Below are 57671 nucleotides of genomic sequence, written 5' to 3'. Positions count from 1 at the left end.
ACACGTCAGGGCGGGGCGCGATCCGATCTGCCGAACGAGTCACGGTGGGGTCGGAGAAAGCGGCTCAGACGTTCTGGGCGGTTCTGCCACCCCGGTTGAGCACGCCGGATCGCAGGAGCAGCAGGTAGATCTGGCAGCCGAGGCAATAATCGAAGACCGCGTTCAAAAAGGCAGCGACAAACGCAGCGGCCGCAGTGATTCCGACAGCGCCCGGTACACCGGCCACGCCCAGAACGAGTCCGACCACGGTCACCGCCAGGCCCACACCCTGCGCGAAGGTGGGCGGGGCCGCGTCTTCGAGTTCTGTCGGAGGGGCAAGGCGCGGCCGCACGAATTTCTTGAACAGGGCGCCGTACGGATGCCGGCCGGCGCCAGCCAATGCACCCCACGCGAATAATGCGGCGATCGCTGCCAGCAGGGCCAGCGCCGCAGTGGACGCTCCGGTGAGTGACATAAACACGACCACAAGCAACAGCACGGCCGTCAGACCTGCGCCGAATCGGGGTCCGCGCGGATCGAGCCGGGCGCGAGGTGTCTTAGACATGAGAGCTCCCGAGTGTGCTGCTGGTTGTGGTGTTCCGCGTGAGGGAATCAAGGGTTGTACCGACGTCGGTCCGAGTGGGAGCGCCCCCCACTCGGGCCTGCACCCGACCGGCCCCGTCCAGAATCAGGGTCGTTGGGGTTTGCAGAACGGCGTACCGTTTGGCCAGATCGGGGCGGTGGGTGAGATCCACGTCCACGTGTACCACCCCAGGGCGTTGCTCAGCCACAGCGCGCAGCAGGCGGCGGGTGCCCGGGCAGCGAGCGCACAACTCGGTTGAAAACTGCAGCAGGGTGGCAGCGGGGCCGAAGGCGACCGTGGCGGCAACATCCGCTGGAGTGATGACGTCGCCAGAAACACGGGCCACTCGTCCCTGACGGGCTCGTAAAACGAGGCCGAGACCGGTCGTAGCAGCCAACAGGGCGAACAGGAGTCCGGTCGCTTCGAGTGAGTTCATGCTATCGACGTTACGTGCGTGCAGCCCCGTTCGGGGGACTGTGACGACACATTACGTCTCTGCGCGGGCGCGCCGTCCGACAGACCGGCTAGCCTGAGGCGGTGTCTGAAATAGAGTTTCGATCTGAAATGACCGTGGAGTTGGTGCGTGCACACGCTCACGATTCCGACGTGCTGTTTGCCGCGCGGGTGTCGACTCTGGGGGAGCAGACCCTCGAGCACAGCCAGCTCGACGGTTCAGAGAGCGAGGCCGACGAGAAGCGTGACCGCGGGCTGATCAACTACCTCATGCGCGACCGGCACGGTTCGCCGTTCGAACACAACTCCATGACGTTCTATGTGCGCGCCCCCATTTTCGTCTTCCGCGAATTCATGCGGCACCGCATCGCCAGTTACAACGAAGAGTCCGGCCGCTACCGGGAGCTGGGCCCGGTGTTCTACGTGCCCTCTGCCGAACGTAACCTCGTGCAAGTGGGCAAGCCGGGTGCCTACGACTTTCTGCCCGGCACCGCCGAACAGATCGCGCTTGTGCAGCAGCAGATCCGCGCCGCTGCGATCCATGCCTACGAGGCCTACCAGCGGATGCTCGAAGCCGGCGTCGCGCGCGAAGTCGCCCGCATCGTGCTGCCGGTGAACATCTACTCCTCGATGTATGTCACGCTCAACGCGCGTTCACTGATGAACTTCCTCAGCCTGCGCACCAAACGGGAGGGCTCGTCATTTCCGTCGTTCCCCCAGCGCGAGATCGAAATGTGCGCCGAGCAGATGGAAACCCATTTCGAACAGCTCATGCCGCTTACCTCCGCCGCCTTCAATGTGAACGGCCGCGTGGCCCCGTAGTGAGCAGTGCGGAGGGAGACGATAGCCTGTAGACCGTGTCTACCTCTACGAATCCCTTTGGCCAGGTGCTGGTCGCCCTGGTCACCCCGTTTACCTTTGATGGCGAAGTAGACTGGGCGGGGGTGGAGAAGCACATCGACGACGTCATCAACGCCGGCGCCGACGGCATCGTCGTCACTGGCACGACCGGTGAAACGAGCACCCTGACCGACCCGGAGAAGATCCGTCTGGTCGAGGTGGGCAAGTCGGTCGCCAACGGCCGCGCCAAGATCATCACCGGCGGTGGCTCCAATGAGACCGCGCACGCCATGCAGCTGGCCCGCCAGAGCGAGAAGGTCGGCGCCGACGGCAACATGATCGTCACGCCCTACTACAACAAGCCCACCCAGGCGGGCATCCTGACCCATTTCCGCATGATCGCCGATGCCACTGACCTTCCCGTCATCCTCTACGACATCCCCGGGCGCACGGGAGTCGCGATCGCTTACGAGACCATCCTGCGTGCGGCCAAGCACCCCAACATTCTCGCCATGAAGGACGCCAAAGGCGACTTCGCCCAGGTCAGCCGGGTGCTCAACCAGACCGACCTCCTGTACTTCTCCGGAGATGACCCGAACGTGCTCGCGCACCTGTCGATCGGCGCCACCGGCCTCATCGGCGTCACCGGAAACATCACGGCCACCCCCTACCGGCACATGGTCGACGCTGTCAACCGGGGCGACTTGAAGGTGGCCACAGCGGCGCACCAGCAGCTGGAACCGCTCGTGCGGGCCGTCATGACGCACGTTCCCGGAACCGTCGCGGTGAAGTACATCCTGCACGGCCTCGGCCGCATCGGTAGCCCGCGGGTGCGACTGCCGCTGGTTGGCCCCGAAGACTCCGAAGCCGCCCAGATCGAGGACGAGCTGTCGCTGGTCCGGGACATTCCTGGCGTCGACTTTTCCAACTTCCGCCCCGACCGCAACGCGGCCGCCGGCGGATCGTTGCCCAAGGTCGCTGGTACCACCCGCTGAGCCGCTCCTCGCGTGCTCGCGGCACTCGTTGGCGTTCGGGGCATCCGTTTGTAAGGGGGCCACGAACCACAACAGGTGCGCGACTAGCTCTGCGGGACGTTCCCCTCCGCTGACCGAGCCTGTCAGGCCAGCCTGTCGCAGTCGGCCGGCACGCATCCGCTCGCGAAACGCTAGGCTCAGCCCATCGAGCCTGACCGCCTCCGGTCGGCCGTGTGGGGAGTGTTGTGAACATTGCACGCAAATGGATCTTTCCAATACTTCGGTTGATTGTGATCGCGGCCATCGCGGTGGCCCTGGTGAAGCTCGCGTTCTACCCCGACACTCAGGTCGAGCGCAACCCCGCCGAACCGACCGGGGTCATCGTCGAACCTCAGGTTCCGGTGGGACTGGGCACCATCAGCAACGACGTGACCCTCCCCGGCACGATCAGCGCCGATCCGGCAGTCGCCGTCAAAGCCACCGCCATCGGCACGGTCGATGAGATCTTCATAGCGGCCGGCCAAGCCGTGAACAAAGACGACAAGATCTACGACATTCGAGTTGAGACGATCAAAGACCCGGTCGAAGCAACGGATGCCGACGGCAACGTCATCATGACCCAGCCGAAACCGGTGGTCACCTTCACCAAGGTGCTCGCCCCGATTACGGGAGTCCTCAGTTCGCTCACCGTGATCCACGGCCAGAGCGTGGCCGTGGGGGATGCCACCGGGCAGGTCGCACCGCCGAGCTTCTCGGTGAGCGGAGCGCTCAGCCCCGAGCAGCAGTATCGCCTGCTGACCAAGCCGACCGAGGCATCCGTTGCGATCACGAATGGGCCGGCGCCGTTCACCTGCACCGGCTTGACCATCACGACCCCGCTGGCCGGCGAAGCGACCGGCGGCGACGGTGCATCCGGCGGCCAGCCGACCACGAGTGGCACCACCGTCACCTGCGCGATTCCGGCCGAGGTGACCGTCTTCTCCGGTCTGGCCGCCCAGATCACGATCGCTGCCGGCCTCGCCGAAAACGTTCTCGTCGTTCCGACCACCGCCGTGACGGGCTCCGCCCAGACCGGCGTCGTCTGGTTTGTGATGCCAGACGGTGGCACCCAAGAGCGGCCGGTCACGCTCGGCATGACCGACGGCACCAACGTGCAGATCATCGACGGACTCGCCGAGGGCGACCTGATCAACCAGTTCGTTCCGGGTGCCACGGCGGTCAGCCCCGACGGCGAAGGCTGCAATCTGCAGCCCGACGGGAGCACAGCCTGCTTCGGTCCGAGCCTCTCCAGCAGCGGGATCTCCAAATGACCCTGCTGCACCTTGAGGGTGTCACCCGCACCGTGCAGCTCATCGATGCGCCGCCGCTGACCATCCTCTCCGGTGTCGACCTCGACGTTGACGTCGGCGACCGGGTGTCGATCGTCGGACGATCCGGCTCAGGCAAAACAACCCTGCTGAACCTGCTCGGACTGCTCGACAACCCCACGAGCGGCACCATGCTGTTCGAAGACCGCCCGGTGCAGTCGCTGTCCTCCGGCGCTCGAGATCGGCTGCGGGGCCGCGAAATTGGCTTTATTTTTCAGCAGTTCAACCTGCTCCAGGGTCGAACCGCCCTCGAAAACGTGATGACTCCGCTGCTCTACGCGGATGGTCGTCAGTTCTGGCAGCGCGCTCGAATCGCCACCGAGATGCTCGAACGGGTCGGCCTCAGCGACCGGCTCGGTGCGCTACCCGACCGACTGAGCGGTGGTGAGCAGCAGCGCGTGGCGATCGCCCGCGCGCTGGTGCGCGGTCCCCGGCTGATTCTCGCCGACGAACCCACTGGCGCCCTCGACCTCGAAACCGGTGAAACCGTGATGGACCTGATCGACCAGGTCGCTACCGAATCCGGTGCCGCCCTGGTGACGATCACGCACGATCCGGCAATCGCCGCCCGTGCCACCAGGCACTTCCGACTTGATCACGGTGTGCTGCAGGTTCGCGGAACGGTGCCAGCATGAAGCGCGTCGCGAGCAACCTGGTCGGCGCTGTGATCGAGGCCTGGCAGGAAGTGCGCATCCACAAAACCCGCGTCATGCTGTCGCTGATCGGCGTGGCCGTCGCCGTCTGCGCCATCACGACCGTGGTCGGTCTCGGCGCGGTCGCCCAGCAGGCGACCGTCGAAGCGAGCGAACGATCCGGTGGGCGCGCTGCCAGCCTCTCCCTGTTCGTGTCGATGAGCGATGGTTCCACCCCGACTGAAATGCCCGAGATCTGGCGTACGGCGCTCGAACGCTACCAGATTGGTTACGCCAGCCGGGTGGTCAACAACAGCCAGACGGTGCAGTTCATCGACGGAGCAGTGCCGGTGCAGACCATCGGGGTCGACCCTCCCTACGGCACCATGCATCGCATCGCCCTCGAGAAGGGCGTCTGGTTTACCGACGCGGATCAGGCCCGGCTCGCGCCAGCCGTGCTGGTCAACTCCCTCTTCTGGGACCGCCTCAGCCGACCCGACCTGCGCACCCACCCGACCGTGACCCTGGTGGGCGAACGCACGACGACGGCCGTTGTAACCGGTGTCTACCCCGCCCTGTCGTGGGAGACCGAACCGGCCATGTACATGTTGGCCGATGCGCTGACCGCCATCACGCCGGTTGTCACCGACCCGAACCTGCAATTCGGACCGCCGTCCTACGAGCTGTGGGTGCCGGTCGACGTGTCCGAACAGTTGGTCACGGCGCTGCAGCGTGACGTGCAGGGTGCGCTGGGGAGTGAGGCATCCGTTCAGGTGAGCCGGCAGGACTACGCAGCGTATATGGAGGGCGACCCGTATCTTTCGCTCAAGCTCACCGTCGGCGCTATCGCCGGATTGGTGTTGTTGCTCGGAGTGCTCGGCCTGGTCAATATCGCCCTGGTTACCCTCAAGCAGCGCATTCGCGAGATCGGCATTCGGCGCAGTTTCGGGGCGACCGCCGGTCGGGTTTTCTTTGCCGTCATGATGGAGAGCGTCGTCGCGACCGTCGTCGCCGGAATTGTCGGGGTGATCGTCGCCGTGCTCATCGTCACGAGCCCGCTCGTCGAGGACTTCATCAGCCAGGGCCAGGTCACCGATTTTCCACCGTTCCCGGTCGAAGCAGCCATCCTCGGACTGGTGTGCGCGACGGTAGTCGGCGCCCTGGCGGGGCTGATCCCCGCGTTGGTGGCGGTACGGGTCAAGGTGATCGACGCCATTCGCTATTAACAGTGAACGGATGCCGCCGCGGGGCTTTCGCCAACCGGTCACGCAGACCGTGGGCGTGGGGTCGGCCGAATGTCGGCGGTGCTTGGTAGCGTCATTTCATGGCTACGAGCACTAAGTCGACCGGGCGTGCCCGCAACCCGGCAGCGAAGGGCGCTCCGGCGCGCAAACCGGCACCCCGCGGAGCCGGCGGTACCGCCGCTCAGAAAACCGTCAAGTTCACCGCCACCGACGTGAAACCGAGCGTGGGTGCACGCGCCTGGATAGGCCTGGCTCATCTCACGGGTGGAGCCGCCCGCGCCCTCGGCCCTGAAAAGCTTTCGAAAGACGAGCGCCGCGATGGATTGCCGTTCTTTCTCGTTCTGCTCGCCATCTGCGGCGCCATCGTCGAATGGTTCCTCATCAATGACGTCGTCGCCCAGCAGCTCGACGCGTATACCTTCGGTGGCCTCTTCGGCCGGGTAGCCTTCGCCTTGCCGGTCATTCTGCTGCTGTTATCGGTCTGGCTCTTTCGCAAACCCAGTTCCGTGCACGATAACGGCCGCATCGGCATCGGGCTGAGTCTGCTGCTCGTGACTATTTCCGGGCTGTGTCACATTTTCGGCGTGCAACCACAGCCACAAGACGGTATGCCCGCTCTCGCACTGGCCGGCGGTGTGATCGGATGGATGATCGCCGCCCCGCTGATCATGCTGACCACATCGATCGGTGCCACGATCGTCGTTATTCTGTTGTTGTTGCTGAGCTTGTTCATCATCACCAAAACCCCGCCGAACCGGGTCGGTCAGCGCACCCGCGAGCTGTACGACTGGCTGTTCGGTGCTGAGCTTACCGACGACGAAGATCGCGCGGCCGGGAAGACGGCCAAGGGGGGCAAGCCGGGCAAGACCGCGCAGGTTGAGCTCGACGGCGTCGACGACGACGAGTCCGAGGGCGCCCTGCCGTGGTGGCGCCGCAACAATAGCAAACGCGAGGAAGACCCCGACTTCGGCAGCGCATTATCGACCGAAGTCAAACCTAACCCGGTTGAGGTCGACCCGCTCAGCGTGCTGCTCGGCGGCAACCAGGCGCGCGGTGGTTTTGACAGCGCCATCGAACCCGAAGTCATCGACCACACCGCGCCGCCCGAACGCGACCATTACGGCACGGAGGTGCTCGAAGACCTGCGCAAGGCCGAGCTCGCCGTCAAGCGGTTCACCGGCGAGGTCGACCTGGGCACCGGGCCGCCCACCGGCCTGCGCTCCGACGATCCCGCCGGGCACACTGAGGTTCTTCCCGGCTTCGACGACGTCTTCCCGGAATTGAGCCAGGCAGTGGATGCCGAGGGCGCTGCCCTCCCGCCGCTCGCTTCCGTCGACCCCCACCCGGCCATTCCCTATCTCGTACCCGCGGCATCCACTCTCACCGCCGGCCCGCCGGCCAAAGCACGCTCGGCCGCCAACGATGACGTCGTCAAGTCGATCACCGAGGTGCTGCGCCAGTTCTCGGTCGATGCCAAGGTCACTGGATTCTCCCGTGGTCCGACGGTCACCCAGTACGAGATCGAACTCGGCCCCGGCGTCAAGGTCGAGCGTGTCACCGCGCTGAGCAAGAACCTCTCTTACGCGGTCGCCTCGAACGAGGTGCGCATTCTCTCGCCCATCCCCGGCAAGAGCGCCATCGGTATCGAGATTCCCAACACCGACCGCGAAATCGTCACCCTTGGTGACGTGCTGCGATCGAGCACCGCCACCAACGCCACCCACCCGATGACCATCGGCGTCGGCAAAGACGTCGGCGGCGGTTTCGTCATTGCCAACCTCGCGAAAATGCCCCACCTGCTCGTGGCCGGTTCGACGGGCTCCGGCAAGTCGAGTTTCGTCAACTCCATGATCACGAGCCTGCTCATGCGCGCTAAGCCAAGCGATGTGCGCATGGTGCTCATCGACCCGAAACGGGTCGAGCTCGCCGCCTATGCCGGCGTGCCGCACCTCATCACGCCCATCATCACCAACCCGAAGAAGGCGGCGGAAGCGCTGCAGTGGGTCGTGAAAGAGATGGACATGCGTTACGACGATCTTGCGAGCTTCGGCTTTCGCCACATCGACGACTTCAACAAGGCCGTCGTCAACGGCGAGCTCGTGCTGCCGGTTGGCAGTGAGCGAAAGCTCAAGCCGTACCCCTATCTGCTGGTCGTCGTCGATGAGTTGGCGGACCTCATGATGGTCGCCCCGCGCGACGTTGAAGACTCCATCGTGCGCATCACCCAGCTCGCCCGCGCGTCCGGCATCCACCTCGTGCTGGCCACTCAGCGGCCCAGCGTCGATGTTGTCACCGGGCTGATCAAGGCCAACGTGCCGTCACGGCTGGCCTTCGCTGTCACGAGCGTCACCGACTCCCGGGTCATTCTCGACCAGCCCGGCGCCGACAAACTCATCGGTCAGGGTGACGCGTTGTTCCTGCCGATGGGCGCCTCCAAAGCCGTGCGTGTGCAGGGCGCCTGGGTCACCGAAGACGAGATCGAGAAGGTTGTCAGGCATGTCACCATGCAGGCTCGGCCGGACTACCGGCCCGACGTCTCCATGGTTGCCCCGCGCAAGGAGATCGACTCTGATATCGGTGACGATCTTGAGGTGCTCCTCGCTGCGGCTGAACTCGTCGTGTCGACCCAGTTCGGGTCGACCTCGATGCTGCAGCGTAAGCTGCGGGTCGGTTTCGCCAAGGCCGGCCGACTGATGGACCTGCTCGAATCCCGCGAAATCGTCGGCCCATCCGAAGGCTCCAAGGCGCGTGACGTGCTGGTGAATGCCGAACAGCTGCCGAGCGTTCTGGCCCGTCTGCGCGGCTCCGATGACGAGCAGCATGCTCTGAAGGCACAGTCCGGACAATCCGGTGCCGACGCAGCGCCTGACCCCCGCTATGCCGACGACCCGGTAGAGAAAATGTCACAGGGGTATCCTGAAGTAGATGGCGCCGAAGACGACGAGGATGCCTGGAAACTAACCGGCAGGGACTGAACCATGGCATTACCGCACGAATCCGTCTCCCGCCCCAGCAACTGGAACGTGCCCAACCTGATCACGGTCGTGCGCATCCTGCTCGCTCCGCTCTTCATCTGGATGCTGCTGGCCGACAACGGTGCCCATGACGCCCTGCGCTGGGCCGCCGCCGTGCTGTTCATCATCGCGATCGCCACCGACGGCATCGACGGCATGATCGCCCGGCGACACAATCTGGTCACTGACCTCGGTAAGATCCTGGACCCGATCGCCGACAAGATCCTCACCGGTGGTGCGTTGGTCTGTCTGTCCATCCTCAGTGAATTGCCCTGGTGGGTGACCATCGTCATCCTTCTGCGCGAAATCGGCATCACGGTGTTTCGGTTCGTTATGCTGCGCAACCGGGTCATTCCGGCCAGCCGCGGTGGCAAGCTCAAAACCATTGCCCAGTCCGTGGCTATCTCGCTCGCTCTGCTGCCGTTCTGGCTGGTCTTGGGCGAATGGGTGCACTGGATCAACACGGCCACCATGACCATCGCTCTGGTACTCACCGTGGTCTCCGGCCTTGACTACCTGGTCTCCGCCTGGCGCCTGCGAAAGCATAACGTTGCCTGACGCGGTGCACACGACGGCAGCGGATGCGACGGCCGAGCTGATCGCGGAACTCACCGCTCGTCATTTCACGATCGCCGTCGCCGAATCACTCACCGGAGGGTTGCTCGTGGCCGAACTCGTTCGTATCCCCGGCGCATCCCAAGTGGTCCGTGGGGGAGTGGTCGCTTACGACAGCGCCGTGAAGCGCGACCTGCTCCAAGTCGATAGCAGTGTGCTCAACGTGCACGGCCCGGTGCACGCCGACGTTGCCAAGCAGATGGCGAGTGGCGTGCGTACCCTGCTCGCGGTGAACGATGTGCGCGCCGATATCGGCGTGTCGACGACGGGTGTCGCCGGCCCGGGTTCCGACGGTGGTCACCCAGCCGGAACGGTGTTCATCGGCCTGTCAAAAGGCACCGGTTCCTGGGCTGTGCCGCTGCATCTGGACGGTGATCGGGCCGAGATTCGCGGCGAAACCGTACGTCAGGCGATTGATGCTGTGCGTGCGCTGATAGCGGAGGGTGACCCGGAATAGTTACTGTTACGTGCTGGTTACATCGAAGACATTCACAAGCAAAGCCCAGTGATTCTCGGTAGTGTCACAATGTCGGATCGATACAGTATTCTAAACATCCAGCACCGCAATCCGATGGTTATAGGCCTTAAATGATTAGGCATAAGAAGGAGGTTCCGATGATTCTTGTTCGTCAGGAAATCGGCGATGTGCTCAGGGACTTCCGCCTGCAAAAGGGGCGTACCCTGCGTCAGGTCGCAAGCAAAGCCAGCGTCGCGCTCGGCTATCTCAGTGAGGTAGAACGCGGACAGAAAGAGGCCTCTTCGGAGATTCTCGCTTCTGTCGCAGATGCACTGGAAACCCCGATTTCGGTCATCATGCGTGAAGTTGGTGACCGTCTCGCCGTGATCGAAGGCATCGACCAGTTCCCCGATACGGTACCGGACGAGTTCGTCAAAACGTTCGATTCCGATTTCATGGTGCGGTAATCTCTCCCGGCACCGCCTCAGAATTCATAACAAAAAATCACCACCACCACCGCCGACGTTGTTCGTCGGCGGTGGTTTTCATTTCGGGAGCGACTGCCAGGCAGTGGCAGACTAGAGGAGTGTCGTGCGACTGAGCGAATTTCGCACCGCGATGAAAGAAGAGTTCGGCGACGCCTATGGGCGTGTCCTGACCCGCGACCTCGTGCTCAACCCACTCGGTGGTCGAACCGCTGATCAAGCCCTCACGGCCGGTGTTCCCGCCCGCGATGTGTGGCTGGCCCTGTGCGCCGAAGTCGACGTGCCCCGCAGTCGCTGGTACGGCGCCGGGGTCCCAGCTCCCCGCCCGTAGCGCGGCCGAGCCTTTCTCCGGTTAGGGCGACACTTCGACACGCCGCAAATAATCCGCGGAAATTCTCGAATATCTGTTCGGTATTGATAGACTCCTCCACAGCAGACGCCTTGACAAATTGTGCACCGTTCGATCGTGTCCCCGGCCAGTGTCGGAGGTGCGGCGTACAGTCGAATTTGTCAGAGAACGTCAGCAATTGCCTTGTCGAAACACACATCGGAGCTCTCGCGGTGGGTGCGCCGACAGCCTATAGGCGCCACTATGCACACCCGCAGCGCCGTTCACATCCGGCGTCAGTGCAGACCCCAAGGAGATAACGACCATGGCATCACAAGCTAACCGCGAGAAAGCTCTCGAAACCGCACTCGCGCAAATCGATCGTCAGTTCGGCAAGGGCTCGGTCATGCGTCTCGGCAGCGACGATCGCGCCCCCGTTGAGACCATTTCCACTGGGTCGATCGCCCTGGACGTCGCACTCGGCGTTGGGGGACTGCCGCGCGGACGCATCGTAGAAATCTACGGCCCGGAATCTTCGGGCAAGACCACCCTCACACTGCACGCCATCGCGAACGCGCAGAAGAACGGTGGCATCGCCGCCTTTATCGACGCCGAACACGCCCTCGACCCGGAATATGCCAAGAAGCTCGGCGTCGACATCGACGCCCTCCTCGTGTCCCAGCCCGACACCGGTGAGCAGGCCCTGGAAATTGCCGACATGCTCGTGCGAAGCGGTTCGATCGACCTGATCGTCGTCGACTCCGTTGCTGCCCTCGTGCCGCGCGCCGAGATTGAGGGCGAGATGGGTGACTCCCACGTGGGCCTGCAGGCCCGTCTTATGTCGCAGGCTCTCCGCAAGCTCACCGGTGGCCTCAGCCAGACCAACACGACCATGATCTTCATCAACCAGTTGCGCGAGAAGATCGGTGTGTTCTTCGGCAGTCCCGAGACTACCTCGGGCGGTAAGGCACTCAAGTTCTATGCCTCGGTGCGCCTCGACATTCGGCGCATTGAAACCCTGAAAGACGGCACCGACGCCGTCGGTAACCGCACCAGGGTGAAGGTCGTCAAAAACAAGATGGCACCGCCCTTCAAACAGGCCGAATTCGACATCATCTACGGCATCGGTATTTCCCGCGAGGGCAGTCTGATCGACTTTGGTGTTGACCAGGGCATCGTCAAAAAGTCTGGCGCCTGGTACACCTACGACGGCGACCAACTCGGCCAGGGCAAAGAGAACTCGCGCAACTTTCTCCTTAAGAACCCTGATACGGCCAACGAGATCGAGCGCAAGATTCTGATCAAGCTCGGAATCGGCCCCGAAGGCATCGCAGCCAAGGCCGCCGAAAAAGCCGCTGCCGCGATCGCGCTGGAGGCCGAAACCAAAGCCAAAGCTGAAGCGGATGCTGCGGCTCTACTCGCCGGTGGCCCGATCGTTACCAAGGCCCCGCCTGCTCGCAAGACCGCGTAACCCGGCAACGCAGCACGAGCAAGGCACCGCATTAAACGAACACCGAAAGGTAGGTCACGGGAATGGTTCGCTTCGAACCCCAAGATGACGCAGGAGAACGTACAGACGCCGGATTGGCTCCCGTGACCTACCTGCACGGTGCGGCCCCGGGAATGAAACGTCGCTCACCCCTCGAGGTCGATTCGGCCGAGGTCGATTCGGTTGAGGGCGATTCGGCCGAGGTTGACAGGTTTACAGCGGCAGCGGCAGTGGCCAGCAAGGCTGAGGCTGACACCGCAGCTGGCGCTGTCCCGGCCGATATGGCGCACGGCGCCGACGATGACGACTCTTTCTCCCAGGCTGATGCACTCGACCAGCGTGAACGTGCCGAAAAAGTGCTGTTGCACCGACTGCGAGGCCGCTCGCTCTCGACGGTCGAAGCACTGCTGGTGCTCAATGCCACCGGTGTCGACTCGGGCGAAGCGAGTGAGATCATCGCGAAGTTCATCGAGTTGGGTTACCTCGACGAGACCAAACTCGCCGATCAGATCATCCACAGCCATAACGTGCGCAAGGGTCTAGGGCGTACCGGCGTCGAAGCTGAAATGCGTCGGCGCAAGCTTGACCCGAGCGTCATGATGGACAAGCTCGAAGAACTCCCCAACGATGAAGCAGAGCGGGCCATCGAGCTCGCCACCAAGCGCATCGGTCAGATGGAACGCTTCGACGACCAGACTATCGATCGCAGACTCACCGGCTTTCTCATGCGTAAGGGCTACAGATCGTCAGCGGTACGTCTCGCGGTCAAGGCCGCCATGGACAGCCGCGGCGGCGGTGCCGCTTCCGGCGTACGGTTCCGTTGACACCGTCACAAATGCAGAACTCCATCCGGCACACGGTTCACACACCGAGTTGCTCGCGTAAACTACTCTCATTATGAGTATTGTCGCCCCCGAACTAGCCCGCCGCACCGTGATCGCCCCCTCGGCAGCCGCGATCGACGATTCAGGGCAGGCCCGCACCTACGAAGTGCGCACCTTCGGATGCCAGATGAACGTGCACGACTCCGAGCGGCTCAGCGGCTCGCTCGAGGCGGCCGGCTACGTCTCCGCCAACGGTGGCGAAGCTGACATCGTCGTGATCAATACGTGTGCGGTACGTGAGAACGCCGACAACAAGCTCTACGGCAATCTGGGCTACCTCGCCTCGGTCAAGCGCAAGCACGCTGGCATGCAGATCGCCGTTGGCGGATGCCTTGCCCAAAAAGACAAGACCACGATCCTTGAGAAGGCACCGTGGGTCGATGTTGTCTTTGGTACTCACAACATGGGTTCCCTTCCCAGCCTGCTCGAACGAGCGCGCCACAACGGCGAGGCCCAGCTCGAAATTCTGGAGTCCCTCGAGACCTTCCCCTCGACCCTGCCCACAAAACGCGACTCCAGCTACAGCGGTTGGGTGTCCATTTCGGTCGGCTGCAACAACACCTGCACGTTCTGCATCGTTCCGGCCCTGCGTGGCAAGGAGAAAGACCGTCGTCCGGGCGAGATTCTTGCCGAAATTCAGTCGCTCGTCGACGACGGCGCTATCGAGGTCACCCTTCTGGGGCAGAACGTCAACTCCTACGGGGTTGAGTTCGGTGACCGTCTTGCTTTTGGCAAGCTACTGCGCGCGGCCGGTAAAATCGAGGGGCTGGAGCGCATCCGCTTTACCAGCCCGCACCCCGCCGCATTCACGGACGACGTCATCGACGCCATGGCTGAAACGCCCGCCGTCATGCCGCAGCTGCATATGCCGCTGCAGTCGGGATCTGATCGCATCCTCAAATCGATGCGGCGCTCCTACCGCGGGGCAAAATTCCTCGGGATCCTCGATCGGGTGCGCGCCCAAATGCCGAATGCCGCCATCAGCACCGACATCATCGTCGGCTTCCCCGGCGAAACCGAAGAAGACTTTCAGGAAACCCTGCGGGTCGTCGAGCTGGCTCGGTTCGCTACTGCGTTCACTTTTCAATACTCGATTCGTCCGGGTACCCCGGCAGCGACCATGGCCGACCAGGTTCCCAAAGCCGTCGTTCAGGACCGCTACGAGCGGCTCGCGGCCCTGCAGGAACGCATCTCCCTCGAAGAGAACCAAACGTTGATCGGACGCGAGGTGGAACTGCTCGTCGCTAACGGCGGACGAAAGGACAGCGATACCCATCGTCTGAGCGGGCGCGCCCCCGATAGCCGCCTGGTGCACTTTGATGTACCAGCAGGTTCGGCCCGCCCTCGTCCCGGCGACATGGTCACCGTGACCGTGACTCAGGCAGCGCCATTCCACCTCATCGCCGACTCGACCGACGGTGCGCCGCTGCGCATCCGCTCTACCCGGGCTGGCGATGCCTGGGACCGCCTAGAAGCGCAGTCCTGCGGATTGCCCAGCCATGGTGGTGGCACCGGCGGGGCCGGCCCGGTGTCTCTGGGCCTGCCGACTATCGGACTGCGGCTCGCGAGCGGCTCCACCACGATTCCCATCTACAACGTGAACGACGACGAGCGATAGACGTTTGTCGCCTGCACCAGCGGTGACAGCTCAACCAGCGGAACTGGTCGCAATCATCGGGTCGACCGGTACCGGCAAGTCTGAGTTGTCCCTCGACCTCGCTGAACGGTTGATTGAACGCGGTCAGCTGGCCGAAATCGTCAACGCCGATGCCATGCAGCTGTACCGCGGCATGGACATCGGCACCGCCAAATTGTCGCGGTCGAAGCGTCGCGGCATTCCGCACCACCTGCTCGACGTGCTCGACGTGTCGGATGAGGCCACCGTCAGCAACTACCAAACGGATGCCCGCACGGCCATCAACGAGATCATCGCGCGCGGGGCAGTACCGATCCTGGTCGGCGGCTCCGGCCTCTACGTTTCCGCGGTCGTCTTTGACTTTCAGTTTCCCGGCACCGATCCGGTGTTGCGGGCCCGGCTCGAAGCTGAGCTAGTGGCGAGCGGACCGGGTCTGATGTATTCCCGCCTGCAGGCCGTCGACTCGGAGGCCGCTGCGCGGATCGGCCCGAGCAATGGTCGGCGTCTAGTGCGCGCTTTGGAGGTCGTCGAACTGACCGGCGCACCGCACGTGGCCGCCCTACCCGCGGAACCGGTGTACTGGCGGCCCAGCGTGTTGCTCGGACTGCGCACCCCGCGTGAGCAGCTCACTCCTCGGCTCGATTCCCGGGTACAGGAAATGTGGAGAAGCGGCATCGTCGATGAAGCTCGCGGCTTGCTCTCGGTCGGCATCGAAGGGGGCGTCACGGCGAGCCGTGCCATTGGCTATGCCCAGGCCCTCGGCCAGGTACACGGCACGCTCAGTCAAGACGACGCGATCGAAGCCACCCAACAGTTGACCCGGCGTTACGCTCGCCGGCAGGTGAGCTGGTTCAAACGCTATGCGCACACCCACTGGTTGGAGTCTGATTCGGCTGATCGGGTGGACGACGCGCTCGCGCACGTCGATCGGGGCAGTGCACCCAGCTCGTTCTGACCAGGGACAGCGTGCGCCGCTTCGGGAGTGCACCCAGCGGCCGCCCCGTAAACTAGCAGCATGGGCATGACTTTGAACTTCACCAAAGGCCAGGGCACGGGCAACGACTTTGTGCTGTTCGCTGATCCCGACGGCACGTCGGAGCTCACCCCGGCGCAGATTCGCGCCGTGTGCGACCGCAAGTTCGGCGTTGGCGCTGACGGCGTCATCCGCGCGGTGCGCAGCAAGAATCTACCTGACGGCGCGGCCGCCCTCGTCGAGGACGACGCTGCCGAATGGTTCATGGATTACTGGAACGCCGACGGGACCGTCTCGGAAATGTGCGGCAATGGCATCCGGGTCTATGCCAAATTCCTCATTGAGAACAACCTCGCCGAGCTGCACCCCGGCGACACCCTCACCATCGGCACCCGCGGCGGCGTGCGCGACGTGCAGCGCAACGCGTCCGGTTTCCAGGTCGACCTCGGACGGTGGAAGCTCGACGGGACCGAAGCGCTCGTGCGCACCAAAAACCTGCCGGTAGCGCGTCCGGGCCTGGGCATCAACGTCGGCAACCCCCACACGGTTGTCGCTCTCGCCGACGATGATGAACTCGATGCGGCCGATCTCACCTTTATTCCCCAGCTCGATCCCGAACCTGCTGGCGGGGTGAACATCGAATTCGTGGTGCCGAACGACCCGCTGGTCCTCAACGGCGTCGGCCGGTTTCGCATGCGGGTGCATGAACGTGGCAGCGGAGAGACGCTGTCCTGCGGCACCGGTGCAGTGGCGGCCGCCCTGGCCACCCGGCACTGGGCCGGTAAATCGGCGCCGCACCAGTGGCGGGTGGAGGTGCCCGGTGGGGTACTCGGGGTGCGGATGTTCCCGGCGGAAGACGGAGAGCACGTGTCGTTGTCCGGGCCAGCGGAGCTGGTCTTCGACGGGGTATTGAACCTGGGTTAGTCGCGGTGCACCTGGAGTACTCGAAAGCCCTTACTGATGGCCTCGCGGGTGGTGTCGAAGTGCGACGGTAGTTCTGCTGCGAGCCAACGCTGGAGAGAGTCCGAGCCGAGGTTGCGCTGGATGACGAGCCAGGCATCCGCTTTCGGTTCAAGACGAGGCAGCCAGGTCTGCATGAGCCGGTGCAGTTCGTCTTTACCGACGCGGATGGGCGGGTTCGACCAGATCGTGCGAAACGACACGTCTGGGGGTACGTCGGCGGCGAGCACGGCCTTGATGTTGGTCACGCCGAGGGCGGCCGCGTTGGTGCGCACGAGATCAAGGGCACGCTCGTTCACGTCGACGGCCCAGATGGTTGCGTTGGGGGAGGCAAGCGCAAGGTGCAGCGCGATGGGCCCCCAGCCGCAGCCAAGATCGAGAAAGTGGCCGGTCAGTGGTGGCTCGGGGGCGTACTTGAGTAAAACCTCGGTGCCGGTGTCGATATGAGCCGGGCTGAACACCGAGTTGGCCGTCGTCAGGAGCCGGTCCTGCCCCTGTAAGTGCACGGTGATCTGGCGAGTTTTCAATACGGTGCCAGGTGCCGGAGAAAAATAGTGGTCGGACGACATAAGGGAACCTTTCAACTTCGTTCAACTAAGGTTAAGGGGATGAATGATCCAACGGCGCCCTCGGGCAACGACACGGTAGACAACCCAGACGCAGAATCTCTCGACCCAGACGATGTTGTGGCACGAGTGTTGGCGAGCGCTGACAGCAAAGCTGCCGGTTACTCACTGTTCCGGAGTGGGTCAGCCCAGGCCCTCCAAGCGCAGTCCTTCGGCGAGTACGACAGCAGTGACCACGACGGTGACCAGTCCGAACGTGCCGACCGCAATGCCCTGCGCCGAGTCGGCGGACTCTCCACCGAGCTCGAAGACGTCACCGAGGTCGAATACCGCCAGCTCCGCCTGGAAAACGTTGTGCTGGTGGGCGTCTACACACACGGCACCGTCGACGACGCGGAAAACTCCATGCGCGAACTGGCCGCCCTCGCAGAAACCGCCGGGGCGACCGTGCTCGACGGCTTACTGCAGCGTCGCGCCACCCCCGATCCGAGCACCTATCTCGGTAAGGGCAAGGCCCAAGAAGTCGCCGACATCGTGAAAGCGCTCGGCGCCGATACGGTCATAGCCGACACCGAACTCGCGCCCAGCCAACGGCGTGCCCTCGAAGACGTCGTCAGGGTCAAGGTCATCGACCGTACAGCCGTGATCCTCGACATCTTCAGCCAGCATGCCAAGAGTCGCGAGGGTAAGGCGCAGGTGGAACTCGCCCAGATGGCCTACATGCTGCCCCGCCTGCGTGGTTGGGGTGACTCGATGTCCCGCCAGGCCGGCGGCCAGGTCGGAGGCGCCGGAGCCGGAATGGGGTCGCGTGGCCCCGGTGAGACCAAGATCGAACTCGACCGCCGCCGCATCCACACCCGTATGTCCAAACTGCGCAAGCAGATGGTCGAGATGAAGCCGGCCCGGGAGGCCAAACGCGCCAACCGCAAGCGCAACGCCGTTCCCTCCGTCGCCATCGTCGGCTACACCAACGCCGGCAAGTCCAGCCTGCTCAACCGGATCACCAAGGCCGGAGTGCTCGTTGAAAACTCCCTGTTCGCGACCCTCGACGCCACCGTGCGCAAGTCGACGACGCTTGACGGACGCCTGTATACCCTCACCGACACGGTCGGTTTCGTGCGCAACCTGCCGCACCAACTCGTCGAAGCATTTCGCTCGACCCTTGAAGAAGTCGCCGACGCCGACGTCATCGTGCACGTCGTTGACGGCTCGCACCCCGACCCGGTCGCCCAACTCGCCACCGTGCGCGACGTCATCTTCGAGGTCGGCGCCCGCGACATTCCCGAATTGGTCGTCTTCAACAAGAGTGACCTGATCAGCGACGATGACCGACTCGTTCTGCGCGGCCTGGAGCCGAAAGCAACGTTCGTGTCCGCGCGCACCGGTGAGGGCATCGAGACCGTCCTTGCCGCCGTGGCGCTCCTGCTGCCGACACCGCAGATTCAACTCGACCTGCTCATTCCCTACGACCGCGGCGACCTCATCGCAGTTTTGCACGATCTGGGTCGCATTGAGACCACCGAATATGTGGAGACCGGCACCCATGTCACGGCCTTCGTCACCGCGGAGATCGAAGCATCCTTCGCTCCGTATGTCATCATGCCCGGGCTTTCCGCCTAACGGTCGACAGACCGCCGCGAGCCGCGATGACACGAACTGTCATATTCGGGCGCGGCGGTGGTGGTGTTGTTAGTGTCTAATCAATCGTTGCCGACGGAATTCGTTCCTCGGCATGGAGCGACAGCCGAGCCCGGCATCCGCCCGCGAAGAACCGCCAGTCTTGGCGCGTCCGCGGCCGCCTGGCCACCACCGCTGTACCGCTTCTGCCGAATGAGGGACCATGACCGCGACAGGGATTTCCGCGTGTAACACCCGCCCGGCGTTCTCGTTCGAGGTGTACCCACCGAAATCGGTGGCCGCAGCATCCGCTCTCACCCGCACGATCGATCATCTCGCCGCCGCCGGTCCGGAGTTCATCTCGGTCACCTATGGTGCCAACGGTTCCTCCCGCAACTCCTCGCTCGACGTTTTGCGCTACATCAAGGACCACACGTCTGTGGACGCCATGGCCCACCTCACCTGCGTCGGCTCCTCGCACGCAGACGCCAGTCGGCTCATTCGGGAGTTCCTCGACGCTGGCATCGACAGCTTCCTCGCGATTCGCGGAGACGCACCGCAGGGCACGGTTGACGGCGACACTACATTTCTCGGCGACCTGCACAGCGCCGGGGAGTTGGTGCAGCTCATCCACCGCGTGCAGACCGAACGCGTGCCCTATACCGAGACGGTGATTCCCGGTCTTCCCGGTGCCCGTGGGGTGAAAACCGAACGCAACAAGGTGCGCATCGGCGTCGCGGCCTTCCCCAACGGCCACCCCAACTCGCGGTCGGTCACCCAGGATATCGACACACTGTTGGCCAAGCAGGCCGCCGGGGCCAACTTAGCGATCACCCAGCTGTTCTTTCACGCCGACGATTATCTGAGCTTCATCCAACGAGCTCGTTCTGCCGGAGTGTTCTTCCCCATTCTTCCCGGCATCATGCCGGTGACCAGCCCGAACCGGTTGCGTCGCATCCTGCAGCTCTCCGGTGAAAAATTGCCGGCCGAACTGTCCATCGAACTCGAGGTCGAACCGACCGAGGAAGGACAGCGGCAGATCGGCATCGACTACGCCGTACGACTCGGGCAGGACGTTCTCGCCGGCGGTGCCCCCGGCCTCCACCTCTATGCCTTTAACCAGCACGATACCGTGCTGTCGATACTCGAGGGGTGTGGGGCGCGTACCGTGCCCGCAGTCATGCCCTAGGCCTCGCGCCCGTTCCAGCGCGTAGGCCCACCGACCACGTTCGTTCTCTTCGACCATTCCAGCCACAATCGCTCAGTGAAGGAATCACCATGCCCAGCGCGCCCGTATCCAGCACCTTTCCCTCCGGCACCATCCTCGGTTACCCCCGCATCGGAAGGCGGCGGGAGCTGAAGAAAGCCGTCGAAGCATTCTGGTCCCAAGCGATCGATGCCGCCGCCCTCGAAGCTGTCGCCGCCGGGCTGCGGCAGCAGACTCGCGACAGGCTCGTCGATCTCGGTCTCGGCCGCACCGACTCCTCGATCCCCGAGTCGTTTTCCTACTATGACCAGGTACTTGACACCATCGTCGCCGTTGGCGCGATCCCCAGCCGGTTTGCCTCACTCGTCGCCGCAGACGGAACCCTCGACTTGGCTGGCTACTTCACCCTGGCGCGGGGCGAGGGTGAGAACCTGCCCCTCGAAATGACCAAGTGGTTCGACTCCAACTACCATTACCTCGTGCCCGAGATCGGCCCGGAGACGGTGTTCTCGCTCGCCGGTGACCGGATCGTGCGTGAATTCGTCGAAGCCAAAGCCGCCGGCTTCCTCACCCGTCCGGTGCTCGTCGGGCCGGTCACGTTCCTGTTGCTGAGCAAGGCCAGCGATGAAGCTCCGGCCGGATTCTCGCCACTGTCCCGGCTCGATGATCTCCTTCCTGTTTACGCGGCGCTTCTGGCGCGGCTAGCGGATGCCGGCGCCGACTGGGTGCAGCTCGACGAGCCGGGCCTGGTGAGTGAATCCATCGACGTGCCGCGCGCCGAGACGCTGGCGGCCGTCGCATCCGCTTACGGGGTGCTGGGTCGGTTGGCCGGCCGGCCGGCGCTGTTCGTTGCAGCGCCCTACGGCAGCCTCGATGATGCCCTCCCGGTTCTCGCCGCCACAGCCGTCGAAGCAATCGGCCTCGACCTGGTGCGGGGAAGTCTGCCGCAGGCGGTTCCGGGGCTGGCTGGTAAGACTCTCGTCGCCGGAGTGATTGACGGCCACAACATCTGGCGCGGCGACCTGACCGGGGCCATCGGAGTTGCTGAGGGTGTGCGGGCGCTGTCAGGCTCCGTTTCCGTCTCCACCTCGACCTCCCTGCTGCACGTGCCGCACGATGTGCTCGATGAAACGTCGCTGCCGGGCTCATTGGTGAGCTGGCTGGCCTTCGCCGACCAGAAGGTGGGGCAGGTCGCTACCCTCGCTCAGGGACTCGTCCATGGACGCACCGCGATCGCCGGGCCGTTGGCTGAAGCCGAAGCGGCGCTGGCTGCGCGGCACAGCGCCCCGGGCGTGCGCGACGGCGCCGTGCGCCGCCGTGCCGCGGCGCTCACCGACGCCGACTTCAGCCGGGGCGCTTACGCCGATCGACTGAGCGCGCAGGATGCCGCCTTGCAGCTGCCACCGTTGCCGACAACCACGATCGGATCGTTCCCGCAGACCGGTGACATACGCCGAACACGCGCCCAGTTTCTCAAGGGAACCCTGGCCGCCGACGAGTATCGGTCCCTGATGCGCGCCGAGATCGCCCGGGTGGTGGCCCTGCAGGAGGAGATCGGCCTTGACGTGCTCGTGCACGGAGAGCCCGAACGCAATGACATGGTGCAGTACTTTGCCGAAAACCTCGATGGGTTTGCGGTGACCGAGAACGGCTGGGTGCAGTCCTACGGCAGCCGCTGCACGCGGCCGTCCATTCTGTGGGGTGACGTATCGCGCCCGGCACCGATCACGGTGGACTGGTCGGTGTATGCGCAGAGCCTGACGGCGAAGCCGGTCAAGGGCATGCTGACCGGACCGGTCACGATTCTGGCGTGGTCCTTTGTGCGCGATGACCAGCCGCTCGGCGAGACCGCCCGCCAGGTAGCCCTGGCCCTGCGCGATGAAATCGGAGATTTGGAGGCTGCGGGCATCAAGATCGTCCAGGTCGACGAACCGGCCCTGCGCGAACTGTTACCGCTGAAAGAGAAGGACCACGCGGACTACCTGGATTGGTCGGTCGGCTCGTTCCGGCTCGCCACGGCCGGTGTAACGGATGCGACCCAGATTCACACCCACCTCTGCTATTCGGAGTTCGGCGTTGTCATCGAAGCCATCCGCAACCTTGACGCGGACGTCACGAGTATCGAAGCGGCCCGTTCCCGGATGGAGGTCGTGCGGGAGATCGAGGCTGGCGGGTTCGACCACGGCATCGGTGCCGGAATCTATGACATTCATTCACCCCGGGTGCCGAGCGTAGACGAATTGACGACCCTGCTCGATACCGCCCTGGAATCGATTCCCGAACGCCAGGTCTGGGTGAACCCGGACTGTGGCCTCAAGACGCGTGGCTACGACGAAACCGTGCGGTCGCTGCAGAACATGCTCGCCGCCACGCGGGTGGTGCGCGAACGCCTCAGCACGAACGTGATCGTCTGACGCGGTGACAAAAAGGGCCCGACCACCTGCTGGTGGTCGGGCCCTGTTGTGCGACACCAATCAGCGCGACGACTAGACCGAGCGCAGTACCGCGACGACTTTGCCGAGGATATCGGCAAAGTCACCGATAATTGGCTCGAAGTTACTGTTGCGTGGCAGTAGCCAGGTGTGACCATCGCGCTTCCGCAAGACCTTGACCGTGGCCTCATTGTCGAGCATGGCCGCGACGATCTCGCCGTTCTCTGCGGTCTTCTGCTGACGAACAACGACCCAGTCGCCGTCGCAGATGGCGGCGTCGATCATGGATTCACCCACAACCTTGAGCATGAACAACTCTCCCTGCCCCACGAGTTGGCGGGGAAGCGGAAAGATCTCGTCTATCTGCTGGTCGGCCGTGATCGGGATGCCCGCGGCGATGCGACCGACGAGGGGTACCATCGCAGCATCGCCGACCTGTACGCCCGGGTGAAAGCTGTCCTGGTCACCGGTGCTGACGTCTTCAGGGGCACGCTGAATCTCGATGAGGACTTCGAGGGCACGGGGGCGATTCGGGTCGCGGCGCAGGTAACCGCTGAGTTCGAGTTGATTGAGCTGGTGGGTCACGCTCGACAGGGAGGCGAGACCGACCGCATCGCCGATTTCACGCATGCTCGGCGGGTAACCGCGCGAGCTCACCGAGCGCTGGATCACGTCGAGAATAGCGAGCTGGCGTTGGCTCAAACTTTTGCGGCGCCGAGTGCCGCCTTTGTCGCGGGTGCCACTGGTGTCTTGTGTCACGATGTGCCCTCCTGGAGTAGGTCCCGCCTGGCCTGAAACCGTGTCATGCGGGAATGTCGGTGGTGTCTGGTTGAGTGTCAATGCAACAACTGTCCTATCGAAAGTTTATCCAGTTCCATACCTTGAAACAAACACTTATTCGAGTGTGTTGCGCTCAATTTCGGGCTACGACGAGAAAAAGCTTGCATGTTCGATTATTCGAAGTTATATTCGGAACATAGTTTCGTATCCGGACCTCCCGGCCGAGGTTCGGATACGAGACTCGCAAGCGCCTACCTTGGAGGTTTGACATGACCACAGCATGTGCATCAACAGTTCCCGTTTCGGCAGCCCCCACGCCGGTCCCGCGCCTTCGTCTCACCCGCCGCGGTCGCGTGGTTTTCACAACTCTCGCTGCCGTACCGCTGGTGATCGGCGCCGCGTCTTTCGCCATCAACGGGGGTGCGGCCGGGGCGGCGGACTCCGCCACGGGCATCGACCTCATGTCATACACGACCGACTCCGGAATCGTCACGACCCTCACGTACTCGCCAACCGACGTCGGTTCTGCTCGGTTCATCACGGTCGAACCCGGCCAGACCTTGTGGGACCTCGCCGAAGACATTTCGCCGTCGGCCGACCCGCGCGACGTAGTGGCCGACATTAAACGACTCAACGGCCTGGCTGTTGAAACGTTGCAGCCGGGCCAGCGCTTGGAAATCCCCTCCGACTCCTAAGAATGTATCGGCAGACGCACAGGGCCGTAGCATGGAGAGGGTGACCAGTCTCGAAGATCTCCCGCTCCGCACCAATCTGCAGGGCCTCACCCCGTACGGTGCTCCGCAATTGCACGTTCCGGTGGCCCTGAACGTCAACGAGAACACACACCCCATTCCTGATGCGGTAGCGCAAGACATCCTCGCTAGCCTGGCTGAAGCCATCCACTCGGTGAATCGGTATCCCGACCGTGAGTTCACGGCGCTGCGCGAGGCGCTGGCGCTGTACCTCGGTGCGGGGCTCACCGCCGACAATATCTGGGCGGCGAACGGGTCCAACGAAGTGCTCCAGCAGGTGCTTCAAGCGTTCGGCGGGCCGGGGCGCACCCTGCTTGGCTTTGCCCCGACGTACTCGATGTACTCGATTCTCGCCTCTGGTACCGACACCACCTGGATTCCGGGCGCGCGTGACGCCGACTTCGAGCTCTCTCCGGTTACCGCCGTGAGCGAGGTTACCCGAATCAACCCCAACATCGTTTTTCTCTGCTCCCCGAACAACCCCACCGGCACCCCGCTCTCGCTTGACACCATCGCCGCCGTTTACGACGCGACCGACGGCATCGTTGTCGTTGACGAGGCCTACGCCGAATTCGCGCCCGCTGGCACCCCGAGCGCGGTCACCCTGCTGCCCGGTCGGGAACGGCTTCTCGTCTCCCGAACCATGAGCAAAGCCTTCGCCTTTGCCGGTGCCCGGGTCGGCTACCTGGCTGCTGATCCGGCGGTGACGGATGCCCTTCGCCTGGTCCGTCTGCCGTACCACCTCTCGGCCCTGACTCAGGCCGCTGCGAACGCCGCCCTGGCGCACAGCGCCGAGATGCTCGCCATGGTCGACGATATTCGGGGGCAACGTGACCGGCTCGTGGTCGAGCTCGCCCGCCTGGGGTATTCCCCGCACCGAAGCTGGAGTAACTTCGTGCTCTTTGGAGGAGTGGCCGACCCGCGAGAAACCTTCGAGGCGTTGCTCGCTGAGGGAATCCTCATTCGCGACGTGGGTATTGCCGGCCACTTGCGGGTGACCGCCGGGTCCGAGAACGAGACGTCTCAGTTCCTCGAGGCACTGGGCCGCCTGGGGCGAGCAGGCACGTCCGGGCAAACCGATTCGGCCCGAGGCGAATAAGCTAACAGTATGAGTTCTCCTGTCGGCATTCTCGCGCCCCGCGTCGCCCACCTGCAACGGGAGACGAGTGAATCCAGTATCGACCTCTCGCTCAATCTCGACGGCACCGGCGTCAGCGATATCCGCACCTCGGTGCCGTTCTACGACCACCTCCTCACCGCGTTTGCGAAACACTCGCTGTGCGACCTCACTGTGCGTGCTTCCGGCGACATCGAAATTGACGTACACCACACGGTCGAAGACGTGGGAATCGTGCTCGGCCAGGCTATTCGCCAAGCGCTCGGCGACAAGTCGGGCATCTCGCGCTACGGTGACGCGCTGGTGCCGCTCGACGAGGCTCTCGCCCAAGCCGTCGTCGACATTTCGGGTCGCCCCTACCTGGTGCACACCGGCGAACCGGCCGGCTTCGAATTCCACCTGATCGGCGGACACTTCACCGGCTCCATGGTGCGTCACGTCTTTGAAGCCATCACCTTCCACGCCGGGTTGACCGTGCACGTCACCGTGCTGGGCGGTCGCGACCCCCACCACATCGCTGAAGCCGAGTTCAAGGCCTTCGCCCGCGCTTTTCGCCTCGCCAAGGCTCTCGACCCGCTGGTGCACGGCATCCCGTCGACCAAGGGTGCCCTGTGAGCCGGGTCGTTGTCTTCGACTACGGCACGGGCAATGTGCACTCCGCGGTCAAGGCGCTCGAACTGGCCGGCGCTGACGTCACCCTGACGAGCGATCGAACCGTCGCGCTCGAGGCCGACGGTCTCGTCGTACCCGGTGTCGGTGCATTCAGCGCTGTGATGGCCGCCCTCAAGGCGGTGCGCGGCGACGACATCGTCGATCGTCGCCTGGCTGGCGATCGTCCGGTGCTCGGCATCTGCGTCGGCATGCAGGTCATGTTTGAACACGGTGTCGAGCGTGGGATCGACACCGTGGGACTGGGTGAATGGCCCGGAACGGTCACCGAACTTTCCGCACCGATTCTGCCGCACATGGGCTGGGACACCGTCACGAGCGCCCCTGACTCCGTGCTCTTCCGAGGAATCGAAGAGGAACGGTTCTATTTCGTGCACTCGTACGCTGCCCAGTCCTGGACGCTCGAGGTTATGCCGCCGTTTCCCGAACCCCGGCTCACCTGGGCCGAACACGGGGCACCGTTTTTGGCTGCCATCGAGAACGGCCCGCTGAGCGCCACTCAGTTTCACCCCGAAAAATCCGGTGAGGCGGGCATCCGCCTGTTGAAAAACTGGATCGGCACTCTGCGCGACTAGCTCGGTGCACCTGGACTTCACAGTCCAAACTTTCCCGCCTACCCATCACCGGCACCTGTATGAACCTGGTCGCAACACGCGGCCGCACCAACCAAGGACACCAATGAGCGAGTTCAATAAGATACCGAGGCTCGTCCTCCTGCCCGCCGTCGATGTGGCCGCCGGTAAGGCAGTTCGTCTGACGCAGGGGGAAGCCGGTACGGAAACAAACTACGGTGACCCCGTCGATGCTGCGGCTGATTGGGCACGGCAGGGTGCAGAGTGGATTCACCTCGTCGACCTCGACGCAGCGTTTGGCCGGGGCAACAACACCGGCGTGATCAAAAAGGTCATCCGCCAGGTCAAGGGCGTCAATATCGAGCTCTCCGGCGGCATCCGCGATGATGAATCGCTGGAAGCGGCACTGACCACGGGCGTCAAGCGCATCAACCTCGGCACAGCGGCACTGGAAAATCCAGAGTGGGCGGCGAGCGTTATCGCGCAATACGGCGAGGCCGTTGCCGTTGGCCTCGACGTACGCGGTACGACCCTCGCCGCACGCGGCTGGACACAAGACGGTGGAGACCTCTGGCAGGTGCTCGAACGTCTCGAAGAAGCCGGCTGCGCCCGCTATGTTGTGACCGATGTCACCAAGGACGGCACCCTGCAGGGTCCGAACATCGATCTGCTTCGCCAGGTGCTCGACCGCACCCGCAAACCCGTGATCGCCTCCGGAGGCATCTCCAGCCTCGATGACATTGACGCCCTGCGCCGCCTGGTTCCGCTCGGGCTTGAAGGTGCCATCGTGGGCAAAGCACTGTACGCGGGGGCCTTCACCCTTGCTGAGGCACTGGACGTCGCGGGGGACTAATGGCGAAGGCGCGAAACCTCGGGTCCACCGGTGACTCTTCTGGACGTCCGGATGGTGCCGCGCCATCAGGTCAACCCGGCGATCACAACGAGTCAGCCAACATGGCCGACTCCGCCGGCCAGCCTTGGGTCGGTCGCGAATTCGAAGCGAATCTCGATGTCGGCGATGACGGATCCGCGCCAGCGCCTCTTGCCGAGGCGCTCGCCCGGTTCCAGGCGCGCGAGGCCGGGGAAGAGAGCGTCATCGACGCCATTCGCAGTTCTCGCCTGCTCATTCCTCTGGTGACCAAACTCGGCGATGCCGCCCTGAACGGGCGCGGCCAGACGATCGACAAAACCCAGGAGTTGTCGATCATCACCGTGGCCGGCCCGGACGGCCGCACCGTACTGCCTGCGTTCACGTCAACCGCCGCCATGACGACCTGGAATCCCCTCGCCCGGCCTGTTCCAGCGGATGCTGTGCGCGTCGCCTTGGCCGCCGCGCAGGAGAATACCGACCTCGTTGTGCTCGACCCGACGTCGCCCGGTGAATTCGTCATTCGCCGTCCGGCCCTATGGGCCATCGCCCAGTCCTTGCCGTGGACACCGAGTTACGCCAGTCACTGTGTCGCCGATGCTTTCACCGCATCGATCGCGACCGAACTTTCGGTACTGACCGTGCAGCTCTCTGCCGGTGACCCGTTTGGCCGGCTCACCGGCCCCGAGCTGGTGGTTCAACTGGAACTGGTCGACGGCCTCACCCAGACTGACCTCGATGCCATCCTCACTCGGCTCGGCACGCGCTGGTCGGAAAGCGAGACCATTACGACCAGCGTTGATTCGCTGAGCGTCAAGCTCGTCGCATCGGCCTGATACCCGATATTGGACCTGCTCAGTGCACTGTCGGTGGGGCAGGCGAGAATGACGGTATGACCGACATTCTCGATCAATTCTCCCCGGCGGCTCGGGCCTGGTTCACCGAGGCGTTTGCCGCGCCGACCGCGGCGCAGCTCGGTGCGTGGACTGCTATCGCGCAAGGGTCGCACGCCCTCGTCGTGGCTCCCACCGGATCGGGCAAGACCCTCGCCGCCTTCCTGTGGGCCATCGACCAGTTGGCGAACGAGTCAGCACCGGCATCAGCCGAGCCCGGTGCCCGGCACACGGGTACCCGTGTGCTCTATATTTCACCGCTCAAAGCCCTCGGCGTTGACGTCGAACGCAACCTCACCGCGCCGCTGGTGGGAATCACCCGTGCCGCGCAACGGCTTGGACTTCAGCCGCCACAGGTCACGGTCGGTGTGCGTTCGGGAGATACGTCGACCGCTGACCGCCGCAGATTGATCTCCTCGCCCCCCGACATCCTCATCACCACTCCGGAATCATTGTTTCTGATGCTGACGTCGGCAGCTCGGGAATCGCTGAGCGATGTGCAGACGGTCATCATCGACGAAATACATGCGGTCGCAGCCAGTAAGCGCGGCGCTCACCTCGCCGTATCGCTCGAACGCCTCGACGCGCTCCTCGACCACCCGGCCCAACGCATCGGGTTGTCGGCCACCGTGCGCCCGCAAAGCGAAGTGGCGCGCTTTCTCGGTGGCGCCGCGCCCGTTCACATCGTGGCGCCGCCCTCTCTGAAACGGTTCGACCTGCGCGTGGTCGTGCCGGTCGACGATATGAGCGACCTCGGGCCGGTGCCGCAACGCGAAGGGGTCACGTCGGCCGCTGCTGCGCAAACCGGGTCCATCTGGCCCCACGTTGAGGAGGCCATCGTTGACGAGGTACTGGCGCACTCCTCGAGCATCGTGTTCGCGAATTCCCGGAGACTGACTGAACGGCTGACAGCGCGCTTCAACGAAATCTACGCCGATCGCCTGGCCGGGGCGGAGGCATCCGCTCTGGTGCCGGTTTCGGTTGCCGAGGGCGAGCTGGCCGATCACGGTGTGCTGGCCGCGGTGCGCCCGCCGGCCGAGTTGATGGGGGCAAGCGGGCAGAGCATCGGCGCCGCGCCCTTGCTCGCGCGGGCGCATCACGGTTCCGTCAGCAAGGAACAACGCGCGTTCATTGAAGACGATCTGAAGTCGGGGCGGCTGCGCTGTGTCGTCGCGACCTCGAGCCTGGAACTCGGTATCGACATGGGCGCCGTCGATCTGGTCGTGCAGGTTGAATCGCCGCCATCGGTGTCGAGCGGGCTGCAGCGGCTCGGCCGGGCCGGGCACCAGGTGGGTGAGGTTTCGCGCGGGGTGATCTACCCCAAGCATCGCGCCGACCTCATCCACGCTGCGGTTGCCGCCGAGCGCATGGTGGCCGGGGCCATCGAAGCACTGCGGGTACCCACCAACCCGCTCGATATTCTGGCGCAGCAGACGGTCGCAGCCTGCGCGCTCGAGCCCATCGACGTGGAAACCTGGTTTGACACGGTGCGGCGCAGCGCGCCGTTTGCGACCTTGCCACGCTCGGCTTACGAGGCGACCCTTGACCTGCTCGCCGGCCGCTACCCGTCTGACCAGTTCGCCGAACTGCGCCCCCGCATTGTCTGGGATCGAGACAATGGCACACTGACCGGGCGGCCCGGGGCACAACGCTTGGCCGTGACGAGCGGCGGCACCATTCCCGACCGCGGCCTGTTTGGCGTCTTCATGGTCGGCGGCGAACAGATCACCGGCAAACGGGTCGGCGAACTCGACGAGGAGATGGTCTACGAGTCGCGGGTGAACGACGTCTTCGCGCTTGGCACCACGAGCTGGCGTATTCAGGAGATCACCCACGACCGGGTGCTCGTCGTGCCCGCTTTCGGGCAGCCAGGGCGGCTTCCGTTTTGGAAAGGTGATGGCCTCGGTCGCCCGGCCGAACTCGGCCGGGCCATCGGTGCGTTCGTGCGCGAGGTTGGGGCTCTGCCGCCCATCGAAGCCCAGGCTCGCTGCGCGGTGGGCGGCCTCGACCAGCGCGCAATCGACAACCTGCTGGCCTTCCTCGCCGAGCAACGCGCGGTCACCGGGCAGCTCTCGACCGACCGCACCCTCGTGGTCGAACGTTTTCGCGATGAACTGGGGGACTGGCGGGTTGTGCTGCACTCCCCGTTCGGTACCCCGGTGCACGCACCGTGGGCGCTCGCCGTGGGTGCTCGCGTGCGCGAACGCTACGGAATCGACGGCTCCTGCGTAGCCAGCGATGACGGTATCGTCGTGCGCATCCCCGACACCGAAACCGAACCGCCCGGCAGCGAACTCTTCGTTTTCGACCCCGATGAGCTCGAGCAGATCGTCATCGACGAGGTCGGTGGCTCCGCCCTGTTCGCTTCCCGGTTTCGGGAGTGCGCTGCCCGGGCACTGCTGCTGCCCAGGTACAAACCCGGTGCGCGCTCGCCGCTGTGGCAACAACGCCAGAAGGCCGCCCAGCTACTCGACGTGGCCCGTACCTTTCCCACCTTTCCGATCATTCTCGAGACCCTGCGTGAATGCCTTCAAGACGTGTACGACCTTCCGGCCCTCGGGGCGCTGGCCCGGCAGATCGGCTCCCGCGAATTGCGTCTGGTTGACACCGAGACCGAGACCGCCAGCCCGTTCGCGAGCACACTGCTGTTCGGTTACGTCGCCGCCTTCATGTACGAGGGAGACACCCCGCTCGCCGAGCGGCGCGCCACCGCCCTCGCCATCGATTCGAGCCTGCTGGCTGAACTGTTGGGGCGGGTTGAACTGCGTGAACTCCTCGACCCGAGCGTCATCGCTCAAACCGACCGAGAACTGCAACGGCTCGCGCCGGACTACCTGGCCAAGGGCGTGGAAGGTGTGGCCGATCTGTTGCGCACGCTGGGCCCGCTCAGCACCAGCGAGGTCGCCGAGCGGATGCTCATTCTCCCGCCGGAATCGCGGCCCGCGCAGGGCCTGCCGCTCGCGGAGAGCCCACCCGCCGTCCTTCCCGCCGAGCAGGCTCTGCTAGCTCTGGTCGACGTGCGCCGCGCCGTGCGCGTGAGCATCGGCGGTGAGGAACGCTGGGCAGCGGTCGAAGACGCCAGCCGATTGCGCGACGCTCTCGGCGTTCCCCTGCCGATCGGGGTGTCCGCTGCGTTTACGGAATCCGTGGCTGATCCGCTCGGCGATCTGGTGAGCCGCTACGCACGCTCGCACGGCCCCTTCACCACCGCCGCCGTCGCCGACCGATTCGGCCTCGGCACCGCCGTCGTGCAGATTGCCCTCAAACGCCTTGCCGACGCCCGGCGTGTCGTAGCCGGCGAATTCCGGCCGAACGGTTCCGGCCTGGAATGGTGCGACGCCGAGGTGCTGCGGCGCCTGCGTCGTCGTTCCCTCGCGGCGCTCAGGCACGAGGTGGAACCGGTGGACCAGCAGGCCATTGGACGGTTCCTGCCGGTCTGGCAGCAAGTGGGCGGCAAGCTGCGCGGAATCGATGGCGTCGCATCCGTTGTCGAACAGCTCGAAGGGGCGCGCATTCCGGCGTCCGCCTGGGAGACGCTCATTTTGCCGGCCCGGGTGAGCGACTACCAACCGGGGATGCTCGACGAACTCACCAACGCGGGGGAGGTGCTCTGGGCGGGCGCGGGAACCCTCGCCGGCAACGATGGTTGGGTCAGTCTGCACCTCGCCGAAACGGCCCAACTCACCCTGCCGCTTCCCATCGATGCGGAGACGACGCCGCTACAGCAGGAGATCCTGACGACCCTGGGCGGTGGCGGTGCATACTTCTTCCGACAGCTGTCTGACGCCGTCGGCAGCCAGGACGACGCCGCACTGGTGCAGGCGTTATGGGACCTGGTCTGGGCCGGTCTGATCAACAATGACACGTTCGCTCCGGTGCGGTCGCTGCTGGCTGGCGGGCACACGGCCCACCGGCAGAGCCGGGCCGCGCCGCGCGCCCGTCTGCATCGCGGGCGGTCGATGCCGCGGCCGAACCTGCCGAGTCGCAGTGGTCCGCCGACGGTCTCAGGCCGATGGTCGATCCTTCCAGTGGCCGACGAGTCCCCAACCCGCCGCGCCCACGCGCTGGGGGAGACGCTGCTCGAACGCTATGGCGTGGTGACCCGGGGGGCGGTAATGGCGGAAAGCGTGATTGGCGGTTTCTCACTCGTCTACCGCACCCTCACCGGGTTTGAAGAGATGGCCCGCTGCCGCCGCGGCTACTTCATCGAGGGGCTCGGCGCAGCCCAGTTCGCTACCGGCGGCACCATCGACCGGCTGCGCACGTTCGCTGTGGGCGTGTCCCAGACGTCCGTGGACGTGAGGAACACCGCCCCCCTGGACGCTGTTGCCCTGGCCGCGACCGACCCGGCGAACGCCTATGGCGCCGCGCTGCCGTGGCCGACCCTGCCTGGCGACACCACCCACCGCCCGGGTCGAAAGGCGGGCGCACTCGTCGTTCTTGTCGACGGTGCCCTCGTGCTGTATGTCGAGCGCGGCGGTAAAACCGTGGTTGCTTTTGAAACGGATGAGCAGGTGCTCACGGCGGCCACCGTGAGCCTGGCCGCCCTGGTCACCAACGGTCGCGTGCAGAGGATTGCGGTGGAAACGGTCAACGGCGTGTTCGTGATCGGCACCGCCGTGGGCGGGGCCTTGCGCGCCGCCGGGTTCACCGAGACCCCGAAAGGGCTGAGGCTGCGTGCCTGAGGGCGATACCGTCTACCGCACCGCCCGTTCCCTCGACCAGGCCCTGGGCGGCAGTATCCTGACCGGCTGCGACATTCGGGTACCCGCTTTCGCTACGGTCGATCTGACGGGACAGACCGTGCACGAGGTCGTCAGTCGCGGCAAACATCTGCTGCACCGGGTCGGTGAGACGAGCATCCACTCGCATTTGAAGATGGAGGGTGCCTGGCACCTGTATCGACCGGGCACGCGGTGGCAGCGGCCGGCGTTTCAGGCACGCATCGTGCTGCAGACGACCGAGTGGGTTGCCGTGGGGTTCGAACTCGGCGTGCTGGAGCTCGTGCCGACCCGGGCTGAAGCCGAGGTGGTCGGCTACCTTGGATCCGATCTGCTCGACGCCGAGTGGAGCAGAGCCAACGCTGCCGAGGCCACCAGGCGCCTTGCTGCCCACGGTGAGCAGCCGATCATCGTAGCCCTTGCTGACCAGCGCAATCTGGCCGGGCTGGGCAACGTCTATGTCAACGAGCTCTGTTTTCTACGCGGATTGCTGCCGAACCGGCCCGTGGCTGAGGTCACTGACCTCGCCGGACTCGTGATGCTCGCCCGGCGCCTGCTCGTGGCCAATAAAGACCGTGACGAGCGCACGACCACCGGCAACCTGCGCCGAGGATCCCAGCTCTGGGTCTACGGGCGGGCCGGGCAGCCCTGTCGGCGGTGTGGCAGCCGCATCCGGAAGGGACGGCTCGGCCGTACCGAACTCGAGTTGCGCGACACCTACTGGTGCCCGCGCTGCCAGACCTGAGACTGCCAGACCTGAGACTGCCAGACCTGAGACTGCCAGACCTGAGACTGCCAGGCACACGGTTAGGTGACTGGGCCGGTGTACTTCTCACCGGGGCCCTCGCCGATTGGATCTTGCACGAAGGACGCCTCGCGGAACGCCAGCTGTAGGGAACGCAGGCCGTCCCGCAGGCTGCGGGCGTGCATGTCGGCGATATCGGGGGCAGCCGCCGTGACCAGTCCGGCGAGGGCCGTGATGAGCTTGCGCGCCTCGTCGAGATCGATCTGGGCGTCGGGATCTTCGGCGAGGCCACACTTCACGGCGGCCGCGCTCATGAGGTGCACCGCGGCCGTGGTGATGATCTCCACAGCGGCCACATCGGCGATATCGCGTGTTGCCTGGGCAGCATCCCGCTCAAAATCAGTTTCCCGCTCAAAATCCGCATTCTGCTCAAAACCCGTATCGTGCTCAAAACTTTGGCTCACTGCATTCCTCTGCTAGGCTACTCTTTGGTTCCGGGACAATAGTCTCGGTACGAAAGTGGAGAATCTCCCACCCGCGCATACCGCTTCATCAAGGTTACCGGGTAGTTTGCACTCCGCCGTCGCGTTATCACCTCCTTCAAGAAGGTGACAAAGCGAGGGTAGACAGGGTGTCGTGTGAAACAGGTCAACGACAGAGTTGGCATGAAAAGCGCGTGATTTTCCTCCTTCGTCCCCAATCAGCATCCGCTGACTGGTTGTGATCACGAAGTTAACCAAGAGGAGAGACGCATCAGCGATCCCCGTACAAATGACCGTATACGCGTCCCCGAAGTTCGTCTCGTTGGTCCCAACGGCGAGCAGGTCGGGGTCGTGGCGATTGATGTTGCCCTGCGCCTGGCACAGGATGCCGACCTCGATCTCGTCGAAGTTGCACCTGAAGCCAAGCCGCCCGTGGCCAAGATCATGGACTACGGCAAGTTCAAGTACGAGGCTGCGCAGAAGGCCAAGGAGGCCAGGCGCAACCAGGCGAACACGATCCTCAAGGAGGTTCGTTTCCGTCTCAAGATCGATACGCACGACTATGAGACCAAGCGCAAACGCGCCGAAGGCTTCCTGAAGAGCGGTGACAAGGTCAAGGCCATGATTCTCTTTCGTGGCCGTGAACAGTCCCGCCCCGATCAGGGCGTACGACTGCTCCAAAAATTTGCCGAGGATGTCGCCGAGTACGGTTCCGTGGAATCTACTCCGATGATCGACGGTCGAAACATGGTCATGGTGATTGGCCCGTTGAAGAACAAGTCAGAAGCCAAGGCTGAGATCAACGCCCACAAGGCTGCCGAGAAGGCAGACAAGGTCGCCGATAAGGCAGACAAGGTTGCCGATAAGGCAGCGAAACAGGAGGAACCACATGCCTAAGATGAAGACCCACTCCGGAACCAAGAAGCGTTTCAAGGTCACCGGAAGCGGAAAGATCATGAAGCAGCAGGCCGGACTTCGACACAACCTCGAGGTCAAGAGCACGCAGCGCAAGTCCCGTTTGAACCAGGACCAGGTGCTGGCTAAGTCGGATCAGAAGACCATCAAGAAGCTTCTCGGTCTGTAAACCAGGCCCTAATAGTAGGCCCGTAACGAATAAGGATTTGTAAAAAATGGCAAGAGTAAAGAGGGCCGTAAACGCCCACAAGAGTCGCCGCGTTATTCTCGAACGCGCCAAGGGCTACCGCGGTCAGCGTTCACGCCTGGTCACCAAGGCGAAGGAACAGCTCACTCACTCCTTCACCTATAGCTACCGTGACCGTCGTGCACGCAAGGGCGACTTCCGTCGCCTGTGGATCCAGCGGATCAACGCTGCGTCGCGCGTCAACGGCCTCACCTACAACCGTCTGATCCAGGGCCTCGGCCTGGCTGGCATCGAGGTTGACCGTCGTATCCTCGCCGACCTGGCCGTCAACGAGGCAGCGACGTTCGCCGCCCTCGTCGAGAGCGCCAAGGCTGCCCTTCCCGTCGACACCTCGGCACCGAAGGTCGCCGTCACGGCGTAGGGCGTTACCCCGATCGGTTCACCATCAGCTGCCTCCTGGGCGTGAATGTGGTGAAAGATCGGCAGTTGTGAATTGAACAGTGAGGAGCGGGCGACGTGGTCGTCCGCTCCTTTTTCTGTAAGTAAACCTTGTGCAACTAAACTCAAGATCATGCTTGATAATCCACGTTTACCGCGCGTCCGTTCCGTCGCAAAACTTGCCAAGCGCGACGCGCGCCTCGAGTCCGGTCTTTTTCTGCTCGAAGGCCCGCAGGCCGTTTCCGAAGCGCTCACCTTTCGCCCAGAGCTCGTCGTGGAGTTGTTCGCGACGCCCACCGCGCTCGATCGCTACACCGATCTAGCCCAGAAAGCGGTCGCTGCCCAGGTCGAGGTGGAGTTCGTCTCCGAAGAGGTGCTCGAGGCTATGGCCGACACGGTCACCCCGCAGGGCTTCGTGGCGGTCTGTCACCAGTTCCCCACCTCGGTAAAGAAAATCTTCAATGCCGAGCCCAAGCTCGTCGCCATCCTCGAAGAGGTGCGCGATCCCGGCAACGCCGGCACCATCATTCGGGCAGCGGATGCCGCGGGCGCGGACGCCGTCATCCTCACCGGTCGCAGCGTCGACCTGTACAACCCCAAGGTCATCCGTTCCTCCACCGGCTCCATCTTTCATCTGCCCGTCGCTATCGCGGCCGACCTCTCCGACGTACTCGACCGTGCCCGGGCGGCCGGGCTGCAGCTCTTTGCCGCCGACATCAAGGGTTCCGACCTGCTGACCGCCCGCAACGAGGGCTTGCTTGCAGCTCCGACCGTGTGGCTATTCGGCAACGAAGCGCGCGGCCTGACCGACGAAGACCTGGCCCGAGTCGACCGCAGCGTGAGCGTTCCGATCTACGGCGAAGCCGAGTCGATGAACCTCGCGACCGCGGCATCCGTGTGCCTGTATGAGAGCGCATTCGCCCAGCGCGCCTGACCTCTTGCGTAGCACAGATACGCGATGCCCGGACTGTTACAAATGCGTTGCTGTCCGGGCATTTGGCATGTCCAGACACGCGTTCTGTCCTAAGTTAGGGAGTATGGAGCCCACAGATTCGTCCCCGGCCACCTCGAACATCACCGTTCGTCGGGGCGAACCGCTCGTCGTCGTTAAAGACATCAACAAGCACTACGGAGAACTGCACGTTCTCAAGAACATCAATGCCGTGGTCAACCGCGGCGAAGTTGTGGTGGTGATTGGTCCGAGTGGGTCGGGCAAATCCACCCTGTGTCGGGCGATCAACCGCCTCGAGACCATCGATGACGGTGTGATCACCATCGACGGTGTGAAGTTGCCGGAAGAGGGCCGCGCCCTGGCCACGCTGCGCGCTGACGTCGGAATGGTCTTTCAGGCGTTCAACCTGTTCGCCCACAAGACCGTGCTCGACAACGTCACTCTTGGTCCAATCAAGGTGCGCGGCCTGTCGAAAGCGGATGCCGAGAAGAAGGCCATGGCCCTGCTCGAGCGCGTCGGCGTGGCCAACCAGGCCAAGAAGATGCCGGGCCAACTGTCCGGTGGGCAGCAGCAGCGCGTGGCAATCGCCCGGGCGCTAGCCATGGAACCGAAGCTCATCCTGCTCGACGAGCCCACCAGCGCTCTCGACCCGGAAATGATCAACGAGGTGCTCGAGGTCATGGTCGACCTCGCCAACGAGGGTATGACGATGATCGTCGTCACCCACGAGATGGGCTTCGCCCGCAAGGCTGCGGACCGCGTCATCTTTATGGCGGAGGGCGAGATAGTGGAGGAGACCTCACCCGAGGAGTTTTTCACGAACCCGCAGAGCGCGCGCGCGCAAGACTTTCTGTCCAAAATTCTCGACCACTAATCCGACGGACGCTCACTCGAGCAGATTCACCAGCCACAGGGTTGCCACAACTTATCCCGACACCTCCCTTCCCAACCAGAAAAGGAATCACAATGCGCAAGAAACTCAGTCTCCTGGCCACAGCAGCCACGGCGGCACTGCTTCTGGCCGGATGCGCCAGCGGCGACACTGCAGGCACCGGATCGTCCGAAGCTCCCGCCGCCGGTGGCGCTTTCGAGGTCGCCACCGACGTGTCCCTGACCGGCAGCCCTACCTACGACGCCATGAAGTCGGCCGACAAGGTCGTCATCGGTGTCAAAGAGGACCAGCCCGGCCTCGGCTTCCTCGATGCCACGACCGGGGAACGCACCGGTTTCGACATCGAGATCGCCCAGTGGGTTGCCGCCTCGCTCGGGTTTGCCCAGGACAAGATCGAGTACAAGGCTATTCCGAGCGCGAACCGCGAGTCCGCCATCGTCAACGGCGACATCGACTACTACGTCGGGACCTACTCGATCACGGACAAGCGCAAGGAACAGATCGACTTCGCTGGACCGTACTTCATCACGGGTCAGGGTCTTTTGGTCGCCGCTGGCGACGATTCGATCAAGAGCGAGAACGACCTGGCCGGCAAGACCGTCTGTTCGGCTACCGGCTCGACGCCGTTACAGAACATCACGGCCAACTTCCCTGACACGAAGACCAATTCCTTCGATACCTACTCGCAGTGCGTTGAAGCGCTGAAGGATGGCCAGACCGACGCGGTCACGACCGACCAAGCCATCCTGATCGGCTACGCCTCTCAGGATCCCGACAACCTCAAGGTTGTCGGCGAACCGTTCTCGGTCGAAAACTACGGTGTCGGCCTTCCCAAGGGTGACGACGCCCTCCGCGCCTTCATCAATGACACGTTCACCAACGGCAACAGCAGCTGGCAGGCCATCTACGACGAAACCCTGGGTCTCTCGGGCACCGTCGTCGAGCAGCCTGCGGTCGACGCGTACTAAGCACCCCGAGCGACGGTCGGTGGCGACATACTCGCCGCCGCCGACCCGAGCTGACAGTCACCACCATCAAGAACGAAAGGAGAGGTTCGGCCTATGGACACACTGCTCAATAACCTCGACGTCTTCGTCGACGGGTTCACTTTGACGCTGCAGGTGTTCCTCTGGTCCGCCCTCTTCGCCCTGATTCTTGGAACCATCGTCGGCGCCATGCGTGTTTCCCCGGTCGCCCCCATGCGCTGGGTCGGCACCGGCTACGTCAACCTTGTGCGCAACACTCCGCTGACCTTGCTCATGTTCTTCTTCGCCTTTGGCTACCCCAAACTTGACCTTCCCAACGTCAGCTACACCACGTTGGCGATCTTCGCGTTGGGGCTCTATACCGCCACCTACGTCGCCGAGACGCTCCGCGCTGGCATCAACACGGTTCCGCTGGGTCAGGCGGAAGCCGCCCGTGCGATCGGGCTCACCTTCGGCCAGAGCATGTCGCACATTTTGATGCCACAGGCGTTTCGCGCAGTGATTCCGCCCATGATGAGCGTGTTCATCGCGCTGCTCAAGAACACCACGGTCGCTGCGGGTTTCTCCGTCGCCGAGGCCGGGTACATTCGTGCGAGCCTCTCCGAACGTGGCGAACCCGCTATCGTCGTGCTGCTCTGGGTGGCCTTGTTCTTCATCCTGCTCGTGGCCGTTCTGTCCTTTGTTCAGCGGATGCTGGAAAACCGTTTGAAGGTGCTGCGATGAGTAACGTGCTGTTTGACGCTCCCGGCCCCCGCGCTCGCGTACGCCACCGCTACATCGGTGCGGTCACACTGCTCGTCGTGCTCGCAATCTTTGGTTTCATCTTGTATCGCTTCATTGCGACGGACCAGTTCACCGCACAAAAATGGAACATCTTTACCGTTCCTTACGCGCAGGGCAAGATCGTCGAAGCTACTCTCGCCACGCTGAAAGCATTCGGCTTAGCCGCCGTGCTCAGCCTGACCCTCGGGCTGCTGCTCATGGTCGGCCGGGTCTCGAAGCATAAATGGATCAGCACGCCAACGTATATTTTCGTTGAGTTGTTCCGCGCTGTTCCGCTACTGATCCTGATCATGATCATGTACTACGGCCTTCCGCCGCTCGGCTACACCTTCGTCACTCCCTTCATCGCCGTCGTGACAGGGCTCACGCTGTACAACGGTTCCGTGCTGTCGGAAGTGTTTCGCGCCGGCATCGAATCGCTGCCGAAGGGCCAGGCCGAGGCCGCCTACGCGATCGGAATGACCAAGACCCAGGTCATGCGCATGATCCTGCTGCCTCAGGCCTTGCGTGCCATGGCTCCGGTGATCGTGTCGCAGCTCGTTGTCGTGCTCAAGGACACTGCCCTCGGCTTCATCGTCACCTTCCAGGAGCTGTTGTATCTGGCTAAGTCCTACGGCACACAGGTGCAACTCGGGTCGCCGATCATCCCGTCTACCATCGTCGTCGCAGCCATCTACATCTCGCTCTGCCTGCTTTTGGCGGGCCTTGCAAAGTTCATCGAGGTGCGCACCAAGCGTGGTCCTGCCAAGAACATCAGGGCGCAGCAACTCGTCAACGAAGCCGCTTAGGCGAGCGGATGCCCGTTCCGGCCCGCGCGGCCGTCCCGGGTAAGCGGGCCCGTTGCACGCACTAAACTTGGGCCTTGTGTCTGTTCCCAGCGTTCCCCCAGAGCCCACCACGCCATCCGATCCCGCTGACGCCATCGCATCCGGTGCGGCCGAACCGTTGATCTCGGAAGCTGCCGTCAATGCCGCGGTTGACGCGGCGCTGACCGCCATTGCCACCGCCGACACGACCGCCGCCCTCAGGCTCGTGCGCAGCGAACACGCGGGGGAGTCCTCACCGCTGTCGAAGCTCAACGCCTTGATGCGCAGCGTGCCCGGCAACCAGAAGGCCGCTGCCGGCAAGCTCGTTGGCCAAGCCCGCGGCGCCGTCACCAAGGCGTTGACCGCTCGCGAAAATGACATTGGCAGCGCTGAAGCCGCCGCCCGCCTGCTCGCCGAAACGGTAGACGTCACCGCCGCAGCGTCAACCTGGAAACCGGGGGCGCGGCATCCGATCTCGCTGCTCAGCGAGCGCGCCGCCGATGTCTTCGTGGCCATGGGCTGGGAGGTCGCCGAAGGCCCGGAGCTGGAAAACGAATGGTTCAACTTCGACGGGCTCAACTTCGACGAGGACCACCCGGCCCGCGCCATGCAGGACACCTTCTTCGTCGAACCGACGGATGCCCACCTCGTTCTGCGCACGCAAACCTCACCCGTGCAGCTGCGCGCGTTGCTCTCGCGCGAGCTGCCGGTCTACGTGGTCGCGCCCGGACGGGTTTTTCGCACCGACGAACTCGACGCGACCCACACGCCGGTCTTTCACCAGATCGAGGGAATCGCCATCGACAAGGGCCTCACCATGGCCAACCTGCGCGGCACGCTCGACCACTTCGTGCAGGCCCTGTTCGGTCCAGACGCCAAGGTGCGCCTGCGCCCGAACTACTTTCCATTCACCGAACCGAGCGCGGAGCTCGACGTCTGGCACCCGACTTTCAAGGATGGCGCACGCTGGATCGAGTGGGGCGGCTGCGGCATGGTGCACGCCAACGTGCTTCGCTCGGCCGGCATCGACCCCGAGGTCTACTCCGGATTCGCATTCGGGGTGGGCGTGGAACGAGCAGTGATGTTTAGAAATGACGTAAAGGACATGCGCGACATGGTCGAAGGCGATATTCGGTTCAGCCAGCAGTATGGGATGACGGTCTGATGCGGGTACCACTTTCCTGGCTCGGCGAATTCGTCGACCTCGCCCCCGGCACCACGCCGGAAGACGTCCATGCTGCCCTCGTGAGCGTCGGCCTCGAAGAAGAAGATATCCACCGCTTCGACGTGTCCGGCCCGATCGTGGTCGGCGAGGTGCTCGACTTCGTCGGTGAAGAGCAGACCAACGGTAAGACCATCAACTGGTGCCAGGTGCGCGTTGCGCCGGGAGACGAGCTTGCCGCTGACGGCGGCCCCGCCATCCACGGCATCATCTGTGGCGCCCACAACTTCGCCGTCGGCGACAAGGTCGTCGTGACCCTGCCCGGTGCTTCGCTTCCGGGCCCCTTTCCCATTGCGGCGCGCAAGACCTACGGCCACGTCTCCGACGGCATGATCGCCTCGGCCCGTGAACTCGGGCTCGGCGACGAGCACGACGGAATTCTGCTGCTGGCTTCGCTCGGCATCGATGCTCCGGTCGGAACGGATGCGATCCCCCTGCTCGGCCTCGATGACAGCGCCGTCGAGATCAACGTCACCCCCGATCGCGGCTACGCCTTCTCCATTCGAGGCGTCGCCCGCGAATACTCGCATGCCACCGGCGTGCCGTTTCGGGACCCTGCGCTGGCACCGACGGTTGTGGCCCCGGTCACCCGGTTCCCCGTGACCGTCGACGACCAGGCTCCGATTCGGGACCGAACCGGAGCAAGCGTGTTCGTCACCCGCGTCGTGCGCGGCGTCGACCCGACCCGGCCGACCCCGGCTTGGATGATCGCGCGACTGGGGCTGGTCGGCATCCGCTCGATTTCGCTCGTCGTTGACGTGACCAACTATGTGATGTTCGAGCTCGGCCAGCCGTTGCACGGCTACGACCTGGACAAGCTGACCGGCGGCATCATCGTGCGGCGAGCGACCGCCGGGGAGAAATTCACCACGCTCGACGCGGTCACCCGCACGCTCGACGTTGAAGATTTGCTGATCACTGATGAATCCGGGCCGATCGGCTTGGCCGGTGTCATGGGCGGGGCAAGCACCGAGATCAGTGCGCAGACGGTCAACGTGCTCGTCGAGGCCGCCAACTTCGATCCGGTGTCGATCGCGCGGTCGGCCCGCCGTCACAAGCTGCCGAGCGAGGCAAGCAAGCGGTTCGAACGCGGCGTCGACCCGCGCGTGGCCGCTGTCGCTGCCGAACGCGTGGTACAGCTGCTCGTGGACCTGGCGGGGGGAGTCGCCGACGATCTCGGTTCGGTCTACGACGAAGCTCCGGTGCCCCAGCCGATTCTGCTGCCGACCGGGTTCGTCTCTGGTCTCATCGGCCTCGCCTACACCGGCGACGAGGTGCGCGATGCGCTCGTCGACGTCGGTGCCTCGTTGATCGAATCCGACGGCGACCTGCAGGTCACCCCGCCGAGTTGGCGCCCCGACCTGACGGATAAGTGGACCCTCGCCGAAGAGGTCGCCCGCATCGTCGGCTATGACCGCATTCCCTCGGTGCTGCCCGTCGCGCCGCCCGGCCGTGGACTGACCCGCATGCAGACTTTGCGCCGTACTGTCGCGCAGACCCTGGCAGCCACCGGTCACACCGAAGTCTTGACCTACCCGTTCGTTTCCGAGCGGGCGAACAACGCGTTCGGCGTGACCGTTTCACCCGCCGTGTCCGCCGGCGCGAGTACGGCGGATGCGGCATCCGCTGTGCCGACTTCGGTGCCGATGTCGGTGCCGCAGATCAAGGTCGCTAATCCGCTCGACAGTGAGGCACCGTTTCTGCGCACCTCGATGCTGCCGGGCCTGTTGCAGATCGCGCACCGCAACCGGTCACGCGGACTGGTCGACGTGGCCATCTACGAGCAGGGACTGGTCTTTCGGCCCGAGACCGGTGTGACATACGGCATGGCAGTGCTCCCGGCCGGCGCCGCGCGCCCGAGCGCCGAGGCTGAAGCGGCCCTGAACGCGGGAATTGTTCCGCAGCCACTCATGGTCGGGATCGTTAGCGTCGGCAATGACGTGCGGCACCAACCCGGACAGCCTGCCGTTGGAGCCGGCTGGCAGTCCGCGTTGGCCGCTGTGCAGCAGGTGGCATTGGCTACCGGAGTGCGCATCGAAGTACGCCAAGGCCAGCACCCGGCGATGCACCCGGGCCGCACCGCCGAGCTGTTCGTCACCGTGCAGGCTTCGCCTGTGTCGGCTTCGACGGTGCCGGTCTCGACCGTGCCGGCTGCGACCGTGCCGGCTTCGACTGAACCGGTCTCGACCGTGTCGGTGGGATTCGCCGGAGAACTGCTCCCCACAGTCGCCGACGACTATGACCTTCCGGCTGTCGTGGCCGTTGCCGAGATCAACCTCGGGCTCGTCTTCGCGCAGGCCGACGGTGACGTGACGGTCACGCCGATCCGCACGATGCCCGCCGCGACGCAGGATCTTTCGCTCGTCGTCTCGGTCTCGGTGCCGGCTGCCGCCCTGTGCGCGGTCGTCGCGGAGGGTGCGGGCGACCTGCTCGAGAGTATCGACCTGGTCGACGACTACCGCGGTGCTGGAGTCGAGTCCGGCCAGAAGTCGCTCACCTTCGGACTGCGTTTTCGCGGCGAGGGACGTACGCTGACCGCCGCCGAAGCGAGCGCTGCCCGCCTGTCCGGGGTTGCCCTTGCTGCGGATCGCTTTGGGGCGGCCCTGCGCGAATAGCCCGCCGGGGCTTGCGTGCCGCGACCAGCGGATGCCGGGGCTTGCGTGCCGCGACCAGCGGACGCTAGGGGCCCGCGGCATCCGCTGGCCAGGGAACTCATTCGGGACGCGGGCACTCGGTGCCCGGGGTGCCGCGAACTGTAACGAGTGCCGTGGGCTGTTTCCGTCAGGTGTCCGCGCGGGATCCGCTTGTGGTGGCACTCGTTGGGGACGCAGGCACTCCTTCCAACGGATGCTGCGAGTCCCGACGGCTGCTGCGAACTATAACGAGTGCTGCGAGTCCCGACGGGTGCGACGAGTCCCCACGTGCCACGAACGCAGGGTGCAGCGTCAGCGGGCGCGGGGAACACCCTTTTCGCAGAGGAACCGGTAGAACTCGACGTCATTGAGGGCCAGGTTCCAGCCCCAGCGGTTGAAACTGGTCACAAAGGGGCGCAGCGTGCTCTCCCGATCCTTCTCGGCCACGACCACCCCCACCACGTCCATCCCATTCATGACCGCCGCGCGGGTGTACTTGGTGTGCCCGTCAAACTCTCCGATCTTGCGCACACCCCGCCAGAAGTAGTCCACGAAGTACGAGCGGCCAGCGACGTCAAATCGCACCTGCAGTTCGGGAATCTGAAACTTCAGTTCCTCAAAGCGCACTCTGCTGAGCGACTCGCCGGCGTTGGCCGAGAGTTCGTCGGCAAACGTGATGGCGCGCTCGGCAGCCTGGCGCCCTGTCCGGGGGCGCACCGCGTCCAGTTCCGCAAAGAGCACCGCCTTCGTGATCGCCGGAACGCCCGGATTCCCCGCGCCGGGCACTACCCGCCTGCTCTCCTGATGGAGCACGTGGTCGATCATTGTCACTCCGGTGAGAAAACTGCACCCGGCAGCGATATCGACAAGAGTACGGGCGAGGCTGGTCACCGCGACACCGGCGATGAGTGTTGCCTTCGGCTCGGCGACGGCGCGATGCGTGGTGACGAGCCGGTGACTGCTGCCGCCATGGGCGTCGGGGACGAGGGCATGCACAGTGACGGGCCAGGCGCCAATCAGCGGCAGTCCATGCATGGCCGCGGCCGAATGGTGCGAAAGCACCAGTGATTGTTTGGCCGCGCCAGCAGTGGCACGCGCGAACAGGCGGTATTGCCCGTCGGGACCAACCGCCTGCCACTTCGCGCCGAGGGCGTACCAACCGCGTCGGAGACGCCGGAGTTCGCCCCGTCTCACCAGTATGTCCACGGCGTGCGCATTCATACCGGCCGCACGAAGGGCCTCAGCCGTGATGAGGCCGTCGCCGAGCGCATCCTGCGTTTCCAAGGCCTCCAACATTTCCCCACCCTGCCGCGGAACGGGAGCCGATCCTTGTTTGGCACAACATCTGTGGGGAACTCGGCACGAGCAGGCACTGTGCAGAGTGCGATGCTCCGACCGTCGTGGCACTCGTTTCGGATGCAGGCACTTGGTGGTAGGGGTGCCGCGAACTCCAACGCGTGCCGCGAGTCGCGTCTGGGGGCCGGGGCACGGCATCCGTCGTGGTGGCACTCGCTAGGGAAGCCGGCACCTCCCGTAAGGGGTGCCGTGAACCACTAGGGGTGCCGTGAATCACCAGGGGTGCCGTGAATCACCAGGGGTGCCGTGAACCACTAGGGGTGCCGTGAACCACGCCGAGGGCAGCGACGGCAAGCGGATGCCCGCCGCACGCGTGACGCCCCGCGCGAGCGCGGAGATCGGGCCGCCAGGGCCGCGCTAGGTTTAACACATGGTCTTTTCGGTGGCAGTGGCGGGTGCGAGCGGGTATGCGGGCGGCGAACTGCTGCGCCTGCTTTCCGGTCACCCCGAATTCGAGGTGCGCACAGTCACCGCCCACAGCAACGCCGGACAGCGCCTGGTCGATGTGCAGCCTCAGCTGCGTTCGCTCGCCCACCTGACCCTCGTCGACACCACCCCGGAAAATCTCAGCGGTCACGACGTCGTCTTCGTAGCCCTGCCGCACGGAAAGTCCGGTGAGCTGACGGCGCATCTGCCCAATGACACGCTCGTGGTGGACTGCGGCGCGGACCACCGCCTCGACAACCCCGACGACTGGGCGGCGTTTTACGGCGGTGACTACTTCGGTTCGTGGACCTATGGGGTGCCCGAACTGGTCACGGCCACCGGCAAACAGCGCGACAGAATTGTTGCAGCACGCCGCATCGCCGCGCCCGGCTGCAACGCCAGCACTGTCGCGCTCGCCCTGGCCCCCGGCATCCACGCGGGAGTGATCGAAGCGCAGGACCTCGTTGCCGTACTCGCCGTCGGCCCGAGTGGCGCCGGCAAGAGTCTCAAGTTGCCCAACCTCGCTGCCGAGATCCTAGGTTCGGCCAACCCTTATGCGGTCGGCGGCACTCATCGGCATATTCCCGAGATCGTTCAGGCGCTCCGCTGGGCCAAAAGCACCGCGTCGGCACGAGACGCGACGATCTCGTTCACGCCGGTGATCGTACCCATGTCGCGCGGTATCCTCGCCACGGCGACCGCCCGGCTGGTACCCGGCACGAGCGCTGCCGCCGTGCGCGCTGCCTGGGAGAGCGCCTACGCCGACGAACCGTTTGTGCACGTGCTACCTGCGGGACATTTTCCGCGCACGGCTGACGTTCTCGGCGCCAACACCGCTCTGATCGGACTGGCCGTCGACGAGGCAGCCGGCCGCGTCGTCACGATCACCGCCATCGACAATCTTGTCAAGGGCACCGCCGGCGCTGCCATCCAATCTGCCAACATTGCCCTCGGTCTGACCGAAACGCTCGGTCTGACCATGAATGGAGTTGCTCCGTGAGTGTCACCCATCCCGCCGGTTTCGCTGCTTCCGGCGTCTCGGCCGGCCTGAAAAAGTCCGGCGGGCTCGATCTCGCCCTCGTGCACAACCTCGGCCCGCTGCAGAACGCCGCCACCGTCTTCACGAGCAACCGCTGCCAGGCCAACCCCGTCATCTGGAGCACCCAGGTCATGAGCGACGGCCGCGTCAGCGCCATCGTGCTCAACTCCGGGGGCGCCAACTGCTATACCGGCAGCATCGGTTTCCAGACCACCCATGCCACCGCCGAAGCCGTCGCGACCCGCCTCGACATCTCCTCCGGCGACGTTTTGGTCTGCTCCACCGGCCTGATCGGTGAACAACTCGACCTCGACCTCGTCACCGCGGGAGTCTGGGATGCCACCCTCCATATCAAGATGGATGCCGCAACCACCCCAGCCGCCGGCCTCCTGGCCGCGCAGGCGATCATGACTACCGACACCCGTCCGAAGGAGGCCGCGCACACCTCTGCCGCCGGTTGGAGCATTGGCGCCATGGCCAAGGGCGCCGGCATGCTCGCTCCGGGCCTGGCCACGATGCTCGTAGTCATCACGACCGACGCCGTGCTCGACTCGGCCGACCTCGACACGGCGCTTCGCGCGGCGACCCGGGTCACCTTTGACCGCCTCGACTCCGACGGCTGCATGTCGACCAATGACACCGTGAGCCTGCTCTGTTCCGGGGCGAGCGGCGTCGCTGCCGACAAATCCGAATTCAACATCGCCCTCATCGAAATCTGCCGCGACCTCGTCTTGCAGTTACAGGGAGACGCCGAGGGCGCCGCGCACGACGTGGCGATCACCGTCACCAATGCGGTCTCCGACGACGAGGCAGTGACCGTGGCCCGTGCTGTCTCGCGCAGCAACCTGTTCAAGTCAGCCATCTTCGGCAACGACCCGAACTGGGGCCGTGTGCTTGCCGCCGTCGGAACGGTGCCGGTCGCCGCCGCCGCCTTCGAGCCGTACGGCATCGATGTCGCCATCAACGGCGTTCAGGTGTGTACCGCGGGCGAGCCCGACCAGCCGCGCGAGCTCGTCGACCTGTCGGGCCGCGGCGTGACTGTGCTCATCGACCTGCATGCCGGTAGTGCAACGGCCACCCTGTGGACCAACGACCTCACCCACGACTATGTCGAAGAGAACAGCGCGTACTCGAGCTGATCATGACCGAAACACCGAGAACTAACGCCGAGACCAGCCAGGCCGAAGCATCCGTTAAGGCGGCAACGCTGATCGAAGCGCTGCCGTGGCTCAAGCGCTTTCACGACCAGATCATCGTCGTGAAGTTCGGCGGCAACGCCATGGTGAGCGAAGAGCTGCAGCGCTCGTTCGCCGAAGACATGGTCTACCTGCGATACGCGGGCATCCGACCGGTCGTCGTACACGGCGGCGGCCCGCAGATCTCCGCCATGCTGGCGCGCCTCGGCATCGAGAGCGAGTTTCGTGGCGGCTACCGAGTGACCACGCCCGAAGCGATGGACGTGGTGCGCATGGTACTCACCGGCCAGATCAATCGCGACCTGGTCAGTCACATCAACCAGCACGGTCCCCTCGCCGCGGGACTCTCCGGTGAAGACGCCGGCCTGTTTCGTGGGCGCCGGCGCGGCGTGGTCATCGACGGCGAGGAGGTCGATCTCGGGCTCGTCGGCGATGTCATCGGCGTCGACCCCGAAGCAGTACTCGCCCAGCTGGCAGCTGGCCGCATACCGGTGGTCTCGTCGATCGCTCCCGATGCGGATGTTCCGGGCCAGTCCCTCAACGTCAACGCCGACGCTGCTGCTGCTGCACTCGCTATCGCGCTCGGCGCAGCCAAGCTCGTGATTCTCACCGACGTCGCCGGACTCTACCGCGATTGGCCCAACCGGGATTCGCTCGTGTCGATCATCGATGTGCCCGAATTACGCGGTTTGCTGCCCGACCTGGAATCGGGGATGATTCCCAAGATGACGGCCTGCCTCGATGCCGTCGACGGTGGCGTCGCCAAGGCTGCGATCATAGACGGGCGAGTGCCGCACTCGATCCTGCTCGAAATTTTCACTGGAAGCGGCATCGGCACGGAGGTAGTACCGGCATGACTGAAGATTCTTGGCAGGATCGGTTCGCCGATTCGATGATGCGCACGTTCAGCCCGCCACTGGCCATGCTTGTGCGCGGTGAGGGCTGCTATGTCTGGGACGAGAATGGCACGCAGTACCTCGACTTTCTCGCCGGCATCGCCGTGAATTCGCTCGGTCACGCACACCCTGCGGTCGTCGCTGCCGTCACCAAGCAGATCGGCACGATCAGCCACGTCTCCAACTATTTCGCCACGCCGCCGCAGATTGAACTGGCCGAACGCCTCAAACGCATCACCGGCGCCGGTGAAACGGGCCGCGTCTACTTCTGCAATTCCGGTGCCGAGGCCAACGAGGCAGCGTTCAAACTGGCCAGGCTCAACAACCAAGGACACCGCAGCCGCATCATCGCGCTGCACGATTCCTTCCACGGCCGCACCATGGGTGCGCTCGCCCTGTCGGGCAAGCCGAACATGCGCGAGGCGTTCGAGCCCGTGCCCGGTGGTGTCGAACACATTGACAGCACGATCAAGGCCCTCGAAGCCACCATCGACAACACTGTCGCCGCCCTGTTCCTCGAACCGGTCAAAGGTGAGGCGGGCGTCATCGACCTGCCGGAGGGGTACCTCAAGCGTGCCCGTGAGCTGTGCACCGAGCACGGCGTCCTCCTGATCCTCGACGAAATCCAGACCGGCATCGCCCGCACCGGCGCCTGGTTCGCCTACAACTACGCTGAAATACTGCCGGATGCCGTCACCATCGCCAAGGGGATGGGTGGCGGTGTCCCGATTGGCGCGCTCGTCACCTTCGGTTGGGCCTCCGAGCTGTTCCGTCGCGGCCAGCACGGCTCGACCTTCGCCGGCAACCCGCTCGTTACCGCGACCGCCAACGCCGTGCTCGGCGTGATTGAACGCGATGACCTGGCCGCCAACGCCGTTGTGCGGGGCCAGCAGCTGCGCGAGATCATTCTCGGCTTCCACTCGCCGCTGATCGATGAAGTGCGCGGGCGCGGCCTGCTACTCGGCGTCGGCCTGACCGAACCGGTCGCCTTGAAGCTCGGCGCGGCCGCGCTGGCCCAGGGCCTCATCGTCAACGCCGCCAACGAGACCAGCATTCGTATCGCCCCACCCCTGATCGTGGGGGACGCCGAACTGGCCGACTTCCAAGAACGGTTCGGGCGAGCACTGGCCAGCCTCTAGGCTGGACGAATCCCACTTTGCGCGGGTGTCGCACCGGCGCGGGACTACCAACCGGGAGGAGCGGCATCCGCTCACCCGCTACTTAACAACCGAAAGTGACACCGTGACCCGCCATTTCCTGCGCGACGACGACATCTCCCCGGCCGAACAGGCCGAGATTCTCGATCTGGCCCTGGAGCTGAAGCGAGACCGCTTCGCGGTGCGCCCGCTCGCTGGCCCGCAGACCGTCGCGGTCATTTTCGACAAGTCCTCCACGCGCACCCGGGTGTCTTTCGCGGTCGGCATCGCCGACCTCGGCGGCAGCCCCCTCATCATCAGCACCGCGAACAGTCAGCTCGGTGGCAAGGAGACCGCCTCCGACACGGCCCGCGTGCTCGAACGCCAGGTCGCCGCGATCGTCTGGCGCACCTACGGCCAGGCCGGACTCGAGGAAATGGCGCTCGGCACGACCGTGCCCGTCATCAACGCGCTCAGCGACGACTTTCACCCCTGCCAGCTGCTCGCCGACCTGCTCACCCTGCGCGAACACCGCGGCGACCTCGCCGGCCAGACCCTCGCCTTTCTCGGTGACGGTGCCTGCAACATGGGGCAGTCCTATCTACTCGCGGGAGCGACTGCCGGCATGCACGTGCGCATCGCGTCACCGGCCGGCTACACCCCGACTGACCAGGTGGTAGCGGATGCGACGGCCATCGCCGCCCGCACCGGCGGCTCGGTGGCCCGGTTCACCGACCCGCGCGAAGCCGTCATCGGCGTCGACGTGGTCATCACCGACACCTGGGTGTCGATGGGCAAGGAAGACGAGAAGGCCACCCGGCTCGGCGACCTCGGTCAGTACCGGGTCGACGCTTCGCTGATGGGCCTGGCGAAGCCGGGCGCCCACTTCATGCACTGCCTGCCGGCAGACCGCGGCTACGAGGTGACCGCCGATGTCATCGACGGGCCGCAGAGCATCATCTGGGACGAGGCCGAGAACCGCCTGCACGCCCAAAAANACCGCGGCTACGAGGTGACCGCCGATGTCATCGACGGGCCGCAGAGCATCATCTGGGACGAGGCCGAGAACCGCCTGCACGCCCAAAAAGCCCTGTTGGTCTGGCTGCTCGCGCAAAACGCGGCCTGACCGTCTGGCTCTCGCCTTCTGGACGGGGCCTGGGCCCGGGCCCGGGGCCCAGTTTATAAACTGGGCCCACGGACGGGGCCTGGGCCCGGGCCGCAGTGCAGGGAGGGCAGGCGGGCGGGCGACCGGAGCTCACAACGTAAACTTTAGACAGATCAAGATTTAGGGAGAAGCATGGCGGAACGCGTTGTACTCGCATACTCGGGCGGACTGGATACCTCGGTCGGCATCGGCTGGCTCAAGGATGCCACCGGTAAAGAGGTCGTAGCCCTCGCCGTCGACGTCGGTCAGGAGGGCGAAGACATGGACGTGATCCGTCAGCGCGCCCTCGACTGCGGCGCCGTCGAATCCATCGTCATCGACGCGAAAGACGAGTTCGCCAACGACTACATCGTGCCGACGCTCAAGGCGAACGCCCTGTATCAGAAGCGCTACCCGCTCGTTTCGGCCATCAGCCGGCCGCTGATCGCCAAGTACCTGGCCTCCACCGCCAAGGAGCTCGGTGCCGACAGCGTCGCCCACGGATGCACCGGCAAGGGCAACGACCAGGTTCGGTTCGAAGCGGCCGTCGCGGCCCTCGCCCCCGACCTGACCTCGCTCGCCCCGGTGCGAGACTTCGCCCTGACCCGCGACAAAGCCATCGAGTACGCCGCCAAGCACGACCTGCCCATCATGCAGTCCAAGAAGAGCCCGTACTCGGTGGACCAAAACGTCTGGGGTCGCGCCGTCGAGACCGGATTCCTCGAAGACCCGTGGAACGCGCCGATCGAAGATCTCTACACCTACACCCTGGACCCCTCGGTCACTCGCGCCCCCACCGAGGTTGTCATCTCCTTCGAGCAGGGGGTCCCCGTTGCCATTGACGGCAAGAAGGTCACCCCACTGCAGATGATCCAGTTGATGAACCGTCTCGCTGGCGACCAGGGGGTCGGCCGCATCGACATCGTCGAGGACCGCCTCGTCGGCATCAAGAGCCGTGAGATCTATGAGGCTCCGGCCGGCATCGCACTGATTGCTGCGCACGAAGAACTCGAGAACATGACCGTGGAACGTGACGTCGCCCGCTACAAGCGGGGCGTTGAGAGCAAGTGGGCTGAGCTCGTCTACGACGGTCTCTGGTTCTCGGGTTTGAAGAAGAGCCTCGACGTGTTCATCGAGGACACTCAGAAGCACGTGACGGGCGACATTCGCTTGAAGTTGCACGCCGGCACCGCCGTCGTCACCGGTCGCTCCAGCACGACGAGCCTGTACGACTTCAATCTCGCCACCTACGACACCGGCGACTCCTTCGACCAGTCCATGGCCAAGGGATTCATCGAGCTGTGGTCGTTGCCGAGCAAGATCGCGGCCCGCCGCGACGCGACCAGCAAGTAGGGCGCCCGCGTGTCGAGTGAGAACAACGCGAACCGCGCCGGAGCGGCGGGCGCCCTTTGGGGCGGCCGTTTCGCCGGGGGACCGTCGCCGGAACTGGCGCGGGTGAGCAAGTCCACCCAGTTCGACTGGATGCTGGCCGAATACGACCTGCAGGGCAGCCGCGCGCACGCACGGGCCCTGGCCGCCGCCGGGTATCTCACCGACACCGAACTCACCCAGATGGTCGGCGCGCTCGAAGAACTCGAGCGCGCCGTCATCGCCGGCGAATTTCTCCCCGCCGACGCCGACGAAGACGTGCACTCGGCGCTGGAGCGGGGCCTGATCGGTATCATCGGCGTCGAGATCGGGGGCAAGCTCCGCGCTGGCCGCAGCCGCAACGACCAGGTCGCAACGCTCGTGCGCATGTGGCTGCGCGACCACGCCGCCATCCTCGCCTCGCTCGTCATCGAACTCATTGATGGCCTTGCCGCTCAGGCCGAAGCGCACGAAAGCGCCATCATGCCCGGCCGCACCCATCTGCAGCACGCCCAACCGGTGCTGCTCGCGCACCACCTGCTGGCGCACTGCTGGCCGCTCGTGCGTGACCTGGACCGCTTCGCGGACTGGGGCCGGCGAGCGGATGCGTCCCCCTACGGTTCCGGCGCCCTCGCCGGAAACACCCTCGGTCTCGACGCGCATCTCGTCGCCGCCGACCTCGGCTTCGCCGCCGTGGTCGAGAACTCCATCGACGGCACCGCGAGCCGCGACCTGGTCGCTGAATTCGCCTACATCACCGCCCAAATCGGCATCGACATGTCGCGGCTGGCCGAGGAGATCATTCTCTGGAACACCCGCGAATTCGGTTTCGTCACCCTCGACGACGCCTACTCGACCGGCTCGTCGATCATGCCGCAGAAGAAGAATCCCGACATCGCCGAGCTCGCTCGCGGCAAGTCCGGCCGCATGATCGGCAACCTCACCGGGCTGCTCACCACCCTCAAGGGTCTGCCGCTCGCCTACAACCGCGATCTGCAGGAAGACAAGGAACCGGTTCTCGACTCGATCAACACCCTCGAAGTGCTGCTGCCCGCTTTCACCGGCATGGTCGCCACCCTCACTTTTCACACCGAACGCATGGCCGAGCTCGCTCCGCAGGGTTTTTCCCTCGCCACGGATGTCGCGGAGTGGCTGGTCAAACGCCATGTGTCGTTCCGTGACGCGCACGAAATCACCGGTTCTTTGGTGAAGTTCGCTGAGATCAACGGACTCGACCTGCACGAAGTCGACGACGAGGCGTTGCTCTTGATCTCGCCGCACCTCGTTCCCCAGGTGCGCGAAGTGCTCACCATCCGCGGATCGGTCGAGAGTCGCGATGGCGCCGGCGGCACCGCTCCGGTGCGCGTCGCCGAACAGCGTGCCCACCTCGTGGCCCGCGTACGCGACCTGACGGCCGTCCTGAGCCGGTAACGCAGACCGTATCGGCGGCGCGAACCTGTGACGGTGAAGAGCTAAACCGGCACGCTAGGCGAGCGCCATCGGCACGAGGGCGGCGCACGCGCACGCCCAGGTGAGGCTTGACAGGGTGCCGATGATGAACCGCTCGCGCGATTCGGCCGCGGCCAGCTCCGTGAAGCGGCCCACGCCCTTGATGGCGACGACCACGGCGATCGCTTCGGGAAAACCGGCCAGGATCGCGCCGGCCACGGCGAGGCGTTCCAGGATGCCGATGGTCACCCCGCCGCGCAGCACCTCGTGCGTCTCGGGGTCGCTGACCCCCGCCATGGTCGGGGCTGGTTTGCCGGCGTTCAGCACCATGATTCCGCCGTGCTGGCCCGGCGGTACCGAGTTGTTGGTGGCGAGATCGAGCGCCAGCACAGCGATCGGGCCGCCCCCGATCACGGCGAGGGCAAGGGCGAGCATGCCGATCACGATTCCGAAGGCGGTCGGGCCGGTGCCAACGGGCACCGCTGCGAGCACGAGGGCAACGACGAGACCGGCCATGGCCCAGATCGCGAAGAGCTGCCGGTGCAGTTTGAAGGCGATCGCGGCGCAGGTGAGCGACGCGAGCGTGACCAGGAGCAGGACGACCCAATAGAGAAATATAAGGACGGTGAAGGTCATGCGGAATTATCCGTTTCATTCGGGCGATGATCGAGCTGCTCCAGCAGTTTAACCAACGCCGGCCGCGCCGCCTGCTCAACCCGGTACTGCGCCGCTTTGAGCCGTTGGCTTACGGCACCGGTCGTGATTTTGAGCTCGGCAGCGATATCGGTTTGGGCCAGGCCGCGTTCGAACAGGTCGCCGGCCTGCCAGCCTTGGCGGGTTCGACGTTGACGCAGCAGCAGGATCATGGTGAAGAGCGCCTCGATGCCGGGAGAGTCGGCATGCGTCGGATCGACCTCGAGAGCAAAGTGTGCTTCGGTTCTCTTCGCGCGCAGCACGGCGTCGCGGGCCGCGATGAAGGCGCCGCCGGTGGCCTGTCTGGTCGATGCGGGTAGGGGAGCACGCACGGTCCCGACACCGAGCCCGACACTCCAATGGCCGGAACGATGCAGGGCGAGAATCGCGTCGAGCGTGGGCCGGGCCGTCGATAGGAGTAACTGAATCTCATCGCCGGCGGTTTGGTCGGGCGGCAGGCCGAACGCGTCGGGGTTCTGTGCCACGAGCTGTGCGATCATCTCGCGCGCGCGATCGTGATCGTTCCGGCTGCCGATCTGGTCGGCGGTGACGACAAACATGGTCTGAGGCTCCGTCCTGCATTCAGTCTAGTTTAGTCCACAGGCTAAATCTAGTCGACTATAGTCTCTAACCTAAATTACTGCGGCGAAAGAACGGATGCTGCGGGTACTTCGGAGAGCTGGCCCGGGTGATAATCTAAAGCGCGTGTCAGACCCCACCATTCTCGCCCAGCAGACCAATGATTCCTCCTTCGACTCGGTGTGGGAGGAGATCAACTGGCGCGGCCTCGTTCACGTCTCCACCGACGCGACCGAGCTGAAGGCTCTGCTCGATGGTGACCCGATCACGTACTACTGCGGATTCGACCCGACCGCGGCGAGCCTGCACCTCGGCAACCTGGTGCAGTTACTGCTGATGCGGCGCCTACAACTGGCGGGACACCGCCCGCTGGGCCTGGTCGGAGGCTCGACCGGCCTCATCGGCGACCCGCGCCCCACAGCCGAGCGCACGCTCACCCCCACCGACACCGTCGCAGAATGGGTCGGTTACCTGCAGGCACAGGTGTCGCGGTTTCTCAGTTCGGAGGGCGACAACGCCGTCACGCTCGTGAACAACCTGGACTGGACCGCGCCATTGAGCGCCATCGATTTCTTACGCGAAATCGGCAAGTACTACCGTGTGGGCACCATGCTCAAGAAAGATGCCGTCAGCGCGCGTCTCAATTCCGACGCGGGAATCAGCTACACCGAGTTCAGCTATCAGATACTCCAGGGCCTGGATTACCTCGAGCTGTTCCGCAGCTACGGCTGTGTGCTGCAAACCGGTGGCAGCGACCAGTGGGGCAACCTCACCAGCGGAACCGACCTCATCCGTCGCGCCGAAAGCGGCACGGTGCACGCCATCGGCACCCCGCTCATCACCAACAGCGACGGAACCAAGTTCGGCAAGAGCGAGGGAAATGCCGTGTGGCTCGACCCGAACCTCACCAGCCCCTACGCGTTCTACCAGTTCTGGCTCAACACCGACGATGCCGACGTGATCTTTCGGCTCAAGGTCTTCACATTCCTCTCCCGAGCCGAAATCGAGCGATTCGCCGAGCTCGTCGAAACCGAACCGTTCCGGCGTGAAGCGCAGCGTCGGCTCGCCCTCGACGTGACCAGCCTCGTGCATGGGCACGCGGCAACGGATGCTGCCATCCATGCCGCTGAGGCGCTATTCGGCCAGGGCGACCTCGCCGAACTGGATCCCGATACCCTCGAGGCCGCCCTGCGCGAACTTCCACACACCACGACGTCGCCGCACACCACGGTGCTGCAACTGCTCGTCGACACCGAACTCTCGAAGAGCATCGGTGACGCCCGACGGGCCGTGCAACAGGGTGGGGTGTACCTGAACAATGAGAAGGTTACCAGTGTCGACCTGACCGTTGAAGGATCGGTGCTTCCCGGGGGAGTAGCGGTTTTACGTCGCGGCAAGAAAACACTCGCGGGCGTTTTCGTCGAGTAGTGCGTTCTCAGCGGCGCAGTCAGCCGCTGCCGGCTCGGTTCTAACGCGCAGCCCCCACGAATACCCCTCCCGGAGGTGTACTAGACGTTGTCCAGGGCGGGTCGTTTGCGCAGGGCGTCAGGTGAGGATGGCAAGATGTCGTCGTGGAAACTCTTCGAACCGAACGCCTGCTGCTGCGCCCCTGGACTCTGGATGACACCGACTTTGTTTTCGGGCTCTACTCGCTATGGTCTGTGCAACAGCACATAGGGTTGCATCCGCGCGTCATGTCCTCGCGCGCCGAGGCGATCGCCGTCATCACGCGCTGGCAGGGCATGGAACATCCCATTCATGCCATCAGGGCGGTAACGGATGCTGACACTGGCGAGATCTTCGGCAACCTGCTGCTCAAGTCCATCCCGGCATCGAGCGTCGCGACACCGCTCGAGCCATCGGGGGACACCGAGATCGGCTGGCACTTTCACCCGAACGCGTGGCGCCACGGCTACGCGACCGAAGCGGCAGCGGCTGTACTGGCTGAAGGCTGGAAAACCGGACTTGACCGGGTGGTTGCCGTCACGACTCCGAGTAATCGCCCCTCGCAGCGCGTCTGCCTACGCATCGGCATGACGCACAACGGCAGAACCGACCAGTACTACAACTCCGTGAGCGAACTCTTCGTGGCCGTCGCCCCCGAGTCATAACCAGCTCTCTCAGAGACCAGGCGCGGCCGGCGCGGGCCGGCTTCTGGTCAGGGGAGCGGATGTTGGTGGTGCGACACGCCCGGGTGGGGGGCGTTTTGACGGGTGGGTGGTGGGACCGTAATGTATCTAT

The 57671-nt window shown here is 64.5% G+C and carries 53 protein-coding genes; 45 read left to right on the top strand and 8 right to left on the bottom strand.

Going from position 1 to position 57671, the window contains the following annotated elements; genetic code table 11:
• Positions 1-64: 64 nt before the first annotated feature.
• Both CXY72_RS08440 and CXY72_RS08435 read right to left on the bottom strand, forming a co-directional pair.
• Entirely contained in the window at positions 65-544 is a 480-nt protein-coding gene (locus CXY72_RS08440) for a DUF4395 domain-containing protein (protein WP_104127250.1), read from the bottom strand.
• Entirely contained in the window at positions 537-998 is a 462-nt protein-coding gene (locus CXY72_RS08435) for a thioredoxin family protein (RefSeq protein ID WP_104127249.1), read from the bottom strand. The genes CXY72_RS08440 and CXY72_RS08435 overlap by 8 nt, the downstream gene beginning before the upstream one ends.
• 128 nt (positions 999-1126) lie before the next feature.
• Here CXY72_RS08435 and thyX point away from each other — a divergent pair, with 128 nt between their 5' ends.
• From thyX to dapF, 15 genes are all read left to right on the top strand, one after another.
• Positions 1127-1837, top strand: a complete 711-nt coding sequence (thyX, locus tag CXY72_RS08430; RefSeq protein WP_233197728.1) for an FAD-dependent thymidylate synthase — start codon at positions 1127-1129, stop codon at positions 1835-1837.
• A gap of 35 nt (positions 1838-1872) precedes the next feature.
• Positions 1873-2850: a 4-hydroxy-tetrahydrodipicolinate synthase gene (dapA, locus tag CXY72_RS08425; RefSeq protein WP_104127247.1), complete on the top strand. Its 978-nt coding sequence runs from the start codon at positions 1873-1875 to the stop codon at positions 2848-2850.
• Positions 2851-3074: 224 nt separating this feature from the next.
• The gene (locus CXY72_RS08420) at positions 3075-4139 is read left to right on the top strand and encodes an efflux RND transporter periplasmic adaptor subunit (RefSeq protein WP_199183995.1); all 1065 of its coding nucleotides are present in this window, start codon (positions 3075-3077) and stop codon (positions 4137-4139) included.
• A complete protein-coding gene (locus CXY72_RS08415; RefSeq protein WP_104127246.1) occupies positions 4136-4831 on the top strand; it encodes an ABC transporter ATP-binding protein in 696 nt (231 codons plus the stop codon). The genes CXY72_RS08420 and CXY72_RS08415 overlap by 4 nt, the downstream gene beginning before the upstream one ends.
• Complete coding sequence (locus tag CXY72_RS08410) at positions 4828-6054, top strand: ABC transporter permease (protein ID WP_104127245.1); 1227 nt, start codon at positions 4828-4830, stop codon at positions 6052-6054. Before CXY72_RS08415 ends, CXY72_RS08410 begins: the two co-directional genes overlap by 4 nt.
• A 98-nt stretch (positions 6055-6152) precedes the next feature.
• Positions 6153-9047: a DNA translocase FtsK gene (locus tag CXY72_RS08405; RefSeq protein ID WP_104127244.1), complete on the top strand. Its 2895-nt coding sequence runs from the start codon at positions 6153-6155 to the stop codon at positions 9045-9047.
• A gap of 3 nt (positions 9048-9050) precedes the next feature.
• Positions 9051-9644, top strand: coding sequence for a CDP-diacylglycerol--glycerol-3-phosphate 3-phosphatidyltransferase (gene pgsA, locus CXY72_RS08400; protein ID WP_104127243.1), 594 nt, complete (start codon positions 9051-9053; stop codon positions 9642-9644).
• 4 nt (positions 9645-9648) lie between these two features.
• The gene (locus tag CXY72_RS08395; protein ID WP_104127335.1) at positions 9649-10158 is read left to right on the top strand and encodes a CinA family protein; all 510 of its coding nucleotides are present in this window, start codon (positions 9649-9651) and stop codon (positions 10156-10158) included.
• Between the two features lie 158 nt (positions 10159-10316).
• Positions 10317-10625 carry a helix-turn-helix domain-containing protein gene (locus CXY72_RS08390; protein WP_104127242.1) on the top strand — a complete coding sequence of 103 codons (309 nt, stop codon included), beginning with the start codon at positions 10317-10319 and terminating at the stop codon, positions 10623-10625.
• A 124-nt stretch (positions 10626-10749) separates the two neighbouring features.
• A complete protein-coding gene (locus CXY72_RS08385) occupies positions 10750-10974 on the top strand; it encodes a DUF3046 domain-containing protein (protein WP_104127241.1) in 225 nt (74 codons plus the stop codon).
• Positions 10975-11296: 322 nt separating this feature from the next.
• The gene (gene recA / locus CXY72_RS08380; RefSeq protein ID WP_104127240.1) at positions 11297-12442 is read left to right on the top strand and encodes a recombinase RecA; all 1146 of its coding nucleotides are present in this window, start codon (positions 11297-11299) and stop codon (positions 12440-12442) included.
• A 62-nt stretch (positions 12443-12504) separates the two neighbouring features.
• Positions 12505-13284, top strand: a complete 780-nt coding sequence (locus CXY72_RS08375; protein ID WP_104127239.1) for a regulatory protein RecX — start codon at positions 12505-12507, stop codon at positions 13282-13284.
• 73 nt (positions 13285-13357) lie between these two features.
• The gene (miaB, locus tag CXY72_RS08370) at positions 13358-14962 is read left to right on the top strand and encodes a tRNA (N6-isopentenyl adenosine(37)-C2)-methylthiotransferase MiaB (protein ID WP_104127238.1); all 1605 of its coding nucleotides are present in this window, start codon (positions 13358-13360) and stop codon (positions 14960-14962) included.
• 22 nt (positions 14963-14984) lie between these two features.
• The gene (gene miaA, locus CXY72_RS08365) at positions 14985-15935 is read left to right on the top strand and encodes a tRNA (adenosine(37)-N6)-dimethylallyltransferase MiaA (protein ID WP_199183994.1); all 951 of its coding nucleotides are present in this window, start codon (positions 14985-14987) and stop codon (positions 15933-15935) included.
• Between the two features lie 66 nt (positions 15936-16001).
• On the top strand, positions 16002-16877 hold the full coding sequence (gene dapF, locus CXY72_RS08360; protein ID WP_104127333.1) for a diaminopimelate epimerase: 876 nt from the start codon (positions 16002-16004) through the stop codon (positions 16875-16877).
• Here the strand turns inward: dapF and CXY72_RS08355 are convergent.
• The gene (locus CXY72_RS08355) at positions 16874-17482 is read right to left on the bottom strand and encodes a class I SAM-dependent methyltransferase (RefSeq protein ID WP_104127237.1); all 609 of its coding nucleotides are present in this window, start codon (positions 17480-17482) and stop codon (positions 16874-16876) included. The genes dapF and CXY72_RS08355 overlap by 4 nt on opposite strands.
• Before the next feature lie 39 nt (positions 17483-17521).
• On the opposite strand from CXY72_RS08355, the gene hflX reads away from it, so the two are divergent.
• The 3 genes from hflX (at position 17522) to metE (ending at position 22717) form a co-directional block, all read left to right on the top strand.
• The gene (gene hflX, locus CXY72_RS08350; protein WP_104127236.1) at positions 17522-19099 is read left to right on the top strand and encodes a GTPase HflX; all 1578 of its coding nucleotides are present in this window, start codon (positions 17522-17524) and stop codon (positions 19097-19099) included.
• A 220-nt stretch (positions 19100-19319) separates the two neighbouring features.
• On the top strand, positions 19320-20285 hold the full coding sequence (locus CXY72_RS08345; RefSeq protein ID WP_104127235.1) for a methylenetetrahydrofolate reductase: 966 nt from the start codon (positions 19320-19322) through the stop codon (positions 20283-20285).
• A gap of 89 nt (positions 20286-20374) precedes the next feature.
• Positions 20375-22717, top strand: coding sequence for a 5-methyltetrahydropteroyltriglutamate--homocysteine S-methyltransferase (metE, locus tag CXY72_RS08340; protein WP_104127234.1), 2343 nt, complete (start codon positions 20375-20377; stop codon positions 22715-22717).
• Positions 22718-22789: 72 nt separating this feature from the next.
• Here the strand turns inward: metE and lexA are convergent, their stop codons facing one another.
• The gene (lexA, locus tag CXY72_RS08335; RefSeq protein ID WP_104127233.1) at positions 22790-23494 is read right to left on the bottom strand and encodes a transcriptional repressor LexA; all 705 of its coding nucleotides are present in this window, start codon (positions 23492-23494) and stop codon (positions 22790-22792) included.
• Positions 23495-23784: 290 nt separating this feature from the next.
• Here lexA and CXY72_RS08330 point away from each other — a divergent pair, with 290 nt between their 5' ends.
• The 8 genes from CXY72_RS08330 to CXY72_RS08295 all read left to right on the top strand — a co-directional run bounded on the left by CXY72_RS08330 (position 23785) and on the right by CXY72_RS08295 (position 33852).
• Positions 23785-24210, top strand: coding sequence for a LysM peptidoglycan-binding domain-containing protein (locus CXY72_RS08330; protein ID WP_104127232.1), 426 nt, complete (start codon positions 23785-23787; stop codon positions 24208-24210).
• A gap of 31 nt (positions 24211-24241) precedes the next feature.
• Positions 24242-25366, top strand: coding sequence for a histidinol-phosphate transaminase (locus CXY72_RS08325; RefSeq protein WP_104127231.1), 1125 nt, complete (start codon positions 24242-24244; stop codon positions 25364-25366).
• Between the two features lie 9 nt (positions 25367-25375).
• Positions 25376-25999 carry an imidazoleglycerol-phosphate dehydratase HisB gene (gene hisB, locus CXY72_RS08320; RefSeq protein WP_104127230.1) on the top strand — a complete coding sequence of 208 codons (624 nt, stop codon included), beginning with the start codon at positions 25376-25378 and terminating at the stop codon, positions 25997-25999.
• A complete protein-coding gene (gene hisH, locus CXY72_RS08315) occupies positions 25996-26628 on the top strand; it encodes an imidazole glycerol phosphate synthase subunit HisH (RefSeq protein ID WP_104127229.1) in 633 nt (210 codons plus the stop codon). Before hisB ends, hisH begins: the two co-directional genes overlap by 4 nt.
• Positions 26629-26731: 103 nt before the next feature.
• Positions 26732-27478, top strand: a complete 747-nt coding sequence (priA, locus tag CXY72_RS08310) for a bifunctional 1-(5-phosphoribosyl)-5-((5-phosphoribosylamino)methylideneamino)imidazole-4-carboxamide isomerase/phosphoribosylanthranilate isomerase PriA (protein ID WP_104127228.1) — start codon at positions 26732-26734, stop codon at positions 27476-27478.
• A complete protein-coding gene (locus tag CXY72_RS08305) occupies positions 27478-28329 on the top strand; it encodes an SseB family protein (protein WP_104127227.1) in 852 nt (283 codons plus the stop codon). The genes priA and CXY72_RS08305 overlap by 1 nt, the downstream gene beginning before the upstream one ends.
• A 56-nt stretch (positions 28330-28385) precedes the next feature.
• The gene (locus tag CXY72_RS08300) at positions 28386-33071 is read left to right on the top strand and encodes an ATP-dependent helicase (protein ID WP_104127226.1); all 4686 of its coding nucleotides are present in this window, start codon (positions 28386-28388) and stop codon (positions 33069-33071) included.
• The gene (locus tag CXY72_RS08295) at positions 33064-33852 is read left to right on the top strand and encodes a DNA-formamidopyrimidine glycosylase family protein (protein WP_104127225.1); all 789 of its coding nucleotides are present in this window, start codon (positions 33064-33066) and stop codon (positions 33850-33852) included. The genes CXY72_RS08300 and CXY72_RS08295 overlap by 8 nt, the downstream gene beginning before the upstream one ends.
• 62 nt (positions 33853-33914) lie before the next feature.
• Here the strand turns inward: CXY72_RS08295 and CXY72_RS08290 are convergent, their stop codons facing one another.
• Positions 33915-34217: a DUF1844 domain-containing protein gene (locus CXY72_RS08290; protein WP_104197145.1), complete on the bottom strand. Its 303-nt coding sequence runs from the start codon at positions 34215-34217 to the stop codon at positions 33915-33917.
• Between the two features lie 387 nt (positions 34218-34604).
• Here CXY72_RS08290 and infC point away from each other — a divergent pair, with 387 nt between their 5' ends.
• From infC to pheT, 10 genes are all read left to right on the top strand, one after another.
• Positions 34605-35231, top strand: a complete 627-nt coding sequence (gene infC / locus CXY72_RS08285) for a translation initiation factor IF-3 (RefSeq protein WP_104127223.1) — start codon at positions 34605-34607, stop codon at positions 35229-35231.
• Complete coding sequence (gene rpmI, locus CXY72_RS08280) at positions 35224-35418, top strand: 50S ribosomal protein L35 (RefSeq protein ID WP_092111710.1); 195 nt, start codon at positions 35224-35226, stop codon at positions 35416-35418. Before infC ends, rpmI begins: the two co-directional genes overlap by 8 nt.
• Before the next feature lie 46 nt (positions 35419-35464).
• The gene (rplT, locus tag CXY72_RS08275; RefSeq protein WP_104127222.1) at positions 35465-35857 is read left to right on the top strand and encodes a 50S ribosomal protein L20; all 393 of its coding nucleotides are present in this window, start codon (positions 35465-35467) and stop codon (positions 35855-35857) included.
• 150 nt (positions 35858-36007) lie between these two features.
• A complete protein-coding gene (locus tag CXY72_RS08270) occupies positions 36008-36808 on the top strand; it encodes an RNA methyltransferase (protein WP_104127221.1) in 801 nt (266 codons plus the stop codon).
• 103 nt (positions 36809-36911) lie between these two features.
• Positions 36912-37700 carry an amino acid ABC transporter ATP-binding protein gene (locus CXY72_RS08265; RefSeq protein ID WP_104127220.1) on the top strand — a complete coding sequence of 263 codons (789 nt, stop codon included), beginning with the start codon at positions 36912-36914 and terminating at the stop codon, positions 37698-37700.
• Positions 37701-37792: 92 nt separating this feature from the next.
• The gene (locus CXY72_RS08260) at positions 37793-38686 is read left to right on the top strand and encodes a glutamate ABC transporter substrate-binding protein (RefSeq protein WP_104127219.1); all 894 of its coding nucleotides are present in this window, start codon (positions 37793-37795) and stop codon (positions 38684-38686) included.
• A 93-nt stretch (positions 38687-38779) separates the two neighbouring features.
• Positions 38780-39427, top strand: coding sequence for an amino acid ABC transporter permease (locus tag CXY72_RS08255; RefSeq protein ID WP_104127218.1), 648 nt, complete (start codon positions 38780-38782; stop codon positions 39425-39427).
• Entirely contained in the window at positions 39424-40275 is an 852-nt protein-coding gene (locus CXY72_RS08250; RefSeq protein WP_104127217.1) for an amino acid ABC transporter permease, read from the top strand. Before CXY72_RS08255 ends, CXY72_RS08250 begins: the two co-directional genes overlap by 4 nt.
• 133 nt (positions 40276-40408) lie before the next feature.
• Positions 40409-41458: a phenylalanine--tRNA ligase subunit alpha gene (gene pheS / locus CXY72_RS08245; protein WP_104127332.1), complete on the top strand. Its 1050-nt coding sequence runs from the start codon at positions 40409-40411 to the stop codon at positions 41456-41458.
• Positions 41458-44130 carry a phenylalanine--tRNA ligase subunit beta gene (gene pheT / locus CXY72_RS08240; protein WP_104127216.1) on the top strand — a complete coding sequence of 891 codons (2673 nt, stop codon included), beginning with the start codon at positions 41458-41460 and terminating at the stop codon, positions 44128-44130. The genes pheS and pheT overlap by 1 nt, the downstream gene beginning before the upstream one ends.
• Before the next feature lie 330 nt (positions 44131-44460).
• Here pheT and CXY72_RS08235 read toward each other — a convergent pair whose 3' ends face one another.
• On the bottom strand, positions 44461-45444 hold the full coding sequence (locus CXY72_RS08235; RefSeq protein ID WP_104127215.1) for a type IV toxin-antitoxin system AbiEi family antitoxin domain-containing protein: 984 nt from the start codon (positions 45442-45444) through the stop codon (positions 44461-44463).
• A 430-nt stretch (positions 45445-45874) separates the two neighbouring features.
• Here CXY72_RS08235 and argC point away from each other — a divergent pair, with 430 nt between their 5' ends.
• The 7 genes from argC to argH all read left to right on the top strand — a co-directional run bounded on the left by argC (position 45875) and on the right by argH (position 54140).
• Positions 45875-46930, top strand: coding sequence for an N-acetyl-gamma-glutamyl-phosphate reductase (gene argC / locus CXY72_RS08230; RefSeq protein WP_104127214.1), 1056 nt, complete (start codon positions 45875-45877; stop codon positions 46928-46930).
• Complete coding sequence (gene argJ, locus CXY72_RS08225) at positions 46927-48108, top strand: bifunctional glutamate N-acetyltransferase/amino-acid acetyltransferase ArgJ (protein WP_104127213.1); 1182 nt, start codon at positions 46927-46929, stop codon at positions 48106-48108. Before argC ends, argJ begins: the two co-directional genes overlap by 4 nt.
• 2 nt (positions 48109-48110) lie before the next feature.
• Complete coding sequence (gene argB, locus CXY72_RS08220; protein ID WP_104127212.1) at positions 48111-49022, top strand: acetylglutamate kinase; 912 nt, start codon at positions 48111-48113, stop codon at positions 49020-49022.
• Positions 49019-50200, top strand: a complete 1182-nt coding sequence (locus tag CXY72_RS08215) for an acetylornithine transaminase (protein ID WP_104127211.1) — start codon at positions 49019-49021, stop codon at positions 50198-50200. Before argB ends, CXY72_RS08215 begins: the two co-directional genes overlap by 4 nt.
• A 103-nt stretch (positions 50201-50303) precedes the next feature.
• Complete coding sequence (gene argF / locus CXY72_RS08210) at positions 50304-51323, top strand: ornithine carbamoyltransferase (RefSeq protein WP_104127210.1); 1020 nt, start codon at positions 50304-50306, stop codon at positions 51321-51323.
• Positions 51324-51494: 171 nt separating this feature from the next.
• Positions 51495-52694, top strand: a complete 1200-nt coding sequence (locus CXY72_RS08205) for an argininosuccinate synthase (protein WP_104127209.1) — start codon at positions 51495-51497, stop codon at positions 52692-52694.
• 9 nt (positions 52695-52703) lie between these two features.
• Entirely contained in the window at positions 52704-54140 is a 1437-nt protein-coding gene (gene argH / locus CXY72_RS08200; protein ID WP_104127208.1) for an argininosuccinate lyase, read from the top strand.
• Positions 54141-54194: 54 nt separating this feature from the next.
• Here the strand turns inward: argH and CXY72_RS08195 are convergent, their stop codons facing one another.
• Together CXY72_RS08195 and CXY72_RS08190 are read right to left on the bottom strand one after the other, a co-directional pair.
• Positions 54195-54794: a hypothetical protein gene (locus CXY72_RS08195; RefSeq protein ID WP_104127207.1), complete on the bottom strand. Its 600-nt coding sequence runs from the start codon at positions 54792-54794 to the stop codon at positions 54195-54197.
• Positions 54791-55411 (bottom strand): DNA-binding protein, encoded by a 621-nt coding sequence (locus CXY72_RS08190; protein ID WP_104127206.1) that lies wholly within the window; start codon positions 55409-55411, stop codon positions 54791-54793. The genes CXY72_RS08195 and CXY72_RS08190 overlap by 4 nt, the downstream gene beginning before the upstream one ends.
• A gap of 145 nt (positions 55412-55556) precedes the next feature.
• Here CXY72_RS08190 and tyrS point away from each other — a divergent pair, with 145 nt between their 5' ends.
• Together tyrS and CXY72_RS08180 are read left to right on the top strand one after the other, a co-directional pair.
• The gene (tyrS, locus tag CXY72_RS08185; protein WP_370446237.1) at positions 55557-56858 is read left to right on the top strand and encodes a tyrosine--tRNA ligase; all 1302 of its coding nucleotides are present in this window, start codon (positions 55557-55559) and stop codon (positions 56856-56858) included.
• A gap of 143 nt (positions 56859-57001) precedes the next feature.
• Positions 57002-57541: a GNAT family N-acetyltransferase gene (locus CXY72_RS08180; protein ID WP_104127204.1), complete on the top strand. Its 540-nt coding sequence runs from the start codon at positions 57002-57004 to the stop codon at positions 57539-57541.
• Positions 57542-57671 lie beyond the last annotated feature (130 nt).

Origin of the sequence: Cryobacterium sp. Y57 (assembly GCF_002929505.1) — a bacterium.
Taxonomy (GTDB): Bacteria; Actinomycetota; Actinomycetes; order Actinomycetales; family Microbacteriaceae; genus Cryobacterium.
The sequence above is the reverse complement of the archived record's forward strand: the minus strand, read 5'-3'. Positions and strand labels throughout refer to the sequence as shown.

What these genes read in the sequence shown, in the direction of transcription:
- CXY72_RS08440 (WP_104127250.1), bottom strand. Translation starts at nt 544, where the DNA reads ATGTCTAAGACACCTCGCGCCCGGCTCGATCCGCGCGGACCCCGATTC.
- CXY72_RS08435 (WP_104127249.1), bottom strand. Translation starts at nt 998, where the DNA reads ATGAACTCACTCGAAGCGACCGGACTCCTGTTCGCCCTGTTGGCTGCT.
- thyX (WP_233197728.1), top strand. Translation starts at nt 1,127, where the DNA reads ATGACCGTGGAGTTGGTGCGTGCACACGCTCACGATTCCGACGTGCTG.
- CXY72_RS08415 (WP_104127246.1), top strand. Translation starts at nt 4,136, where the DNA reads ATGACCCTGCTGCACCTTGAGGGTGTCACCCGCACCGTGCAGCTCATC.
- CXY72_RS08410 (WP_104127245.1), top strand. Translation starts at nt 4,828, where the DNA reads ATGAAGCGCGTCGCGAGCAACCTGGTCGGCGCTGTGATCGAGGCCTGG.
- CXY72_RS08405 (WP_104127244.1), top strand. Translation starts at nt 6,153, where the DNA reads ATGGCTACGAGCACTAAGTCGACCGGGCGTGCCCGCAACCCGGCAGCG.
- pgsA (WP_104127243.1), top strand. Translation starts at nt 9,051, where the DNA reads ATGGCATTACCGCACGAATCCGTCTCCCGCCCCAGCAACTGGAACGTG.
- CXY72_RS08390 (WP_104127242.1), top strand. Translation starts at nt 10,317, where the DNA reads ATGATTCTTGTTCGTCAGGAAATCGGCGATGTGCTCAGGGACTTCCGC.
- recA (WP_104127240.1), top strand. Translation starts at nt 11,297, where the DNA reads ATGGCATCACAAGCTAACCGCGAGAAAGCTCTCGAAACCGCACTCGCG.
- CXY72_RS08375 (WP_104127239.1), top strand. Translation starts at nt 12,505, where the DNA reads ATGGTTCGCTTCGAACCCCAAGATGACGCAGGAGAACGTACAGACGCC.
- miaB (WP_104127238.1), top strand. Translation starts at nt 13,358, where the DNA reads ATGAGTATTGTCGCCCCCGAACTAGCCCGCCGCACCGTGATCGCCCCC.
- dapF (WP_104127333.1), top strand. Translation starts at nt 16,002, where the DNA reads ATGACTTTGAACTTCACCAAAGGCCAGGGCACGGGCAACGACTTTGTG.
- CXY72_RS08355 (WP_104127237.1), bottom strand. Translation starts at nt 17,482, where the DNA reads ATGTCGTCCGACCACTATTTTTCTCCGGCACCTGGCACCGTATTGAAA.
- hflX (WP_104127236.1), top strand. Translation starts at nt 17,522, where the DNA reads ATGAATGATCCAACGGCGCCCTCGGGCAACGACACGGTAGACAACCCA.
- CXY72_RS08345 (WP_104127235.1), top strand. Translation starts at nt 19,320, where the DNA reads ATGACCGCGACAGGGATTTCCGCGTGTAACACCCGCCCGGCGTTCTCG.
- metE (WP_104127234.1), top strand. Translation starts at nt 20,375, where the DNA reads ATGCCCAGCGCGCCCGTATCCAGCACCTTTCCCTCCGGCACCATCCTC.
- CXY72_RS08330 (WP_104127232.1), top strand. Translation starts at nt 23,785, where the DNA reads ATGACCACAGCATGTGCATCAACAGTTCCCGTTTCGGCAGCCCCCACG.
- CXY72_RS08325 (WP_104127231.1), top strand. Translation starts at nt 24,242, where the DNA reads ATGGAGAGGGTGACCAGTCTCGAAGATCTCCCGCTCCGCACCAATCTG.
- hisB (WP_104127230.1), top strand. Translation starts at nt 25,376, where the DNA reads ATGAGTTCTCCTGTCGGCATTCTCGCGCCCCGCGTCGCCCACCTGCAA.
- priA (WP_104127228.1), top strand. Translation starts at nt 26,732, where the DNA reads ATGAGCGAGTTCAATAAGATACCGAGGCTCGTCCTCCTGCCCGCCGTC.
- CXY72_RS08305 (WP_104127227.1), top strand. Translation starts at nt 27,478, where the DNA reads ATGGCGAAGGCGCGAAACCTCGGGTCCACCGGTGACTCTTCTGGACGT.
- CXY72_RS08300 (WP_104127226.1), top strand. Translation starts at nt 28,386, where the DNA reads ATGACCGACATTCTCGATCAATTCTCCCCGGCGGCTCGGGCCTGGTTC.
- rpmI (WP_092111710.1), top strand. Translation starts at nt 35,224, where the DNA reads ATGCCTAAGATGAAGACCCACTCCGGAACCAAGAAGCGTTTCAAGGTC.
- rplT (WP_104127222.1), top strand. Translation starts at nt 35,465, where the DNA reads ATGGCAAGAGTAAAGAGGGCCGTAAACGCCCACAAGAGTCGCCGCGTT.
- CXY72_RS08270 (WP_104127221.1), top strand. Translation starts at nt 36,008, where the DNA reads ATGCTTGATAATCCACGTTTACCGCGCGTCCGTTCCGTCGCAAAACTT.
- CXY72_RS08265 (WP_104127220.1), top strand. Translation starts at nt 36,912, where the DNA reads ATGGAGCCCACAGATTCGTCCCCGGCCACCTCGAACATCACCGTTCGT.
- CXY72_RS08260 (WP_104127219.1), top strand. Translation starts at nt 37,793, where the DNA reads ATGCGCAAGAAACTCAGTCTCCTGGCCACAGCAGCCACGGCGGCACTG.
- CXY72_RS08255 (WP_104127218.1), top strand. Translation starts at nt 38,780, where the DNA reads ATGGACACACTGCTCAATAACCTCGACGTCTTCGTCGACGGGTTCACT.
- CXY72_RS08250 (WP_104127217.1), top strand. Translation starts at nt 39,424, where the DNA reads ATGAGTAACGTGCTGTTTGACGCTCCCGGCCCCCGCGCTCGCGTACGC.
- pheT (WP_104127216.1), top strand. Translation starts at nt 41,458, where the DNA reads ATGCGGGTACCACTTTCCTGGCTCGGCGAATTCGTCGACCTCGCCCCC.
- CXY72_RS08235 (WP_104127215.1), bottom strand. Translation starts at nt 45,444, where the DNA reads ATGTTGGAGGCCTTGGAAACGCAGGATGCGCTCGGCGACGGCCTCATC.
- argC (WP_104127214.1), top strand. Translation starts at nt 45,875, where the DNA reads ATGGTCTTTTCGGTGGCAGTGGCGGGTGCGAGCGGGTATGCGGGCGGC.
- argB (WP_104127212.1), top strand. Translation starts at nt 48,111, where the DNA reads ATGACCGAAACACCGAGAACTAACGCCGAGACCAGCCAGGCCGAAGCA.
- CXY72_RS08215 (WP_104127211.1), top strand. Translation starts at nt 49,019, where the DNA reads ATGACTGAAGATTCTTGGCAGGATCGGTTCGCCGATTCGATGATGCGC.
- CXY72_RS08205 (WP_104127209.1), top strand. Translation starts at nt 51,495, where the DNA reads ATGGCGGAACGCGTTGTACTCGCATACTCGGGCGGACTGGATACCTCG.
- CXY72_RS08195 (WP_104127207.1), bottom strand. Translation starts at nt 54,794, where the DNA reads ATGACCTTCACCGTCCTTATATTTCTCTATTGGGTCGTCCTGCTCCTG.
- CXY72_RS08190 (WP_104127206.1), bottom strand. Translation starts at nt 55,411, where the DNA reads ATGTTTGTCGTCACCGCCGACCAGATCGGCAGCCGGAACGATCACGAT.